This is a genomic window from Leptolyngbya sp. ST-U4 (genome assembly GCF_039962215.1).
Taxonomy (GTDB): domain Bacteria; phylum Cyanobacteriota; class Cyanobacteriia; order Elainellales; family Elainellaceae; genus Leptolyngbya_A.
In genome coordinates this window covers 1-57,671 of record NZ_JAMPKZ010000010.1, presented here as the reverse complement: position 1 = coordinate 57,671, position 57,671 = coordinate 1, and the positions used below count along the sequence as shown (strand labels likewise).

The following is a 57,671-nucleotide window of genomic DNA, read 5'->3' as shown; positions in this document are numbered from 1 at the left end:
ACCCTTGCTTCAAAACAAAATCCCTCGTAGAGAGCATGAAGTTCAGCGAAGCGACCGATATAGTAGCGATGGAACGTTAACAGGGAGCGGACATCAGCGAACCGCCTCAGTTACGGGAGAATCAGTTACGAGAGAAGCGGTAAGCCGATCAGCGTAACGTGCCCCGCTGAAGGTTGCAATCCGAGGAAGAGTGGCTTCTGCGGTCTGGTATCCCGGTTAGCTACCTCAATCTTTCCTATAGCGAACCTGTAAATCAACTGTCAGCTTATTGTTAGTAGCGATTCAGATTCGCCTGTTGTTAGTAGCGATTTAGATGAGCCTGGAAACTTCATGAATAATCAAGTACTCACTCGCGGGCAGATGGAACGAAGCCTCTCGCAGCAAATTCAGTTGCTCTATCGCACTTTTTTGGGACATCAACCCAGTAAGGTCTTCTGCCAGCTCATTGATGAAAAACTTACGATCGTGATCGAAAACTCCGTGACCCAGCCCGAACAGCTTTTGCTAGAAGAAGGACACCGTCCGCTTGCCAAGCAGGTGCGCGAGGATCTGAATCATTTGATTGAGCCACGCATGCGGGAAGTGATTGAATCGGTTTTGAGTACCAGTGTCTTAGACTTTCTGAGCGATGCTACGCTCGAAACCGGGAGAACGGGCGTGATTGCAATTCTTCAAAATCCACCCGAAATTCGACCATCCGCTTCACGCCGTGTTAGCCACACGCGATCGAAAACTATCTCCGCGTAGCCTGACAGCAGTGGAAGTTTATCACTGCCTGCAAATCGTCTAGCGTAAACGGCTTGCTGAGATAATCATCAAACCCCTCTGCCAGCAGCCGCAGCCGATCGTCAGCTCTGCCGAGGGCAGTAATTGCCACGACAGGGATAGGGCGGGTTGAGGCGCTTTCCCGAAGCTGACGCAGCAGCTCAATACCGCTTTGCCGAGGCATGACAATATCTAGCAAAATCAGGTGTGGCTGAATGCTTTGGGCGATCGAAACTAAATCTATCCCATTCGTTCTGCCAACAAATCCACAGTTGAATAGCTCCAGCGAGTACTGCAATAGCAGCAAATTATCTTTATCATCATCGACAACTAGCACGAGCGGCTTAGAATTCGAGTCCGAAGTGGCTGAGCTTCGAGGAATTGCTACATTTTGGATCGTCATCTAAGACTCCGCTAAAGTGCATTTCGATTAGAAGGCAGGCTGTTAGGCAAAGAAGACCATAATGCGGGGAATGGCTTGCTACCGAATGAGCAGCAGTTGCACTTAATAAAGCTTAATCACTTATAAAGCTCAATACTAAAGCCTAATACGATACTGCTAACCCAACAGACCAGTTATTTTTAGAGGGAATACGATCGCGCCCAGCTAATCAAGCGTGCATTTGTGTAAGCCAGAATACAAATTTAGCGGCTTTTGAGGCTCAACAGAATAGATTTAAGGTTTGTGTAAACATTACCTGAGTATGACTAGAGGGGCTTTTTGAGGCAGCTAATTAGCGGCAACTGATTGAAGCTAGCATAAGCCTGCTACAGGGAGAAAGTTACAGCCGGGAAGCATCAACAGATTTGAGGGGCACCCATTCACCCTTTTCTATTCTAACTGGCTCTCTTCATTTAAGCTTTACATCCATCTAAGGGGGGTGTAAATCCCTGCTAAGACCTTATCAGATAACGGCTTTTCTGCTTCAGTCTGTGTTTGAAACGACGCAACTCAAAAAAACTTTACCTAGAGTAACCTGCTTGAAAATCGCTCCCGCCTCAGATTAAGGTAGAAACCAAGTTGAGTTCTCTTGCGTTAGTGGAGATGAAAGGGTGGGCGATTTTGACAGAAAACAGCTTGAGCAACTAAACGCGATCGGCGAATACTTGCAACACATCCGTCAGGATCAGGGTCGATCGCTCGATGACATCTCCGCCAAGACCTACATTCCCCTACGGATTCTACGAGCCCTAGAGGGTGGGCAGAGCACAATTCTGCCGGAAGCCGTTTTTGTGCAAGGGTTTATTCGCCGCTATGGAGACGCGCTGGGGCTAGATGGAATGACGCTGTCGCGCAGTTTTCCAGTCGAGCGTGAAGCGATCGGTTTCGAATCGCCCGAACGAGAACAAGCAGAATCAACCCAAAGTCTGGTCGAAACCCGCGTTCCTGATTCATCTAGACCCGATCGCCGCAAGCGGGAACCCAACTCGTCCAATGCGAGGCAGCTCCCCCTGCGGGATAATCGTCGCAGTCCAGTGCCGCTGATCATTGCAGGGCTGCTGGTTTTAGGAGGGCTGGCTTACGGTTTGTCTCGCCTGCTGTCTAGGCCTCAACGGTCTGAGCCTGCAATCACCACTGCGCCGACTGCACCCGCCGCGACTGTTCCTGCTTCTCCTACTGCTCCTGCAGCTTCTCCTTCTTCCACGCCGAGCGCTTCTCCCAGTCCGGTTTCCCCGGTAGCTAGTGCTCGCGCAGCCATTTCTTCTCCATCCAGTTCTTCCGCGACCAATTCCCCCATTCGCGTGGCAATGAATATCACCGCAGATGCTTGGGTACAGGTGATCGCCGACGGCCGCGTAACCTATGAAGGAACTTTGACGAAGGGCACACAGCGCAACTGGTCAGCGCAAGAAGAGCTAACGATCGTATCGGGTAACGCTGGCGGAGTATCGCTGTCATACAACCAGGGAGCTGCAAAGACAATGGGTTCAGCGGGAACCGTAGAGGAAATCACCTTCACGCCAAACAGTAATGCTGCAAATCGTAATTCTGCTGCTAGGGGCAACGCTGCCTCGAACTAGGAGCGTTAAACTGGGTAAAAGCCTGGGAAGAAAAATTAATTCGCAATTTGCGATCGTTTGGCGTTGCTAGTTTCGCCACTAGGTTCGCGACAAATTTCATCACTAACACTAACAGTTAACCTCTACCAGCTAACTTCAAAACTTTCGCAGTTGATTCCGAGCGCACATGGCTAAACATACGCAGGCACATCTTTCCCGTACGATCGAAAAGAGCAAACCCAACAGCGTTAGAGACATGACTAAACGCCAGATGGAATACTACATGGGGGCAAAGCTCATTGAGATCGGCATCGATCCCCAAGCAGTGATTTATCGCTGGTCAGTTAAGGAGCGGGGAATTAGCGAAGTGTGGACGTATAGTGCGTATTGGGGCGATTCAAGAGAGAAGCTGCTTCAGCAGGAGCAAAACAGCTAACCGATCGCTTTCGTTTCACTAAAACTGTCTGCCTTTTGAAGCGGCGGCTGAATAGCCTGGCACAAGCCCGTAGCGGCAACAATTGCTTGACCTGAGCTCTTTGAAGCGATCGTTAGGGTCGCAATATATTGAGAAAGATCGTGCAGTGCGTAGAGTAGGTTGACCATGGTTCTGCCATCGTTTGGATTAGGTGACGTTTTAACGGTGACCCGTTGCTTTCTATCGAAGCAGTGTACTGAAGAACGGTAATTTGATCGGGAGATTATCGCCGGAACAATAACAATCGCGATGATTGCAGCCAGGATAACTACATCGACTTCTAGCCGAGCCATTCTGAAAGAAACGGCGATCGAACCCTGATCAAACCCTAATCAAACCCATTCATTAAAAATGAACCGAATGTTGAATACTGATTAAAAATACTATTTGTCTTTGCTCAGCGTTGTATCGTTATTCATTGAGAACTGAACGGTGGGTTTAGCAGGTTGAACGGCTTTTTCAGTGGCAGTATTCAAGTTGTGAGGTCTGGCACCCGTTTGATAAGGAATTCGTGAGTTCATGCAATAAGCTCCTAATTAATCGTTCTGATTATTTTGTAATGAAATCTTACCTAATGAATTGCAAATTGAAGGTTCGGTTATTTCTACCTTGGCTTCAATCGGCAAACGATTTGTGAATTAGATAAGCGCTGTAAATTCATTTGACTTATTTATAGTTTGAGATATGGGAACCTAAACGCAAACTTACTTTAGGCGGGTTTGTAAACAGCTCTTGTACACCTGTAAAGGTACGCGAATCGATATACCTATCCTGATTTATTCCTATTAGTACGCTTAAGCAAGCGATCGATTAAAAATAGGGCGAATAGTTCATCAAAAGTCGTACGCCGATCGGCTTAAGCAGCAGCTTGGTCAGCGTCATGACTTTTCAAACGTCCTGTAAATCGCGTTTTGAGCATACGGCTGCTTTGTAGCACGGAGTGCCTGCACCGTTTCAATCACCCTTGCAGCAACGCGATCGACTTCTGCTACGGTGTTAAACCTGCCGATCCCAAACCGGATCGAAGCATAGGCAAGCTCAGGCGATCGACCCAGCGCAGTCAATACATGGGATGGAGCCGATTTTGCAGAAGCGCAAGCAGACCCTGATGAAACCGCCGCAAACGACTGAATGCCTAACAGCAATGCCTGTCCGTCTACGCCTTCGACGCTGATGTTTAGATTTCCCGGCAATCGCTGCGTTGCGTGTCCATTCAGATGAATGCCACCCAGGGGCTGAAGCTGCTGCCAGAGCCGATCGCGCAAATCCTGAATGCGCTGGGACTCAGTTTCTCGATCAACAAGGGCAATCCGCACCGCTTCGGCAAACCCAACAATCTGAGGCGGATACAGCGTTCCCGATCGCAGTCCTCGTTCCTGTCCGCCGCCGTGAAGTTGAGCCGCAAGCTGGACTCTGGGCTGCCGTCTTCGCACAAAAAGCGCCCCAATTCCTTTAGGTCCGTAAACTTTATGCGCCGTAAGCGACATCAAATCAATTTGCATTGCTTCCACATCGAGCGGAATTTTGCCGATCGCCTGAGCTGCATCGGTGTGAAACAAAACCTGCTGCTGCCGACAAATTGCCCCGATTTCTGCCAGGGGTTGCAGAACGCCGATTTCATTATTGGCTGCCATCACTGACACCAGCACCGTATCCGATCGAATTGCCCGGCGAAGCTGTGCCAAATCGATGAATCCATCCGGCTGCACGGGTAGATAAGTCACCTCAAACCCCAGCGACTCTAAATAACGGCAGGGATCAAGCACTGCGCTATGTTCGGTCTGGACAGTGACCAGATGCTTGCCTTTCGCAAAATACGCCTCTGCTACGCCCTTGATTGCCAGATTGTTTGCTTCGGTTGCCCCACTCGTGAAAATGACTTCTTCTGGGGATACGCCGCCTATTCCAGCAGGGGAACTGCTGCACAACGCTGCTGCCAGGGTTGCTCTTGCCTGTTTGACCGCCGCTTCTGCTTCCCAGCCATAGGCGTGCAAACTGCCCGGGTTGCCAAAATGTTCGGTGAAAAAGGGCAGCATGGCTTGCAAAACGCGATCGTCTACGGGAGTGGTGGCGTGGGCATCAAGGTAAATCGGACGAGTCATAAAGCTGGTTTCCTGGCGGAATCACTCCCTATCAGCCTATCTCTACCCTCAAAGTCTGACTTTGGCGAGAGGGACGGTTTGCATTACCCCGGTAATCTGATTTTGTCCTTTGAAAAAGTTTTGGTAGAGGTTTATCGTGAAAAGCTTAATTTCTCGTGCGGCAGCTCGAATTGGCGCATTGCTCGGCAGCATTCAGATCAAGCAAGTTCTCTCGATCGTTCTGGTTGGATTTCTGCTGCTCACCACCGATACCGTACCCCGTGTAGACAAGAAAGCCACGATGGAGCGGGCGAAGGCAGACGCGCATCAACTCGACAATGAGCGGCCCAAGACTACCGGTGAATGGTTTAAGGAAGCTGACCAAGTCGAAGGCAAGAATGATGCAAGACTGGAAAACATTGTGGATGAGTCCAAGGCAGCCGTGAAAGAATTCGGCGAGATGTACAAGGACACCGCAGAAAGAAGCCTGCGTGGATTGAACAACGACTAATTCCAACTGAATTAGAGCTTGCATCGAGTTAGATTGACCGAGCAACAGGCTAAGACGGCAATGGAAAGGAGCTTAGACCTGTGGCTCGATCGGTTGAAATCCCCCTCAATCCCCCTTAAAATCCTCCTTCTTAAAAAGGGGACAGGCAAGGGTTAAACTTTCCTGGGACAAACCCAATGGCTGGAAGGGTTTGAATCCCCCTTTGAAGGGGAGCTAAGGGGGATTCCAAAGCTGCGAAACCGAGATTCGAATCAAGCAACTATCAGTACTTATTGGGCTGTCAGGGCAGGTTGAGCAAAGAGCAAACCAAGATCAAATGCGGTTTAGCATTCCAGGAAGCGACGAAACGACACAACCGCCTCGATCCAGCAGCGTAATCCTCATTCAGCATTTCACTCGAACTGAATAACAGGGCAATTCCCTCACGAATCCTCTACACTCAAAAATCGGGAATCGGTTGATCGAGTTCTGATCGATTGGTTCGACCTGATCGATTAGTTCGATCGGTTTCTGAGTCGTTGTGCAACCAGAGGAATGCGTGATGGTGAATGCCCCAACCCGAATCGAAACAGACAGTATGGGCGCGATCGAAGTTCCAGCGGATCGATATTGGGGCGCGCAGACCCAGCGATCGCTGCAATATTTTGCGATCGGCGATGATGTTATGCCCAGGGAAATGATTCGGGCGATTGGCACTTTAAAGCGGGCAGCGGCAACGGTGAATCAAACGCTGGGCAAACTGCCGTCTGAACAGGCGCAACTGATTGAGCAAGCTGCCGATGAAGTGATTGCAGGCAAGCTCGATGATCATTTTCCGCTGCGAATCTGGCAGACGGGAAGCGGCACGCAAACCAACATGAACGCGAATGAAGTCATCGCGAATCGAGCGATCGAGTTGGCGGGAGGCGTCCTGGGCAGCAAAACGCCAATTCACCCTAACGACCATGTGAATCGATCGCAGTCTTCTAACGATACGTTTCCGACAGCGATGCATATTGCAGCGATCGAAGAGATTGTTCATCAGCTCCTTCCGGCAGTAACGCAGCTCAAAGACGCACTGGCAAAGCAGGCGGCAGACTTTCACGCCATTATCAAAATCGGACGGACTCACTTAATGGATGCCGTGCCGCTGACGCTAGGACAGGAGTTTTCTGGCTATGTCTCTCAGCTCGAAAAGGATTTGGCGCGAATCCAAACCACGCTCCCCGATTTATATGAGCTGGCGATCGGGGGAACCGCGGTGGGAACAGGACTGAACACGCACCCTGAATTCGCCGATCGCATGGCGGCAGAAATCTCGCGCCTGACCGGATTGCCTTTTGTCGCTGCACCCAATAAGTTTGCAGCTTTGGCAGCCCATGATGCGATCGTGATGACCAGCAGTGCGCTGAAAACCCTTGCGGTATCGCTGATGAAAATTGCCAACGACATTCGCTGGCTAGGGTCGGGTCCACGCTGCGGTTTGGGAGAACTACGCCTGCCGGAAAACGAACCCGGATCATCAATTATGCCGGGAAAGGTGAATCCGACGCAGTGCGAAGCGATGACGATGGTGTGTGTGCAGGTGATGGGCAACGATGCGGCAGTCACGATCGCAGGCAGCCAAGGCAATTTTGAACTGAATGTGTTTAAGCCTGTAATGATTTTCAATTTGCTGAATTCGATTCGGCTGCTGACCGGAGCCTGTACGATGTTTCGGCTGCATTTAGTGGAAGGCATTCAGCCCAACCGAGCGCAGATTCAGCACTTTTTGCAAAATTCGCTGATGCTGGTCACTGCCTTAAATCCCCATATTGGGTACGATCGCGCCGCTCAAGTTGCCAAAAAAGCCTATCAGGAAAACACAACCCTGCAAGCAGCCTGTATCGCGCTGGGTTTTCTGTCTGGAGAAGAATTCGATCGCCTGGTACGTCCAGAAGCCATGATTGCCCCTCAGCCGGAGTGACTCATTTGAGAAACCTCATCGCCTGCGCTAGGCAAGGGGAGCAGTGAGGGAGTAGACTGAGGAACTTAAGACGGTAAACAGACGGTAAACCGTGACGCTGACCTTTTATCTTCTCCGGACGAGCTTATGATCCTAACGGATGGAGCCATCCTGCAAAGCGGCAAGTATGTGATTCAGGCAGTGCTGCACAAGGCTGATCTGGGCATGACTTATCAGGCGTACCATGTTTACCTGGAGCAGACGGTCGTATTGCAGACGCTCAACCCAACTGCGAAGCAATCCAACCATCCTCAGGTGTGGCAGCAGATTGTACAGCAGTTTATGTCAGGGGCACGGCATCTTGCGAAGCATCCCTTCAACCATCGACTGCGAGCAATCGATCTCTTTCAGGAGCAGGTAGACGGGCAGAATTTGCCGTTTGTAGTGCTGAGCTTTCTGCCGAATCAGCCGCCGCAAAAGCTGGGAGAGTGGTTTGTTTATCTTCCAGAGCCAACTCCACCCGAAGCGACATTGCCCCAAACGGCAACTCAAAGTTTAGAGCCTCAAAGTTTAGAGCCGCTATCAGAAGCCCCCGCCGCATCCAAGCCAGAGCCAGTTCAAGCTGCGATTCCTCCGGTTTCATCTGCGGATGAGTCGACGAGCGGCACAACTCCGGCTGAGGTAACGTCCCCAGCCCCGATCGCTGAACCTGCACCCCATCCTGTCGCCGCAACAGAACAGCTACCGCAGACGTTCAACGGACAATCGCCTCAAAAACAAAGCTCTCCGTCAGTTCGGATTCTCGTTCAGCCCAAGCCTCGCGCCGCGAAGTGGATCCCTGCAAGATTGCCCAACGCCTTTTTGCTGACCGCATTGATTGCAGGGGCAACGGGGGCAGGCATGGGATTCGCGCTGCGAGTTCAGCCCCCTTCGCAAGGCAAAACTCCGTTTAACCTGGGCACAAGTTTTTTTACCAGAGAACAGTCCTTTCCGGCACAGGGTAACTGGCCCATTTACGAAACACCCTCGGCAACAATGCCAGAGGCAACTGACAATTCGCCAACTTATCCGGCTGAGCCTGCGCTACAATACACGCCGCCACTCGAGCCATTTTCTGAGGGTTATGCCCCTCTGCCTGCTGCTCCTGCCCAGCTTGCACCTGCGATCGCTGCTCCAGAAAACGTGACCCCCAGCAATTCTACCGAAGCCGTCCCTGCTGAATCTAATCGACCCAGCGACGTTTCCCCTGCCAATAAGCCAGCCCCACCGGTCACCAGTCAAATCACTCAACCGTCTCAGCCTGCCCCTGTTGCTCCTGCGCCTGTGGTGGCAGAACCGCTTCCGATCGCTCCTGCACCTGTGGTTGAGCCTGCCCCCGCCGCCCCGCCTCCGCTTTCCTCCCGACCCAAAACGATCGACCAGTAGGGACTGGGCTAGAATCAAGAAGAATCAATAGGCTGCAAGTATTGCGCTCTGGCTAGACCTGCTTTCGCCTTTCCTGCTCCTCCTACACAGTAAAACTCTCATATGGCAGCCTCCGAACTTCATCAGCCCCGTCCTGTTCAGAACGATTCAGAACCGGATCTTGTGCCGGAATTGCCGTCAGAGCATATCCATCCTGGGGAAGCTCACCCGCACGTTCATAGCGAGGAGTCGCTGCGGCGCATTGTGAACCGCCTATCGCGAATCGAGGGACACATTCGTGGCATCAAAATGATGGTTCAGGAAAGCCGCTCCTGTCCAGATGTGCTGGTACAAATTGCCGCAGTTCGAGGTGCGCTCGATCGCGTTTCTCGCATGATCCTCGACGAACACTTGACCGAATGTATTTCCCGTGCAGCACGGGCAGGTAACATCGAGACTGAAATCGAGGAGCTAAAAGCTGCGCTCGATCGTTTTCTGCCCTAATTCTGCCCAAATTCCTCCCCTTAGCCTGCATCCTATCGGCTGTGCCTCTGTACCAAGCCGATTTTTTAATTCAAGTTTTAATCCTGGCTCCAAATCGTAGTCGTTATGAGTATGATATAAGAGAAAGCAGTTGCATTGTCAGGTTGACTTCATGCGAATCCAAGACATTCCCCTCCATGAAATTCGTCGTCCCCTCTTCCGTCAAAACGATCAGGAAAAAGTCAGAGCGCTGATGGAGTCGATCGCCGAAATTGGCTTACAGGAGCCGATCGATGTCTTGGAAGTCGAAGGCCAGTATTACGGATTCTCTGGCTGCCACCGCTACGAAGCCTGCACTAAGCTTGGATACGAAACGATTCGCTGCCGGGTTCGCCGCGCTCCCAAGTCAGTTCTAAAAGCACACCTGGCTTAAAAAATTCTTAGCAATCAATTCAATTCTTCAAAGTGGTCTTGTGGGTGAACGCTGTGTTCGCCCTTTTTTTGCGCTTGATAATATTCCTCTTGTCGGTGCAGGAATCGGCAGACCTTCGCTTCGATCACGCCTTCGATTGGCAGGCTGATGAATGCAAAAGGCTAATAGATGTCCTTTTAATAAAAAATAAGGATAGATAGAAAACAAGGGCAGAAATCTCCTGCCCTCTTTGCTTACAAATTTGCTTAAAAAAGCTGGGTTAAAAATTATACCTTTGGGTCGCTGGCATCCACTTCAGGAACCACATCAGGACGCTGCTTATCTTCCCAACCCGGCGGACGCTTCGAGTTATACCAGGCGATCGAGCCGATCGTAACCGCAGCAATAAAGCCAACAATATAAACAGCTGTAAACGCAAACGGAAAATGAGGTTCTTTTTCTAATGCTTCTGCTGCGGCTTGAAGTAGCACAATCATTTTTCCTTCCTCAATTTTTGAAACACTAGTCCTCACTATAGAGCCAAGACAGGTTAGATTCCTCACCCCTGCTCAGGATTTGATCTCGAAATAGAAAAGTGAGCCTCTGTCCCACGTCCTATTTCTTTAGAGGCTAGCGTCAGGCGCAGGCGCAGGCGGAGCAGGTTCTGTAGGAACAACGACTGGGGGGGGAACTTCGATCGGAGCCGGAGCAGGTTCAGGCTCAGGAGGCGGAACCGTATCAATTGGAGCAGGTGCAGGCGCAGTCGATTCAACAGGGTCAGACTCGACAGGAGCGGCAGGTTCAGGCTCAGGTTCACTGTAGTCAGGCTCACTGTAGTCAGGTTCAGAATAGCTGGGTTCGCTATAGGATTCACCTTGCCAGGAGCTTCCGCCAGAGTTACTCCAGGAGCTTTCGCCACTCGACTCTTCGCTGTAATCACCCTCACCGCTTGCTGCTTCTCTGGCAACCACTCGGCGCGGGTTCACAGGTTTCGCTTTTATCGTGCCGTCTCGTCCATCCAGCTGTGGGACTTCCGGGAAATCTTCTGGCTTGATCTCCTCGGTCAGCGTTGACATGAAGTTATACCAGGTGAGCGCAGCCGTGCTGCTAGCTCCATAGGTGGGGCTACTGTCGTCGTTGCCCATCCACACTCCGGTCACAAGCTGGGGAATGTAGCCGATAAACCAGAGGTCACGCCGTTTTTCTGAGGTTCCGGTCTTTCCGGCGACGGCTCGATCTCCCAGAGTTGCATCTCCGCCTGTGCCGCTGTTGACAACCCCTTCGAGCATCCAGGTCATAATCGATGCGCTGTCTTGATCGATCGCTCGTTCTGGCTTGAACTTCGCTTCGTAAATCAGCTTGCCAAATCGATTAAACACGCGGGTAATGCCGTGCGCTTCAATGTGGTTACCCTTGTTTGCCAGCGTTCCGTAGGCACTCGTGATCTCCAGCAGGTTCACTTCTGAGCTGCCCAACGCCAGCGAATAGGCAGGTAGCAGTTTCGACTGAATGCCCATCTTCGCCGCCATTGCAACCACGGGATCAAACCCAACATCCACCAGAACTTTAACAGCAACAATGTTGAGGGAAGAAATCAGCGCATCTCGCATCGAGACCCAGCCGCGATATCGCTTGTTGTAGTTGCGCGGCTCATAGCCATCGACGACGTACTTCCCGTCCATGTAGGACTTATAGGGTGAAAATCCTGCGGCGATCGCCGTGGAATACACAAAGGTCTTAAAGGTCGAACCTGGCTGCCGCTGTGCCTGAGTAGCGCGGTTAAACTGACTCTTGCTAAAGTCATTGCCGCCCACCATTGCCTTGATTTGACCGTTGCGCGGGTCGACCGAGACAAGGGCTGCCTGCTCAAAACCTTCTGGCGGACCGTAGTTTTCGATCGCCCGATTGACCGTTGCCTGTGCCTCTTTCTGCCACTTCAGATTCAGCGTGCTTTCCACCGTCAGCCCGCCTGCTTCTAGCTCCTCTTTGGAAACCAGATTGGGCAACTGCTGTTGAATGTAGGAAGTGAAATAGGGAGCTGCACTGTTGATATACTTCGGGCTACTGGGCTTGACCGCGATCGGAGCTGCCATTGCCTGATTCTTCTCAGCCAGCGTGATAAACTCGGCATCCACCATGCGCTGAAGCACAATATCCCGTCGCTGCTGGGCAATGTCTGGATTCACCAGAGGGGAATAGACGCTGGGAGCTGGGGGCATACCTGCGATCATTGCCATTTCGCCTAGGGTCAGCTTTTCAATAGGCTTGCTGAAGTAAATCCAGGCGGCATCTGCCACACCATACGCCCCTGACCCCAGATACACCAGATTCAGATAGCGTTCTAAAATCTGGTCTTTCTGGAGTTCGTCTTCCATTTTGTGAGCCAGCATTGCCTCGCGGAGCTTTCGTCCGATACTGCGCTCCTGCCCCAGGAATACAATCCGAGCAAGCTGCTGCGTAATCGTACTGCCGCCCTCAACGACTTCTCCTGCAGTGGCATTTGCAATGGCAGCACGGGCGATCGCCTGATAATCTAAACCGTCATGCTGGTAGAAATCTCGGTCTTCAGAAGCGATAAATGCCTGCTTCAGACGATCTGGTATTTCGCTCAGGGTAACTTTGTCGCGGGTTGCGGGTCCGATTTGCTGCAAGACTGAGCCGTCTGCGGCTTCGATGGTCAGCGTCCCGTTTCTGACATAATTCAATGCCTCGGCAGTATTGGGCATATGTCGCCGAATGCCTACGATCGTCTCTCGTGCAGCTAGCCCTGTGCCTGCCAGCCCTAAGCCCAGCCCTACAACACTCCAAGCCCACCACTGCTGATAGAGCGGACGGCGGCGCGGCGATCGTCGTCCTGAGTGAGGAGCGTTTTCGTTGTTCTCATTGGGCAGGCGATCGGAGGGTTCCGCACCCTTCGCCCGCTCCACTAGGGTTTTCAGCGATGCAAACGAAACGAGCCGCCGCTGGTTCACCGGAGACCCCCCTGATTTAGGCTGTCGATTCGACAGTGCTTTAAGCTTGGTAAAAAAGTCTGTCACGTTGATTCCTCAGTTCCTCACAACCCAGTGCAAGCCGCAAACGATAAGATGCAAACTCTGAACGTTGCAGATCGCCGCATCGATATGCACTTGACTTGCTATTTCGCAGCGAGACATCAGCATAGCCAACCTCTGCCCGACTGCATCAAGGCTCAGCAACACCGATAGGAGTCTGACAGAAAACCTGAAAATCTGTCTGACAGGAGAATTAGGGCGCATCCCACAAGACAAATCGCCTTCATTTCGCTTCATCCAAACTTAATCTGTTTCAGGACAAAGCGCAACCGAGCAAGCTGACCTGCGGATGTTTTTGCTATACTCCGGCGTAACCCAATGCCAGGGCAGTGACCAGCATTCCCAGTACCAGAAACGGCTGCGCGCTTGCTTGATATTTCACGTCATTTTTAAGCGGATCTCGCAGGAAATACATATCCTGAAAAGTGATTTGCGGAATGATCAGCAAAATTAGCAGCACTGCATAAAAGTTTTGCTGAATCGACATTAAATAGGCAGCAACGCCGGACTGAAACACATCAATCATCAGGACGCAAATCCAGGCAGCGGTTGTAATGCCAAACATCACGGGCAGTGACTTCAAGCCCAACTGACGATCGCCCTCTACACTCTTAAAGTCATTTACGATCGCAATGCCCAGACCAGACAGGCTGTAGAACAGCGTCAGCAGCACAATCGTCCAGTTCAGGTCGCCAAACAAAGCATGACCCGTCCACCAGGGCAACGCGATATAGCTTGCGCCCAGCGCATAGTTGCCCAGCCAGCCATTTTGCTTCAGTTTCAGGGGCGGCGCAGAGTAGATATATGCCAGAAACGACCCGCCGATCGCCAGAGCCGTAATTGTGGGGAAGCTGTGACCCGCCCAGCGATCGAGCAAATAGGCAATGCCAATCCCGCCCAGCAGCAGCACCAGAATTTGCGTCACCACCTGGGGAATCGAGATTGCACCAGAAGGAATCGGGCGATAGGGTTCGTTGATAGCATCAATTTCGCGATCGTAAAAATCATTCAAGGACTGCGTATATCCAGTCAGCAATGGACCAGAGAGCAGCATTGCGGCGGCTGAAATCAAAAAGTTTTCCAGCGTCCAGGTGTAATGTCCCGAAGAGGCTGCCCCACAGACCACGCCCCAGATCAGGGGAATCCAGGTAATCGGCTTCATGAGCTGGAGCCGGATTTTCCAAATCGAGGTTTCTCCGGGCTGTGCGCCTTTCATGCCCAGAAGTTGTCGAGCTTTCGCACTGCGATTGGCTGCGCTGTCAGTCTCTAGAGGGGCATTTGAGGATGAAGCTTCGGGAGGAGAGGTCGGTGATTCGGTCATAGCGGTTTTTTCAAATCACTGCGTCTGATTGCGTTAAAAGATTAGGAGACAGCCTCCTAGCCTACCTTACTATTGTGCCGCCTCAAATCACCTTTCCAGATTAAGGACGGGGCGAAGGAGCCGGGACAGCCGGAGCCGGACTGGGGGAAGCAGTCGGACTGGGGACAGTCTCAGCCGGAGGGGTAGGGGTTCCTAAAATGCTGGTGCTTCCGGTGTCAAACACCCCTGCAACACAGGCAATCATGAGCGTTGCCAAAGTTCCAATCAGCAGAGCTTTCCAGCCCAGATCAGCAATATCTTTGCGGCGAGAAGGAGCAAGCGCAGTCGTGCCACCAACAAAAATCCCGACCGAGGGAATGTGAGCAAACCCTGACAGCGCATAGCTGACAATCAGCAGGGCACGATTATCGAGCTCTCCTGTCTGTACCGCCGCCGCAAGTGCCTGATAGGGCGGAATTGCCGTTTCAAACAGTCGCCGTCCAATAATGACAGAAGATTGCCACAGCTCGTTCCACTCCAGCGAAACGCCCGTTAGCACAGTGAGCGGCAGGAAGAGTGCGCCCAAAAGATTTTGCAGCGTGATCACTTGAAATACTCCGCCGATCGGGGCAGGCAAATTGCCCAGCCAGCCAAAGAACTGGTTAATCAGCGACACCAGTCCCAAAATCACAATCAGCACGGCCGCGATCGCCACTGCCATTTTCACGCCGTCTAACGCTCCGACGATCGCCGCATCCATCGGGCTAGTTCGTTCGATCGGCTCCCCTGCTACCGTTTCCGATTGATTCATGCCGTCTGCCTGAAGGGTTGCCATTGCCCGTTCGTCGGGAACGCCATCGGCAGTAAGCGGAATCTCGGTTTCGGGAACCAGAATCTTGGACAGCACAAAACAAGCCGGAATTGCCATGATCGAAGCCGACACCAGGTGCCCCAGAATATTTGGAAACACGGGTCGCAAAAAGCTGACGTAAATTGCCAGCGTTGAAGATGCTGCCGTGCCAAAGCAGCAGGCAAGAATCGCGCACAGTTCGCTGCGGGTCATTTTGGTGATAAAAGGACGCACCACGATCGCCGCCTCAATGCCCACAAAAATATTTGCCGCACCGCTTAGAGCCTCTGCCCCGCTCAGCCGCATTAGCCGATAGAAAATTTTAGCGAACAGATTGGTAATGACCTGAATCACGCCCAAGCGATATAGCAGTGCCATCAGTCCAGAGAAAAAGACGACGGTAGGCAGGGCACGAAAGGCGAAGATATAGCCCAGATTCACATCCGAAGGCTGATTGGGCAGCGGAACAATGTTGCGCCCAAAAATAAACCTGGCACCAAAGTCTGCCGCAATAAATAAACTGTCAAGAATTTGACTAAATCCATTCAAAATATCGCGGGTTCCTGGCAACGCAAATACCAGTGCGCCCAAAACAAGCTGCAACAGGATACCCATCATTACCACACGCCAGGGAAAATACTTAGGGCTGCGATTTTCAGAACAGATCCAGGCAATTCCACAAAGGGCGAAAATTCCGATAAAGGAAAGGATATTAAGGTAGCTCATAGCGCGCTGGCTGGGTTGAGGATAGGGCGTTCGGCATCAGAACTAAATTTAGTCCCAAAATCTCCGCTTTTAACCTACCCCTTAAAACTTCAATAAATTCAGTCTGGGCTGTTTCTGCCGCAAATTGTTTCCATTGTTCACAATTTACTGGAATTCAGTTTCCCCGCTTAACTTCCCACGCTATCCCTCCATCCCCCTATCTCCTCATCTTCCTATCTCCCCAAATCTCTAGCCTAAAGAAAGTAGTAGGATAAGGACATCTCACTATTCAATGGCTTGATGGCATGGACGCTTTCGCTCTGACTCCGCCTGGCTGGACTCGCTCTGCCATTCACGCAACCGAATTTTGCTGTCCCTCCTGCCGATCGCTGGTTCTAGACGCTCAAAAAGTCTGGATCAATCGTCGAGCGCCTGTTTTTACCGAAGACCATCACCGCAAGTGGCAGGAATTTTACCAGTGTCAGTGTGGGGCTGCCTGGTGGGCATGGAGCAGCGATCGTCCGCCTACCCAGCTTAAAAAGCCCGACCCGGTTCAGCCGTGGGATAATCTCAACTGGTTTGAGTAGCATTAACTCCAACTGTCCATATTTCTGTCTTCCTGTATCGACTTCTGTCTCATCAGCTAAACCGAGTGAATCAAACCGATCGCGATACGATTCGTTCCATTATTGAGCGCCAGCTTCAAGCCTTCCAGCAAGATGATGCGGCAGGGGCGTTTGCCTTTGCCAGTCCTGCAATTCAGGCACAGTGCGGGACGCCCGAAGACTTTATGCAGATGGTTCGGCTTGGTCATGCCCCAGTGTATCGTCCACGATCGGTGATCTTTGAAGACATCACGACGATCGAAGGCATGCCTGCCCAAAAAGTTATGCTGATGAGCGATCAGGGCGAGCTGGTTATGGCACTGTATCTTATGCAGCAGCAACCCGATAGCACCTGGCGAATCCACGGTTGTTTACTGGTCCCGATCGAAGGGCAAACGACGAACGATCGAGAAGGAACATAAACCTGCGGCGGTTTAACGAGAGGGCTTGAGGAGTTGCAGCAGTTCTCCATTGTTCCCTAAGGTTGGGGGGCACTTCTGACAAAAAGCCGATCGCTGCTGGCTTCCAAGTCCCCTAGAGTTGGGAGATTTAGGGGGCTGGAAAACCTCGAATCGCTGCGGACTCAACTGGCATCTGCTTAAACTTACTTCATGAAATCTTTAGATAGCCCTCAGAGAACTTTCTGAGGTGAATTCGATCTGCCTGCAACTACAACAAAAGTGAGATCAGGTGAAATCAGAGTAGGTGCAAAGGTCAACCAATTACTTCATCTACCTACTGTCCATTAAAACAGGGTGACTCTGCCAGTCGCACTTCAGCGCACTTGTAGATGTCAAGCAAAAGGTACAAATCATGCTCGAAGCAGAATTTTCGCAGCCTCTTCGGTTAACTTATTCCATCACCAGCCTGTCTTCGGAGTCGCCCTTATCTGCTAACCACTCATTCTTTGCTCAACAAGCCCAGTCTAGTCCGTTGCTTTCATCGCTCTCGGCAGGACGATCGATCGCTGGCAATCGCCTGAACAACAGACTAACGGGCAGTACCACCGCCGATCGCATCCGGGGGGGTGAGGGCGACGATCAGATTCGGGGATTGGGCGGCTCAGACTGGCTATCGGGCGAACAGGGAAACGATCGCTTATTCGGCGGGGTGGGTAATGATCGGCTATTGGGCGGCAATGGCAAAAATCAGCTTACGGGCGAGGCAGGCAATGACCATCTCATCGGTGGTAATGGCAACGATCGACTGATTGGCGGCTTAGGGGCAGACGTGCTAATCGGAAATGGTGGCACAGACCAGCTTACCGGCGGCGCGAACGGTGATCGATTTAGGCTGCAATCGGGCAGTGTTCAGCTTGCGAAGGCGAGTGTAATCACCGACTTCACCCTAGGCGAAGACCGCTTGGAATTTGGGCAGACTTCTTCGCAGCAAATTCGGGTTATTGCAGGCACAGAGCAACTGGCGGGGAGTGCGATCGTCCAAAACATAGCGACAGGAAAATACCTGGCAATTTTGAGAAGTGTACGCGCTGACGGGCTAACGATCGCCATGCTGCAAAATCCGTCGCTCATTCCTTCGTCATCGATCGATCCACCTGTTTCCCCACCTGTCCCATCGGTTCCGCCTGCTCCGCCTGTTTCCCCACCTATTGCTCCGTCAGTCTCCTCCATACAAACGAGTAGTCTCAAGTTTTTACCCACGGATAGCGAAGCTACGATCGCTGCCACGGGAGCCACTTCGATTCAGATTGGCACCCAGACGATCTACATTGGTACTCAACAGGTAACAAGCCTTAATCAAAATCCCATCGTCGCCAGCTTTGACAGCAGCAATCCTGCAAATCAATGGGTGAAAACCAATTATGAGATGACCGGAGCAGACGGGCGTGGCTATGGCTTGTTCTGGAGCGGCACTGACCTTTATGCAGTATTTAGCGTAGATGGAACTCAAGGCACACCCGAGCAGGATTTTCGTCGGGTCAGCGGTAGTGCAGTGCAGCCCTGGCTTCGCAGCTATGGCAAGGGAGGAGGACCAAAAGCGGCTGTGATTGCCCGTCTCAATCTGGCTAGCGGAGAAATGACCGAAGCCGCCTACCTGTCTGCGGTGCTGAGCGACGGCAAAACCAACAGCCTTGAAATCACTGCAATTAGCCAAAATAGTGCAGGCAATCTGGTGATTCGTGCAAACTCCTGGTTTGCTCCGCGTCGCCCAGACGGTACAGCCATGACGCAAATAGTTTCCGGCAGTTCGCCGTTTAACTACACGGTTGAAATGGCTCCTGACCTGCGATCGGTCATCAATACCGCTGCGATCGGTTGGACTTAGGAAGGGCAATTCGGTAGAAAGGACAATTCGGAGAAAGGCTATTCGACAGCCGTTGGGATGGCGTTATAAAGCGGCAGTTTGACCGTAAACGTCGTCCCGATCCCTTCCTGGCTGGAAAAACCGATGTCACCGCCGTGATGCTGAACGCACTGTTTCACGATCGCCAGCCCCAGCCCAGTGCCTCGAATTGTACTCACATTGCTGGCGCGATGAAATAGCTCAAACAGGCGCGACTGATCGGCTTGAGGAATGCCAATGCCGCTATCCTTCACCTGAAAAATCCCCGTTCCTCCGATGCAGGTGAGGCTAAACATCACAGTGCTTCCGGGTGGGGAATATTTGATGGCGTTGGTCAGTAGGTTGGTGAGAATCGATCGCAGCAGGGCGTGATCCAGGCAGACTTCTTTGCAGTTGCCCTGACAGGAAAACTCTAGAAAATGGCTAGCCTGACTGCCCATCCGCATTTCCTCGACCAGTTCCAAACAAAACTTGTGCAGGTTGATCGGGGCGGGGTTGAAGGACAATTTGCCTGCCTCAGTTTTGCCGATCGTCAGCACATCTTCCAGCAGTTGAGCCATCGTGTGAATTGCCGATCGACATCGCTGATAGTATTCCTGCTTTTTGTCCTCGCTGGCGATATGGCTATACCGCTCCAGCAGTTCAAGCGAAGTTCGGAGGACGGTGAGCGGCGTTCGCAGTTCGTGAGACACCATCGAGACAAAGCGAGACTTTAGCTCACTCAGTTCTCGCTCCTGTTGCAAAGCCAGACGAATTTCGTACTCCACTTCTTTGCCTTCCCGAATTTGCTGCTCCCGGAGGCGAATGCTTTTAACCATATCCTCAAACACCTGCGCCAGCACATCCAGTTCATCGGAAAAAACCACCCTGCTCGAAGGAAGACTGAGATTGTAGTTTCCGGCAGCAATTTGCTCCGAGGAGTCGGTTAGTTCACTCAGGCGTTGAGTCAAAATTCCAGATAGCGCGTAGATCAGGATAAACAAAACACCGTAAGTGACGATGAAGGATGCCAAAACACGATTGCGAATTGCCTGCTGCACCTCCAGCACGTAGCTTGCTTCGATATCAACCCCCAGCACCGCCACCATTTTGCCTTCTTGATCCAGTAGCGGCGTGACGGCTGAGAGCCAGCTTCCCCACTTGTCGGTGTAAATTCGGCTTTCCTCAACCAGATTCTTCTCGCGCAAAACCTGATAAGCGGCTCCGCCAGCACGATCGGACTCTAGAAACTTTGACGCTTTTGCCGGATCATAAGCTGCCCACAAATCGACCAGATAAACAATCTCCCGTTCGTTTGGCTTTGCCTGCGCTACCCCAACCCGTCGATTTTCAGCAGGATAGCCAACCACATAGGTGTACAGCCAAACACGCGGCTCCAAGCTGTGAACGACCTGAAACCAATTCAGAATTTTTTCATAGCGTGGATCATCCGAGAAACCTGTCGCGTTGCGATCGCCCTGCTGATATAGCCCCAGCAAATCATCGACGCTAACGCCTGCTTTTGCGCCCTCCAGTGTCGATCGCATATCTGCCCGAAGCCGCGACATGGTTTTTTCTGTAGTAAACGAGTAAAACCAGTAAAATGCGCCAGCAAAGACCAGGCTGAAGGCAATGCTAAACCCAATCAGCAGCTTGGCACGCAAACTGATTTGCAGACGAGACGGCCGAGGCAGTTTTTTATGCACCTTCACGGCTCCGAGCGAGCAGTATCAAAAGAAACGTGCTGTGATGCGGAGCAGTTTGCAATTGGAAGTAATCATCGCCTTTGCCAGGATTCAAGCCTTAGTTCCTTTTTGCCGTAACGATCCGCCTGATTGAAGCAACAATTACCTGCTACTTTGCTCTATACCTATACTTTTTTGTAGACAAATCAGGCAAACTTCAATAGACGACTGATTCCAGTCTACTTTAGGGATTGCCGATTCCGTGTTGATTCAGCTCCGGGACAGCAGCCTCCGCCGCAGCCGATCTAGCGCGTTGCAGGTACTCAACCATCGCACCATTTCCCGGCCTCGATCGCCAAACTCATACCGAAAGCTTTCAACCTGACCTGCTCCCGGTCCCGCTAAGCCGATATACACGAGACCGACAGGCTTCGTAGCTGTACCCCCATCTGGTCCTGCAACTCCAGTAATACTCAAACTCCAGGTAGTTCCCAACCGCTCTCGAACGCCGATCGCCATTTGCTGCGCCACAATATCGCTGACGGCTCCCTGCTGAGTCAGATCGTCGGCGTTGACCCCCAGCAGATTGATCTTCACGTGATTATCGTAGGAAATCACACCGCCCCAGAAGTAGGCAGAGCTGCCGGAAACTGCGGTCAGAAGCTGACCCAATCCACCGCCTGTACAGGATTCTGCCACTGCCAAAGTTTGCTGTTTTGCCTTCAGCAGTGTCCCGACTGCCACCGCTAGCGTGTCTTCGTCTTCCCCGTAATAGTCTATGCCAGCCAGATCACGAAGCTGCTGCGCGACGGGATGAATCAGATTCAGGGCTTCTGCCTCGCTCGTTGCCTTTGCCGAAACCCGCAGCCTGACTTCGCCTTTGCCCGCATAGGGTGCAACCGTCGGGTTTTCCAGCTTCAGAAAGGCGGCTACTTTTTCGGCTAACACCGACTCTCCAATGCCCCAAAAGCGCAGGGTACGGCTATAAATAATTTCCTGTCCCCAGCCCTGGCTCTCAAGAAACGGCACGGCGGTTTGCTGCCACATTGCCTGCATTTCACTGGGCACACCGGGAAAGGTCAGGATCGTCAGTCCTGGACGCGGCTGCCAGATAATACCTGGAGCTGTGCCAACCGGATTAGGCAGCACCTCAGCACCCTGTGGGATCAACGCCTGCTTACGGTTGCTGGGCGACATTTGCCGTCCCCGTCGAGCAAACTTTTGGGCAATGTCTTCCAGAACGTCCGATCGTTCAATCAAAGGAACTTCAAAAAAATCTGCCAGTGTCTCTGTCGTCAGATCATCGGGAGTTGGTCCTAGCCCGCCCGTAAAAATCAGCAGGCGCGATCGTTCGCAAGCAATTGCCACCGCCTTTTGTAGCCGCAGCACGTTGTCGCCTACGGTTGTCTGGTAATAGTGGGGAATTCCCAGCCGGGCAAGTTCCTGGGCAAGAAACTGGGCATTGGTATTAAGAATTTCCCCTAGCAGGAGTTCGGTTCCAACGGAAATGACTTCGGCACTGACAGAAGCGGTGGTCATAGAAGTTACTGTCTCGCGTGCTTTCTCACCTGCCATCCTGTGTAGCTCAGCAGAGCAGTGGCTGCCAGAGCGTAAACCACGCCGCTGGGAATTCCAGAAAACGCCAGTGCCAGCGTGCCGACCCAGAGCGTGAGGCTGTAGATAAACAGTACGGTTGATCGGTGGGAAAGGCCAGCCTTCAGCAAACGGTGATGCAGATGCCGCTTGTCTGCTTTGAAAGGGGATTTACCATGACGCAGGCGATCGAGAATCACCGCAGACATATCCAGAATCGGCACTGCCAAAATTAAATAGGGCAGCAGCACTGCCACCGTTGTCACACTCTTAACCAGTCCCACCACGCCCACGCCAGCCAGAGTAAAGCCAATAAAATAGGCTCCGCCATCCCCCATAAAAATTTGCGCCGGATTGAAGTTATAGCGCAAAAATCCTAGCGTTCCACCTGCCAAGGCTGCGGCAATCAAAGCTGCGGCAGGCTGATTCATAAACAGGCAGACCACCAGCATTACAACCGCCGCAATTCCCGAAACTCCTGCTGCCAGACCGTCTAGACCATCGATCCAGTTAATTGCATTTGCCATGCCCACCAGCCAGATCACCGTCACGGGCAAGCTGAGCCAAAACGGTAGCGAAGTCAGCCCCACAAACGGAATCGTTAGAAAATCAATCTGAACCCCTGCCCACCAGGCACAACCCGCAACAGCCATCTGCATCAGCAGCCGAGTCAAGGGAGAGAGATTAAATAAATCATCGGCTAAGCCAATCAGGAAAAAGGCAAGTCCGCCGATCGTCACGCCCCAAATCCCATATTCCTTATCTGGAGGTAATGTTCCAAAGCCGCCCATGCCCCAAATCGCTAGCAGCGCAATCAGCGATCCTAGAAAGATTGAAACGCCGCCCAGCCGTACCATCGGACGCTGATGCACTTTTCGATCGCCAGGACGATCGACATAGCCGCTCCGTAAGCCAATCTGCCTGACTACAGGGGTAGCCAGCAGGACAACAACGACAGAAATCAGGAAAGCAACCAAATGGTACAACTGAAGAGGCATTAGCAATCAGTAGGAGTTCAAGAAGTTTCTAGGAGACGGACAATTGGGAGAAATGCGAGCGAAACCAGGAGCATAACTGCTCTCAAACACGACTTAAAGCGGTTTATATCACAGATCGCCGTCCTATTTGATTCTTCTAAAGCGTATTTTGCAGAAGCATCCTTAATTCGGTTCGCTTTTGTCCGAAAGTATTTTTAACACAAGAATCAGTGCTAGCAACTTAATTTTCTAAAAATTCGTCGCCAGCACTAAAGCAAGTAATTAAATTGTATTTAACGAAAAATCTTGATTAGCCGAATTGAAACAAACGCGATCGCTGCAATCCCTCAACCAGCATTAGTTACTCATCAGTTACTTATCAGTTCGCTGGAAGGCAGATTTACCATCTCTGCCCAGGATTCATCAAAGGCCGCCCACTCAGTGGAGTTGTAAACATAGCTACGCGACGCCATTTCACTCATATAGCCCACGTAGTGACCCATAAGAAAGTAAACCGATATCAGCGCTGCTGCCGCCGAAGAAACCAAAAACCCCGCTAGCATCAGTGAGAACTCGCGATGCTGGATGGCTTCCTGCATCAGATGCAGTGCCCAGGCGACCAGTCCGATCACGATGACGAGGAGAAAAACCATGTTTCCTTAAGACGCTGTTAAAATTTGTAATATTTATATATGTTAACAGCTTCTCAAAAAAGTGTCCCTAAGTCTATTTGCTCATTTAGTGTGTGAATTTGCCGAGCGACTCCACAGAGGCGCCAAAATGCTGCGGGTATCTCTGCAGTGCGATCGTGAAAAGTGTTATTAAATCAGGGCTTGGCGCGTTTGCGGTTCTAGGGTGGCTGAGTGAATGCTTAAGGAAGAGCAATCAGTTCATTTAATAATGAGTATCTAACTAGTCTCATCCTCGTAATCTATCTAAATGAAGAAAGCTAAAAGGGGAAAGCGACGTGAGATGAAATAGGACAACAGCAGGGTCATGAACGATCGGGTGCAGCAGGATGGCTGTGAGGATGACTTGGGGTTTTGTATGGAAAAAAGCAGCTTAAAGCTTAATTCAGGATTGTAGTTGTCGTCTAAACCGCTCCCAAACCCTGCAATTAGGGAACCTAGTCCCCTTAGGATTCTCAAAGTCCCTGTTCATGGCTAATTTAGGAGCAAGATAGCACCTCGAACACTCTTCAAACCTCCTCTAATCGGTCAGTCCATTTCCCTACTGACGCACTAGAATGCTCTTCTCAGTAAGATAAGACTTAATTTCAGCAACGGTAAGGTGCCCATAGTGCAGCAGTGAAGCCAGTAAGGCTGCCTCTGCTTGACCTTCGGTTAACGCTTCATAAATGTGCTGACAGTTGCCCGCGCCACCCGAAGCAATCACCGGAATCTGCACATTAGCGGCGATCGTGCGAGTTAGCTCCAGGTCATAGCCCGCTTGGGTTCCATCTGCGTCCATGCTGGTTAGCAGCAGTTCTCCGGCTCCGCGCTGCTCGACCTCTTTTGCCCAAGTCACGGCATCCTTGCCCGTATTTTCCCGCCCGCCTCGGACATAGACATCCCACCCTGGATTTGCCGGATCTTCCCGTCTGCGGGCATCGATCGCGATCACAATGCATTGATTGCCAAACCGATCGCTGGCTCGATCAATTAAATCAGGGTCACGAACGGCGGCTGAGTTAAGGCTCACTTTATCTGCCCCGGCTCGTAACAATTTTTTAATAGTTTCTAAGGATTGAATGCCGCCGCCGACTGTTAGCGGGATAAATACCTGCTCTGCAGTGCGATAAACCACGTCGTAAATAATGTCACGGTCTTCATGGGTTGCCGTGATATCCAGAAAAACTAGTTCGTCTGCCCCTGCCTGGTTGTAAATCTGCGCCAGCTCCACGGGGTCACCCGCATCCCGCAAATTAACAAAGTTAACCCCCTTAACGACTCTTCCTGCTTTGACATCAAGACAAGGCAAAATCCGTTTTGCCAGCATAGTTCTCCTACCCCCCTTCCAATTTTGATCGCTGCTGTAAGCAATTCAGCTTGAGTGTGAATCAACAGGATGAGTTAACGCAAACAACTGGCAGTTTAACCAGACCTCTGCTCAATATCACCATCTGTCCTCACTCAACCTTCAGCCCGCTGAAATCACACAGTCGCAAAACTCGCGAATCCGGTTATCAGAATAGCTTGATAGCCTGTCTAGGCACAAATGCAGCTTTCGGCTAACTTTTGATAATCGCAGTCAAGACACTGATACACTAATTCATGTTTGTTTAAGCGTATTGTTCGTATTCTTGAGAGTGGCGATGGAAATCGGTCAAAAAGTGCGCGTGCGTCGGTTGCGCGATCGTTCTCCGAAAGCGGTGGTCGATTGCTTGGGTAAGACAGGTGTAATCAACGGATTCAAGATGACAGATGGCAGCGGGATTGGTGTCATTGTGAAGTTTGACAACGGGTTCACGACCTGGTTTTTTGAAGACGAGCTAGAGTCAACCAACTAGCCGCTGACTCAGAACGTCTTTAACCAATGCAAGGAATGCCCTCGATGAGCCAGGACAAACTGAATCCTCCATCAGTACGAGGGCAGTCCAAAAGATTCACTGTTACGATAACCTGAATCAATCTGCAACGAGCAAGACAGTATCCAAAACAGCAGGCTTCAGGCGATGCAAAGCAGTCTTCCCTCTGGGTAATCGGTTTACATTGGCGCATTACATCAGCAAGGAAACCTTTGCTACAGGGCGACTGCTACTAGGCGACAACCGCCAAGCAAATCCTGCTTCAGGATCAGGTAAACTGGCTGCAATGATGATATCTAGGTTTACTTATCATCCGAAGTCATTTGTTCTGGATTCACAGTCTACGGTTGCTAATTTTTGGCAATAAGTTTGCTGTGGGTTGATTTGCTCATACGAGCAGTCCTCTATCGTTAGGCATTTCTGGCAATGGCGTTGATTCTGACATTTTTGGGCAAAGGCGGGACAGGGCGTAGCACGATCGCAGTTGCAGCCGCAAAGCAGCTCGCCGCTCAGGGAAAGCGTGTTTTGTTTGCAGCACAAGACCCAACTCCGGCGATCGATCTTCTGCTCGAAACCGCATTAACGGCTGATCCGCAACCCATTGCTGCCAATTTGCAGGCAGTCAAGCTGTATTCGACTGTGCTGCTCGAACGAAGCTGGGAAGAACTGAAAAAGCTCGAAGCTCAGTATTTGCGATCACCTTTCTTCAAAGCGGTTTACGGGCAGGAGTTAGGTGTGCTTCCCGGTATGGACAGTGCCCTAGCGTTGAATGCGATTCGCGAATATGAAAACAGTGGCAGCTACGATGTCATCGTGTACGACGGCAGTGGCGATTCTGCAACCCTGCGAATGTTGGGAATGCCGGAGATCTTGAGCTGGTATGTTCGTCGATTTCGTCAGGTGTTTGCTGATTCTGATCTGGGCAAGACGATTTCACCCTTTGTGCAGCCGCTTGCCAGCGCAGTTCTCAATGTCAACTGGTCGAGCGGCGATATTTTTTCCCAGCCTGCCGCTGCTCAGGTGAATAACTTACTGGAAGAGGGCAGATCTGCCGTTGCCAACCCCAATCGGGTGATTGCCTATCTAGTCACGGGCACCGATCCTGGTGCAGTGGCAACCGCGCAGTATCTTTGGGGAAGTGCTCAGCAGGTAGGGCTGACGATCGGCGGAGTGCTGCTTAACCAGGCACAGACAACGGAAAATCTGGAAAGCACCTTTGCCCCGCTGAGTGTGCGATCGATTCCTATCAGGCAGGGAGATTGGCAGCCCATTATGTCAGCTTTACCTGATTTTACTCAGGCGACTCAGGCTCCGCGTCCGATTCGGATTGATACCGCAGAGCGCAAAGTTTATCTGTTTCTGCCCGGCTTTGATAAAAAACAGGTGAAGCTAACTCAGTATGGTCCTGAAGTCACGATCGAAGCGGGCGATCAGCGTCGCAATATTTTTCTGCCGCAGCAGTTAAGCGGTAGGCCTGTATCCGGGGCAAAGTTTCAGGAAGGCTATTTAATCATCTCGTTCTAGCGCTAAAAAAACCTGATTAATCTCTGTAATCAATGCTGCTCTAACCATAGGGCAGTTTTTCAATGTACGTAGGTTTCCACAGATATCAAAAGCTTTCATCCAGTTTTCATAGAGCTGATCGGTTAATTTACTCTGTCTTTACAGCGTCGTTTCTAGCTTCTTGTTAATCTCGTATCAGGTTAAATTACAGCAATTCTACGGATTCAAAGGCTCTATCTCAGGCTTTATTTCTAAGTCTTAGTTTGATTGTCATTGGTTCCATTCATCTAAAAATTGCTGGGTACTCTGTTCTAGTTCGTTTTTCTCAAAGCAAGCATGTTCTCACGATAGGTCGCGCTATTCAAGCTGCATCCATTTCAACACTCCGTTACCCGTTCAGATATCTTAGATAGTTTAAGAGCGATGCTCAGCGAACTTAAAGCGAGCAAACCTAACGTGAGCAAGATTAAAGTTTGAGTTCAACAAGTTGGTTCAAAAGTTGATTCAACAAATTTAACTTCAGGCATGCTTCTAGAGTTAAATTGAGTCTTCTTGGAAGCAGCGAACTTGGCTATAAAAGTAAATCCCTTCTAACGCAAGAGGTAGGTGCATGAAAGCAGTCATTCTAGCTGGTGGTTTAGGAACTCGTCTGAGTGAAGAAACAGCAATCAAACCTAAACCAATGGTGGAGATTGGGGGACAACCCATTCTCTGGCACATTATGAAGGTGTATTCCGCTCACGGCATCAATGATTTCATTATTTGCTGTGGTTACAAAGGTTTTGTGATCAAAGAGTTCTTCGCAAATTACTTTTTGCGGATGTCGGATGTCACCTTCGATATGCGTTACAACCAGATGAACATTCATGCTGGAAATGCAGAACCCTGGCGCGTCACGCTGGTTGACACCGGAGAAAATACGATGACGGGCGGACGCCTAAAGCGCGTTCGGGAACACGTCGGTAACGACACATTTTGCTTCACCTACGGAGATGGCGTCGGCAATGTCAATATTACCGAACTCGTCGCATTCCACAAGGCTCAAAAAACCCTGGCGACCCTGACGGCGGTGCAGCCCCCCGGACGATTTGGCGCACTCTCTTTGGGACAAGGACAAACCAAGATCGAGCAGTTTCATGAAAAGCCAACCGGAGACGGAGCCTGGATTAACGGCGGCTATTTTGTGCTGGAGCCAGAGACGATCGACTACATCACTGACGATTCTGTGATGTGGGAACACGAGCCGCTCAGCAAAATTGCCCAGGATAGTGAACTGTCTGCTTTCCGGCATGAGGGCTTTTGGCAACCCATGGATACTCTCCGCGATAAAAACTATCTGGAAGGTCTGTGGCAGAGCGGCAAAGCTCCCTGGAAAGTCTGGTAGTCAATGGGATCAGGATTGGGACGAAAAAAGAACAGTTCGTTATATCTGTTGCTGATTTGTTTAGAGAGAAGCTATGTACGACTTTGCGATTATCGGGGGCGGAATCGTTGGGCTATCCGTGGGGATGGCACTGGGAAAACGATATCCAGACTGCAAAATCTTGCTCCTCGAAAAAGAAAGCCAGTGGGCATTTCACCAAACAGGTAATAACAGCGGAGTAATTCATTCTGGGGTTTATTACAAACCAGGCAGCTTTAAAGCGAAATTTTGTCGCGATGGCTGTGAATCAATGGTGAATTTTTGCCAGGAGCATAATATCCCCCACGAGGTTTGTGGCAAGGTCATTGTTGCAACCGAAGAGAAGGAATTGCCCCTGCTGGAAAACCTGTATCAGCGAGGCTTGCAAAACGGAATTCCGGTGGCTCGCATTGCTGCTGAACAGGTCAAGGAATACGAACCCTATGTTAATTGCTTAGCAGGCATTCGGGTTCACTCAACGGGCATTGCTGACTATAAGAAAGTTGCCCAAAAATATGCCGAATTGATTGAGCAGCAGGGCGGCGATCTTCGCCTCAATACCCGTGTTCTCAAAATCAAAAGTACAGCACAGGGACAGGTTGTTGAGACGAATCAGGGCGATTTCTCGGCGCGGTTTGTGGTGAACTGTGCTGGGTTGCAGAGCGATCGCGTTGCCAAACTGGGCGGCGTTGATCCACAAGCGAAAATCGTTCCCTTTCGCGGTGAATATTACGAACTGACCCCCGAAAAGCGATATCTGGTCAAGGGCTTGATTTATCCGGTTCCCAATCCTGATTTTCCGTTCTTAGGGGTTCACTTCACGCGCATGATTGACGGAACCGTCCACGCTGGACCCAACGCCGTTTTAAGCCTGAAGCGCGAAGGTTACAAAAAGACCGATTTTGACCTGCGCGATTTTGCGGAAGTCATGGTCTTCCCCGGTTTCTGGAAGCTGGCAGCTAAGCACTATGACGAAGGCTTTAAAGAAATCGTGCGATCGTTCAGCAAAGCGGCATTTGTTCACAGTTTGCAGCGTCTCATCCCCGATGTGCAGATGGACGATGTCATCCCCACCCATGCAGGCGTCCGGGCACAGGCATTAATGGATGACGGCAAACTGGTCGATGATTTTCTGATTATTCCGGGCGATCGATCGATCCATGTTTGCAATGCGCCTTCTCCGGCAGCAACCTCCTCGCTCGAGATTGGTAAAGCGGTCGCCGCGCAAATTCCTGCCCCCGAGCGGACAACGGTTGCCCTGTAGTTCATCCTTCAGGTTGTTCGCCTCATTTTGTACTCTTTTGCACTACAAGCACTAACATCATGAAAGTTTTCGTTACTGGCACAGAAGGCTACCTCGGTTCTCTCTTTGCTCCCTTGTTGATGGAGCGGGGACACGAAGTGATTGCAGTTGACACGGGTTACTACAAGGTCGGCTGGCTTTACAACGGCACTTCCCTCACGGCAAAAACGCTGAACAAGGACATTCGCCACATCACGGTCGAAGACCTGCAAGGTGTTGATGCGATCGTTCACATGGCTGAACTATCAAACGACCCCACCGGACAACTCGCACCCCACATTACCTACGAGATTAACCACAAAGGGTCAGTACGTCTGGCAGAGTTAGCCAAGCAAGCCGGAGTGCGGCGGTTTGTGTATATGTCTTCTTGCAGCGTGTATGGCGTTGCTAGCGCAGGAGACGTAACGGAAGAAACGCCTGTGAATCCTCAGACCGCCTATGCTGAGTGTAAAGCGATGGTCGAGCGCGATGTCACCAATATGGCAGACGACGACTTCTCACCCACCTTCATGCGAAATGCGACCGCCTTTGGGGCTTCCCCCCGGATGCGCTTCGATATTGTGTTGAACAACCTGTCGGGTCTTGCCTGGACGACCAAAGAAATTAAAATGACCAGCGACGGCACACCCTGGCGTCCTCTGGTTCACGCGCTAGATATTGCTAAGGCTCTGATCTGCACGCTGGAAGCCCCCCGCGACATTGTTCACAATCAAATCTTCAACGTGGGCGATACCGCCAATAACTACCAGGTAAGAGAGATTGCCGAAATTGTTGCAGATGTCTTTAAGGGCTGCGCCGTCAGCTTTGGCAACAACGGTTCAGACAACCGCAGCTATCGGGTATCCTTCGAGAAAATCAACACCCAGCTTCCTGGCTTTAAGTGTGAGTGGAATGCCCAGCGCGGCGCACAGCAGCTTTTTGACGTGTTCAGCCAAATCGACATGACTCAAGAAATCTTCGAGTCGAGAGGGTTTACTCGTCTGAAGCAGTTGGAATACCTGATTCGCACTCAGCAAATTGACAAAGATTTCTTCTGGAGCAAGTAATGATTTTTACCGAAACAAAGCTAAAAGGCGCATTCATCATTGACCTGGAACTGCGCGAAGACAATCGCGGTGCTTTTGCCCGGACTTTCTGTGCACAAGAGTTTGAAGCTCACGGGCTAAAGCCGACCGTTGCTCAGTGCAACCTGTCTTACAACTACAAGGCGGGAACCCTGCGCGGTATGCATTATCAGGTTGCTCCTGCCTGTGAAACGAAGCTGGTTCGCTGCACGAAGGGCGCAATCTATGACGTGATTATTGATATGCGCCCCGATTCGCCGACCTATATGCAGCACATCGGCGTGGAACTCACGGAAGAAAACCATCGTGCGCTATATGTTCCAGAGATGTTTGCTCACGGCTATCAGGCACTCACCGATGGGGCTGAAGTGACTTATCAAGTGGGCGAGTTCTACACTCCCGGCTATGAGCGGGGACTTCGGTACAACGATCCTACCTTTGGGATTCAGTGGCCCATGCCTGTAACGGTCATTTCGGAGAAAGATGCAAACTGGGCACTGTTTGAACCAGTTCCCGTTTAGGGTTAATTTCTTTGAGCCAGATGGGTGTAAGTTAGGGTCTTTTGTTCCTGCTACACCCGTCTAAGCAAGAGGATGAGGGGCGATCGCATCTGGACGAACTGACAATTTTCTGATTTCTCTAGGATGTTTCATGAAGATTAGTGTTATTCTCCCGTGTTATAACGGTGCTGCAACGATCGCAGTTCAGTTAGAAGCACTGGTAAACCAGCAATGGGGTGGCGAGTGGGAGCTAGTTGTGGTGAACAATGGCTCCACGGATGATTCCATGAAAATTGTTGAGCAGTATCGCGATCGTCTTCCTGATCTAAAAATTGTTCAGGCTCACGATTTTTCAAAACCCCGGCTTGGCGTAGCGCATTCCTACAATACAGGCGTAAAAGCAGCTTCAGGAGACGCATTTTGCTTCTGTGAAGCAGATGATGAAGTCTCTCCCAGTTGGTTAGCGGCAATGGCGGAAGCACTCTGTCTTTATGACAGTGTTGCGGGACCATTAGAATACACGAGGTTAAATGAACCCTGGCTCGTTGCAGCCTGTAATTACGGCAAGTGGTATCAGTCAGAAGGGTTAATGGACAGCGACATTCCGCATCCTCCCCATCTCCCGTTCTCCTTCGGCTGTAATCTGGGAATGAAGCGTTCGGTGTACGAAGCAGTTGGAGATTTTAATTTGGAAGTCTCTACTGCATGGGATGCTGACTATTGCTGGAGAATTCAGCTTGCAAGATTTCCCTTACACTTCGCTCCAGATGCTGTTGTTCACTATCGCCTGCGTCATAGTTATGCAGCCATGTACCGACAGGCGCAGAACTGGGGATGGGATCATGTACCGCTGCTATTGCGCTACAGCGACCGTTCGTTTGGGTGGTACACCCTACTCAAAGAATTGGTTTCGATGTCTTCCTACTTAGTAAGTGGCATCAAACTGTATTTAATGAGTACGTTTAATATCCGGCGTGGCAGGGGTGGCTTTGCGCTTTGGTGCTGGGGGATGGGATTCAAGATTGGCTACATCAAGAGCCTTCTCGCGAATGACTTATTGCCTGCCCTGTTTTCCAAAGAGCGATCAAGTGTCCTCAAACCCGCATTCCCCCGCATGGTTCGACCAAGAGCCTAACCAGAAATTGATGATTGGCTACCTCAACAGGGGCCTGGAATAAAGGTCAAGCAAAACGTTTTGTTTTAGATTTATAGGGAGTTTTTGAATGTTTATTGTTGATACTGCTTTGCAAGCACGCGCTGAAGCTGGAAATCCTGTTCGTGTTGCGATGGTTGGCGCAGGCTTCATGGGGCGTGGGATTGCGAATCAAATTGTGAATTCTGTTCCGGGAATGGAACTGGTTGCGATTTCCAACCGCAGCCTGGATGGTGCAAAGCGGGCTTACACCGAAGTAGGTATTGAAGATGCACGGGTGGTCAATACCGTTGCCGATCTAGAAGCTACGATTGCCCAGGGCAAATATGCCGTTACCGACGATGCCTTGTTGCTCTGCCGTGCCGAAGGCATCGATGCGATTGTGGAAGTCACGGGCGCGATCGAGTTTGGTGCTCATGTGGTGCTGGAAGCATTTGCTCACAAAAAGCACGTTATTCTGATGAACGCTGAGCTGGACGGCACGATCGGACCCATTCTGAAGGTATATGCCGATAAAGCGGGCGTGATTCTTTCTGCCTGCGACGGCGATCAGCCCGGTGTGCAGATGAACCTTTATCGGTTTGTCAAGAGCATCGGACTCACCCCACTGCTCTGCGGCAATATCAAAGGTCTGCAAGACCCCTACCGCAACCCCACCACGCAGGAAGGCTTTGCCAAGCAGTGGGGACAAAAAGCGCACATGGTGACGAGCTTTGCCGATGGAACGAAGATTTCCTTTGAGCAGGCGATCGTGGCGAATGCAACTGGCATGACTGTCGCCAAGCGCGGGATGTATGGCTATGACTTCAATCGTCACAAGGACGAACTGGTTGAGCGATTCAACCTCAAGTACACCGGACATATCGACGACTGCACCAAAATGTATGACGTCGACCAATTAAAAGAGCTGGGCGGCATTGTGGATTATGTGGTTGGGGTTCGTCCGGGTCCGGGTGTGTTTGTGTTCGCAACCCACGATGACCTCAAGCAGCAGCACTACCTGAACCTTTACAAGCTGGGCGAAGGTCCGCTGTACAGCTTCTACACGCCCTATCACCTCTGCCACTTTGAAGTTCCGCTGTCGGTTGCCCGCGTGGTCCTGTTTAAGGATGCAGTCATGGCTCCGATCGCCGGTCCGAAGGTCGATGTAATCACCACTGCCAAGATTGACCTGAAGGCAGGCGAAACGCTTGATGGTTTGGGCTATTACATGACCTACGGCGAATGCGAAACCGCTGAAATCACGCAGAAGCAGCGGCTCCTGCCGATCGGCTTAGCAGAAGGATGCCGTTTGAAGCGAGATATCCCCAAAGACCAAGCGTTGACCTACGACGATGTGGAACTGCCAGAAGGTCGTCTGTGCGACAAGCTGCGAGCAGAGCAAGATGCCTACTTTGCTCCAGTGAAAGAAGCCGTTGCAGTTTAATGCTGGATTGACAAGGCGTTGCATGGCATATGGAAATTAGTTTGAACGTCTAATGCTCTAAGTGTCGCGGAAGCTAAGTCAGTTCTCGAAGCAGAGTTACAGATTGGTAGGGGCAGTTCACGAGCTGCCCTTACAGATTTTTATTACGGTAAGTGATTGCGACAGAACCAGTTTTCAACTGGAGACACTGCATAAAGTTATCTATTGAAGTTTAGTTCCAAGCTATCTTAAATATTGTGAGTAAGATAGTGCTTTAATTGATATTAAAATCCGGTAAATCAGGGTTGTTTATAGAAGATAGAGTTAGAACTAACTAAACAAACTTATGTTGATAAGGCTTCAACTACTCCTCAGGAGACTAGAGAAGTGATAAGTAGAAGCTACGACAGAAGACATAAGAAAACATAAACCGTTGAACAGATTCAGTTTCATGCAATCTCATATTCCTGATGCTCAGCCGATCGTTGTCGTTTGCTCAGCCGATGAAATTTACGCAATGCCCCTGACAGTGACGATCTACTCAGTACTGTCTAATTTGGCAAGCAAAGCAACGAAAATCCTACTCTTCATTATGGATGGCGGCATTAAAAAAGCAACGAAACGAAAAATTGAATCCTCTCTTCGATCGAATCAATTAGAAATACAGTGGATTCAGATTGATCGGAATCAGTATAAAAACCTGCCGGAACTACGGTATCTCACTGTTGCTGCTTATTACCGTCTCTTGGTCACAGAGGTTTTACCAAAAGAATTCGAAAAAGTAATTTATCTAGACAGCGACATGGTTGTTCTGGGGCCGCTAGAAGAGCTGTGGCAGGTTGAGCTGGGAGACAAACCTGTCTTGGCAATCCGGAATGGATACCCCCATTTATTCTCGCTCGTTCCAGGTTTGAGTAACTATAAGGAACTGGGATTAAATCCTGATTCTTTATACTTCAACAGTGGATTGTTAGTAATTAATCTTCAGAAATGGCGGGAAGATCGCATTGGGGCGAAGGCGCTTGAATTTATTGAACAGAATCGAGCGACGATTCACGATCCTGATCAGGATGCTCTCAATGCAGTTTTAGAAGGGCAATGGGGCGAGCTTGATCCGCGCTGGAATCAAATGCCGCAAATCTATGAGTTTTCTGACTGGAAAGAAAGCCCTTTTGATGATCCAGAAACTTATCAGTCCGTTCTCGATGATCCTTTGATTGTTCACTATGCCATCTCTAAGCCGTGGCATTTGGCCTGCAATCATCCTGCAATCCCTTTATTTGAACATTACCTTGATCAGACTGCCTGGGCAGGTGTCCGAGACACACGACTCAACCTCTTTATAAGGAAGGTAAAGCGAGAAATACGCTCCTGGCGTAACTCACGCAATGAAAACTATGCCTCCTCTTCGCTGCCAAAGACAGCCAGTGAGAGTACGGTGAAAGTCTAATCTCTGCCGTTGACTTATCCTAAGGGTTTCTGCGTCGGCACTCCGATCGCCCTCGGAAACTCGATCGGAGTTGGCTTCTCTTTCTGAATGTGAATACAGTGGCGAACGCTTCCAGTAAAAGGAGTCGTGAAGGCATCAATAAACACCTGCTTACCGCCCAACGGTGCTAAAGCGCGATCGAGGCCAGTTTGTTCTTCGTCTGTCCACTGTCCGCGATAAAGTATCGCCGTGCCTCCCTGCTTCAGGAGCGGCAGCGCATACTCGGCACAAACCGACGCAGCAGAAACCGCCCGAATCAGAGCCAAATCGTATCGATCGCGATAGTTACTCTGTTGTCCGATCGCTTCTACCCGAGCGACCAGGGTTTTGGCGTTCGGCAATTCCAGATGGGCGAGCAGCGTGTCAATAAAAGCAATTTTTTTGCGGGTCGAGTCGAGTAGCGTCATTTGCCAGTGCGGACAAACGATCGCCGCAGGCACACCGGGAAATCCGGCTCCAGTTCCAATGTCGATTACCGTGACGGGGGAACTGCTTCGCATCGCCCTCAAAGCATTTGCATCAGAATCAGTTGAACAAATCCAGGGTTGAATGCCGCGCAGTGAGTCCCAGAGGTGCTTTTCCCAGAATTCTTGCGGCTCGGTAATCCGGGTCAGATTAAGCTGACGATTGCCTGTGAGAATCGCTCGGTAAAGCTGCTGAAATTGCTGCTGCTGTTCTGGGGTGGGCTGCCAGCCGATTGTCTTTTGCCATACTTCAGCGAGTTCTGGCAACGCTGTTTCGTGAGGGGCTTCAATGCTGGATTCCTGCTGGCTCATCCCTGCACAACCGTTTCCTTATCTAGCAGCGATTCTGGATCAGACGCAGCCAGTTCTCCGTGTTGCAGTGTCCAACAGCAATCGGCGATGCCCGCAATTTCACCCGGTTCATGGGAAACAACGAGCAAACTCCATTCGCGCTTTAGCTCTGCTAGCAAAGAAATAAGCTGACGGCGCATTGACCAGTCCAGCCCCGCAGTGGGTTCATCCAGCAGCAGCACCCCAGGCTGACGAATAAGCTGCACCGCAAGGGCAAGACGTCTTTGCTGTCCACCGCTTAGCGATCGAGGTGAAGCCTGAAGCGAAATGTGATCCAGCCTGACGGCTTCTAAAGCGCGATCGATTCGCTCTTTGCCGAGTTCCGGATGACCGAGGCGCAGTTCTTCCAGAATGGTATGTCCGCAAAAGTGCCGTTCGGGAAACTGGAACACCAGTCCGGCAAGCTGCTGAAGCTGATCCGGCGTTAGCTCTTGCTCGCGCCAAAATAGGCTGCCAGAGGTTTTCTTTGCCAGACCCGCCAAAATTTCCAGCAGCGTACTTTTGCCCGATCCGCTCGGACCGACAATTAGCCCAAGCTGCTGCGGAGCCAGTTCAAGCTGAACAGATTTCAGAATCGGGGCAGGGGTGGCTGCCGGATGATAGGTTAAATCTTTAAGATAGAGCATTCACGATCGCGACACGAATGAGGGCTGGGGCAGATTCAACCCGGCAGCATGTTTCCATAGTAGTCGAGGAAGGCAGCGGAAGGGAAAAGCACCACGGAACCTAGCGCGATCGATCGCGTCAAGGCAATTACCTGCCTTTACTCCCCGACTTCACGCTTGGGCGTTACCATAATTCTGAGAAGCGGCACTCGATTTTGTACCTTAGATCACAACTAAATCACATTTTCCAGGTAGACGGATCTGCGGTTAGGCAGTGGCTTGCCTCACTGATTGCCAATTCCTGCTTGAGAAAACGCTTCAATTCGGGGTGATTTGACCTTTTCCGTCCTTTCTTTTCTTAGTCCTCTTTAGTCCTCACTAACGTTTAGACCTACGGTGATTCGCTATGTCATTCTCCTTCCGAGCCAAACCTTCCCGATGGCGGCAGGTCACAGCAGCAGTCGCAGGTACACTGACGCTCACGCTTACAAGCTGGATTAGTCCCGCTCAGGCAGATCCTTTCCGTACTGCAAACCCGCATGAGGTGGGCGATCGAACAGAAGCCGCTTTCCGGTCACTGTTTGAGCAAGGCAACTACCAGCAGGCAGCGCAGCTTTTGCAAAACGCAGAACCGAATGAGCCGCTTGCCTATGCGATGAAAGCTTCCCTTGCTTATATTGATCAGGACTGGGAAGTGATGGGCGACAACGCTCGACTGACCCGCGAAACTGCAGAACGGCTCGTTCAGGCTGATCCCCTACGGGGCAATCTCTATATTGCAACAGGTTTATTTCTGGAAGGGGCGCACAGCCTCTCGACTCAGGGCACGGTACGGGCAACGCCACAGGTTTTGACAAGACTTCAGCAGGTCTTTCGGCATCTAGGCGAAGCAGAGGAGATTAATCCCAACGACCCAGAACTCAATTTGCTCAAAGGCTATATGGATCTAATGCTGGCAGTGAATCTGCCGTTTGCCAATCCAGAGCAGGCAATCGAGCGACTGCAAACCCGTGCTGCACCTCAGTATCTCGCTCAGCGGGGGATTGCGATCGCCTATCGAGATCTGGATAAGCCTGCTGAGGCTCTCGCCGCCGTAGATGCTGCCCTTCAGCAAACGCCCAACAATCCCGAACTGCTCTACCTCAAAGCGCAAATTTTGAGAAAGCAGGGTAACGGACAGGAAAGCATTCGTCTTTTCCGGCAGGCGTTAGCAAAACAGGCACAGTTGCCGCCTAACCTGGTGCGCCAGATTGCCTGGGAACAGTGCCGCACGATTAATCAGGTTCGTAACCGAAATCGTGACTGTTCGCGGGTGACGACGGGCGAGTAGAGCAAAGGAATTGCAAAATCTGAAAAGCAGGTTGGATACAGCGCCAACCCAGCATCTTTATCTCACCTGCTTTTTCATGCCTTTTCGCGTTCTTCAACACTTTCAGGAAGTCGGAGCAGGACTCTCCAGCAGACTCACCAGTATTCGTTCCGGTATCTACCCCTATTCCTGCTCCACCCCATTAATAAAGAGCAGGGATTGAAGGAGGAGCAGTGACTGTTCCAGTACCCGTTCCCGTCGTATCTACCTCTGCGTCGATGGTTGTCCCCGTACCTGTGTTGATGCCCGTGCCTGTTGTTGTATCGATCGCAGCGCCCGGAAGCGGAATTTCTTGACCACTGGGAATAAAGCTGGGCAAAAAGTCGCGGGGACGATCGCTGGAGGCAATGCAGTTCACCATCGCTTCATCGGTAGACAAGGCAGAAATCCCGCTCCGCAGCCCCACGACACAGCTAGAGAAGCGAACGGGCAGCAAACTCCGGCGACAGTTGTCCAACACATTGGTTAAAACGGTGCCTTCACTACTGCCGTCGCTGATACTGATGACGCAGGTTGCCAGGTCATTTGGGCGACGCACTCGCCGACAATTTGACAGTGCATCATTTGCTGTGATCGTCGTATCTCCACTAATTCGGCTCACACATTCACCCAGCGAGCGGGGAAACAAAGCGGCTGCGCAGGCGGCTGCCACGTCAGTTGATGCAAGCTGCAAGCCAGACAGGGCATTGACACAGACTTCGTAGTCTCTAGGTCTGTCTCCGAGGGGCGTGGTGCGATACTCCTGGGTAACTGAACCCGCAGGCAGCGAAAAAGCGACCAGTCCGGCAACGGTGAGCGGGAGAGCGCTGAGCCGCAAAAAGGGCGATCGAATTGTGTAATAACGCATCGTAAATCTTGTGAGCGATAGATGAGCAGTAAAAGTAAGCAGTTGATCTAAGCAGTCGTATGAGTGAAGCAGTCGTATGAGTGAGAAGAATAGATCTCTGGCAAAGTTATTTTACTGAATTCGCCTGCCTTCCGCGCACTCCCAAAGGTTTCTCCCTGGCGGCAGAGGTCTAAACCCTGAATCTCTCCTATCTTGCTCACCTTATCATTAAGCAAAGTAAGGTTAAGTTGTAAAATACAAGGGGAGTGCGAAAGTGCTGCGATCGATTGGCTGTACAATCAGCAACACAAGCATTTTTCTTTGCCTCACCGTCATTAGATAAGCTTACTTTCTGTATCTGCGGGATGAGAGTGCCGCTATAAAAAACGCAGAAAAGATACAGAACTTAACGCAAATCTGCTGATTCATCCCCTGACCAACTCGCTAACCGTTTAACTCGATCGAAATAATCATGGCTCAAATCTCTGGAACCCCCGATGTCCCCGATATGGGGCGACGACAATTCATGAACCTGCTGACTTTCGGTGCAGTGACCGGAACAGCTCTGGGCGCACTTTATCCGGTGGTCAAATACTTTATCCCGGTGTCGAGCGGTGGTGCAGGTGGAGGAGTCACCGCAAAAGACGCGCTGGGTAACGATGTCACCGCTAAAAATTTTCTGGCAACCCATAAGCCCGGAGAGCGTGCTCTGGCACAAGGCTTGAAAGGCGACCCGACTTACATTGTGGTTGAAGATGCAGAGACGATCGCCAGCTATGGACTCAACGCCGTCTGTACACACCTGGGCTGCGTAGTTCCCTGGAATGCCAGCGAAAACAAATTCATCTGCCCCTGCCACGGTTCGCAGTACAACAACGAAGGGAAAGTCGTCCGCGGTCCGGCTCCGCTGTCTCTGGCACTTGTTCATGCAGACGTGAACGAAGACGACAAAGTGGTCTTTACTCAGTGGACGGAAACCGACTTCCGCACGGGCGAAAAACCCTGGTGGTCATAGGGCACGGAATCTGGCCTTAATTCGATCAAATCTGATATTCAACCCCTGTTACTCATGAAATTAGCTTTCTGGTCAACGCGATTTTCTCAGGGCAAGCAAGCCATTCTGAAAGGTTCTCTGGCACTGCTAGCGACCCTGACTCTGTTCTTTGGCAGCGATCTGCTCATTCCTCGTGCGGCGGCTGCCTATCCTTTCTGGGCGCAGCAAAACTACGAAACGCCCCGTGAAGCGACTGGACGTATCGTGTGTGCCAACTGCCACCTGGCAGCGAAGCCTGTGGACGTGGAAGTGCCCCAGGCAGTTCTGCCTGACACCGTATTTAAAGCGGTGGTCAAAATTCCTTATGATCTCAGCGCGCAGCAGGTGCAGGGCAACGGCGAACTAGGCGGACTGAACGTGGGTGCAGTGCTGATGCTGCCCGAAGGATTCAAGATTGCGCCGGAAGACCGAATTCCCGAAGAAATGAAGGAAGAAGTCGGTCCGGGCTATCTGTTCCAGCCCTATAGCGAAATCCAGGACAATGTCGTGCTGGTGGGTCCGCTGCCGGGCGATCAGTATCAGGAAATTGTTTTCCCGGTGCTTTCTCCTGATCCGGCGCAGGATAAGTCGGTTCATTTTGGTAAATACTCGGTTCACTTAGGCGGCAATCGTGGACGCGGACAGGTTTACCCTACAGGCGAAAAGAGCAATAACAATGTCTTCAATGCTTCGGTTGCAGGCACGATCGCCCAAATCACCAAAACCGACGACAACGGCTACTCGATCGCCATCCAGTCCGAAGACGGTAACACGGTGACGGAAACGATTCCGGCAGGTCCGCAGCTCATGGTCTCTGAGGGCGATCAGGTGGTTGCAGGATCGGCTCTGACTAATAACCCCAACGTGGGCGGCTTTGGTCAACAAGATGCAGAAATCGTGCTGCAAAGCCCCAATCGCGTCAAGGGATTGATAGCATTCCTGGCAGCCGTCACGCTGTCACAAATTATGTTGGTGCTGAAGAAGAAGCAAATTGAGCGCGTGCAGGCGGCTGAAATGAACTTCTAATCGCGGCAGAGCGCTCTGGCTGTATAGGGAACCTATTCTACAGAACCGGATAACAGCCAACTTCATTATGTGAGTCATCACGTTAATTAGGGTACTTCCTGTCGGGAGTCCCTTTTTTGTTGCTGTAGTGAGATACAACAGCGCACCAACGAGGAAAACTGAATTGAGGAAAGCAATGGCTCAGGGTGCGCCGAGAGGCGTTGCAAAGCAGTTCCCCTATAGGGCAATCGTGCAAGTTTCTAATTCCTGACAGGGCACATTAAGGACAAGACAGAAGTAAACCTTCAGTTTGTCCTTTACTAGCCGAGGGCATAAGCGCAACGAACCTTGCGGTATCTGCAAAGCAACACGCAGCAGTTTCAGACGGCGGATGCAGGAAAAACACACCTTCATGGCAAATCAAGAGCATCTGATGCGGCTCAGGCAAGGAGTTGCAGTTTGGAACCACTGGCGACGGCAACATTCGGCAACGTTTCCTGACCTCAGCCGGGTCAGTTTGCATCAGATGGATTTGCGCGAGGTCAGTTTGCACCAGGCAAATTTACGCGATGTGGTGCTGAACGCTGCCGATTTCTCAATGGCAAACCTGCGACAAGCCGACTTGAGGCGATCGGATCTTCAGGAAGCCATTTTCTACACTGCGAACCTGGAAGAAGCTGACCTGCGCGAAGCCAACTTAGTCGGAGCTGACCTGCGCGAAGCTAACCTGCATGGAGCCGATTTGAGATCGATTAACGGTTCGGCAGCTTCGCTTTCGATGGCAAATTTGCGGCGATCGAATCTGCGGGAGGCACTGTTGTTGAAGACAAATCTGAGCTACGCCAACCTTTCCCATGCAGACTGCTGTTTAGGCAATTTTCGAGGAGCAAATTTGACTGAAGCAGATCTTACTGCTGCCAGACTTTATACTGCTGATTTAAGTCAGGCAATTCTCACCAAAGCCCGTCTACGACAAGCTGATTTACGAGAAGCCATCTGCGATCGAGCCACCCTGCAAAATGCTGACCTGCGCGAAGCCAACCTCAGCATGGCAGTTTTGTCGGGTGCTGACCTCTCCAGCGCGACCCTATATCGAGCGCGGCTAACTCGATCAAACTTGAGCCATGCGAATCTCACTTTGGCAAATTTGAGCGATGCCCGTTTCTGGCGCTCGGACCTAAACCAATCGAATTTGTCGGGCGCAAATTTATATCAAGCGTTGCTAGTGCAGGTAAATTTTCAAAACGCAATTCTACACGAAGCAACCCTGTGCGAAGCCAATTTGACCCAGGCTGATCTGAGCCATGCTGATTTGAAACGAGCCAATTTGTCAGGGGCAAATCTCACCGGAGCCAATCTCAGCCATGCCAATCTTGCTCAGGCAGACCTGCGACAAACTCACCTTTGGGGAGCCAATTTGTCAGGGGCAGATTTAACGGGGACTGCTCTACCTGAAGGAATGATTTAACTGAGAGATTTAGCTGAGAGACACTTGTTTGCTGTGAAATGACTCGTGTTGGGCGTGCGATAGCAACACCAACAAAAGTTAATGCCGATAAAAATGCCAATAAAAAAGAGGGGGTTGAGATGCCCCCTTTGTTGTAGTGATTCAGGCTTAAACCCTTAAAGCGAGGCAGCAACCGCCTGCGTAAAGAGTGAGGACAGAACTTGCAGCAGCAGCAGTGCCAGAATCGGTGAGAAGTCCATGCCGCCGAGCGGGGGAATAATCGATCGAAACAGATTGAGATAAGGGTCGGTGAGTTGACTCAGAATTGCCCAAGGCTGATTGTACCAGTCAATATTGGGGAACCAGCTCAGCAAAATCCGAATGAACAGCAAAGCAGTGTAAATGCCGATAAAGGTCTGTAAGGCTTGCAAAAGGAGGTACATACAAACTGCCCTTGGGTGTCAAAATCCTCTACGGACTTAGAATAGCTTTAAACCCAGTTTAGCGAATATCTGTGCTTCGGTCTTTGAATCAGAAGCAGGAAATTCACGGTTTGCTTCAGAGGGATCAATAGACCTGCTTTAGGCTTGCTTTAGACCTGCTTTAGGCTTGCTTTAGACCTGCTTTAAAAATTGGTTTCATTCCTGGTTGCGAGTGCGATCGCGATCATCATGTCTCCTGCATGAATGCTCCTGCACAAATGCTTGCCCTCACCCTAAATCCCTCTCCCGCCTGTTTACTGTTTGGAGGCAAGGGACTTTGGATCTCATTAACGATCTGACGATTTATTGTCTTGCTTCCCTTTGCCCACCTGTTTAGGGTGGCTGGGAGAAAGGGCTGGGGAATGAGTGGCTCTTCTTTCAAACAGTCTGTCCGCCAGAAGCGATCGACATTTAAAATCGAGCTGGAGAAAGCTGAAGCAGCAGAGGATCGGGCTGTCCGGCAGCGTGGTAGGCAAAGCGACGGGCAAGGGGCGGCAGAATGGCAAACGGATTGCCAAAGCCTGAAAAAACATGAATTCCGGCTCGATCAGGAACTGCACCTACTAGAGGAAGCCGATCGCAGCTAAATGCCACCGGGCAACTGCGCCATTGTCCGGGCTGATCCTTCAATGCAGGCATCAGACGACCAATCGCCGATCGCATTGCTTGTTCCCCACCTAACGCTTCGGTTGGGGTCAGGGGATTGCTGAGAACGCGGCTGATTTGTCCAAAGCGGATGCGCCCGTCGCGAAACTGCACGATTCCAGCATCAAGAATGGCAGGGGTAATTTCCTGATCGGGTTCATTCCAAAGCGAGTCTACTGCTCCGGCAGCTGCCTCTAGCTCAAATCGCTTTAGCTCCGCAGGCATGACAAGCGACTGCAAGCGTACTTCTCCAGGCGGCAGTTCGATGAGTTCGGCGATCGTGGCATAAAGGCGAACTGCCAGACCTGCTTTGCGAAACAGCGATCGGCTCAACCCTCCAGCACAAACCACCACGTTCTCACCAACATAGTGGCTTGTCTCAGTCTGAACTCCCTGGTAACGGGAGAGATCAGCTTCAGATTGCCAGAATCCTGTCACCTGCTCATAGCAAATCTCGCCGCCCAAGCGCAGAAACGCCTGCTGATAGGCCCGAACGATTGTTTCTGGAGAAACGTGCCCATGCTTCACAACTAGCGCGGCGGCAATGGCATCAGGATTAAGCAGAGGCTCCAGCTCACAGGCAATCACAGAATCAACCAGGGTTGGGACGACATCCATTTTGCTGTAGGCTGAGGCGACAGCTTGCGGATCGCGATCGGGGTCGATCGTCAGCAGCAAATCTACTTCGCGGTATTCGGTATCGCCGTCTAGCTCGGCAGATAGGGTGCGGTGCAGTTCAAGTCCTTCCTGGCAAAGCTGGCGCATCAAGGGCGTTGTGCCCGACCAGTAAGCAATACCGCCATAGCTGCACTGGGTCGCATTATGGGTTGTAGGAGAACTGGCTGTGGCAGACTGTTCTAGCATCAAAACGCGATATCCTGCCCGCGCCAGCTCATATCCCAGCGCAGAACCCGCCAGCCCACTGCCCACTACCAGCCAGTCGTAAGTTTTCATAGCGATTCGTCCTGGAGTCTGTTTCGCAATTTGTTCGGCGATCGAATATTAAAACTCTATAAAAACTTCGAGGAAACTCCAAGTCTTTAAAACCCCTTAAGAATGGGTGTGCATTTAACCAAAAACTCTTAAACCAAAAATTCTTCAGGCAAAAATTCTTCAAAAACAAAGGGGACATTACTGCCCCCAGAGTCAATCGGTTTGATTTTGCAAGATTTATTCGATCGCCGGAGCAGTCGCAGGCTGAAGGGCAATTGGCTTCGATCGCGTTTGCTGTTCTGCCATTGTCGCTAACGAATTTTGCAGCGTTGCTGTAACCGCCAGCGTTTTCGCATCGTAGACCTGGGTGATCAGCTTCGGATATAAGCCAATCCCGATGATCGGAATCAGCAGACTGGCAATGATAAACACTTCTCGCGGTTCTGCATCAATCAGAGCTTCGTGAGATACCAGCTCTTTGTTTTCGGGACCAAAGAAGATTTCGCGCAGCATCGACAGTAGATAAATCGGAGTCAGGATCACGCCGACCGCAGCCAGGGTAATCACAATCACCTTAAAGGTCATGCTGTAGGCATCGCTGGTTGCAAATCCCACAAACACCATGATTTCTGCAACAAAGCCGCTCATGCCGGGCAACGCCAACGACGCGAGCGAACAAGCCGTGAACATGGCGAAAATCCTGGGCATCTTTTGACCAACCCCGCCCATCTCGTCCAGGATCAGGGTGTGAGTACGATCGTAGGTTGCTCCCACCAGGAAGAATAGACTTGCCCCGATTAGACCGTGGGACACCATTTGCAGCATCGCGCCGCTTAAGCCCAGGTCAGTAAAAGAAGAAATCCCGATCAGCACAAAGCCCATGTGAGAGATCGAGGAGTAGGCAATCTTGCGCTTCAGGTTGCGCTGAGCAAACGAAGTCAGTGCTGCATAGATGATATTAACGATGCCCAGGATAATCAGAATCGGCGCAAAGTAAACGTGAGCATCGGGCAGCATTTCCACATTCATCCGAACCAGCGCGTATCCACCCATTTTCAGCAGAATGCCTGCCAGCAGCATGTGGACTGGGGCAGTCGCTTCACCATGCGCGTCCGGCAGCCAGGTATGCAGCGGGAAGATCGGCAGCTTCACTGCGTAGGCAATCAGGAACCCGCTATAAACCAAGAGCTGGAAGTTGAGCGGGTAATCCTTTTGCATGAGCGATCGCATATCAAACGTGACTGTATCGCCGTAAAACGCCATTGCCAGCGCACAGACGAGAATGAACAGCGAACCGCCTGCGGTATACAGGATGAACTTGGTCGCTGCGTAAAGGCGTTTCTTGCCGCCCCAGATCGATAGCAGCAAGTAAACCGGAATCAGCTCAAGCTCCCACATTAGGAAAAACACCAGCATATCCTGCACAGCAAACACGCCAATCTGTCCGCCGTACATCGCCAGCATCAGGAAGTAGAAAAATTTGGGCTTCAGCGTGACGGGCCACGATGCCAGGATCGCCAGCGTGGTAATAAATCCGGTTAGCAAAATCAGCGGCATCGAAATTCCGTCTGCGCCCACGGACCAGCGCAAATCAAGCGCAGGAACCCAGGAGTAGCTTTCCACAAGCTGCATTCCCGGATTCGAGGGGTCGTACTGGGTATAAAAGGCATACACCAGGATCACAAAGTCGATCAAGCCGACGATCAGGGCATACCAGCGCACTGTTTTACCGTCTTTATCCGGGATGAACAGGATAAACAGGGAAGCAACAATGGGTAGAAGAATTGAGGTGGTTAGCCAGGGGAAGTTCTCGATAGTCATGGCGTTTTGTGATGAGTGCTTGAGGAATGAGGTGTTCTCTTCCCGTCACAAGCTCATTGTTGTGGGTTTACAGAAAATTGTCAGTCTGGAAAACGGAAGATTTTACATTTCTTGAGAGTGTGAACTTTGGAGAAGGGTTAGAGAAGCCGAAACCGCCCTCCAGCCCCAATTTTGGGGGAAACTGAGCCTTTAAAAGCTAAAAGCCTTCTTTATATAACCAGAATGTTTGGTGGCTCAAAGCGCCTTAGAATCGGGGGATTTAAGAGGCAAGGATAGGAGCTAAAACGCGGCTCAAACCCTTGCTGAACCCGATCGAAAAAGGGAAACAGCATAGACAATCCTGCAACCGTTCTACCCTGCTTCCCCCAGAAACTGCTGATTTTTAAGGTTGAATTAATTGAAAGCCAAATAATTTCAAGGATTCGGGCAGGTTAGGAAAAATAGATTCACTCAACCTGCCCAATGAAATCTAAGCGATCAGGTGACACCGGAGACCAGCACCAATCCCAGCACTGCACCAAACACAATCAGCGCGTAGAACTGCACTCGACCATTTTCCAGGTATTTCAGGGCTTCCCCAGTAACCAAGGTGACAAAGCCAGTCAAGTTAACCAGACCATCTACGATTCGTACATCCACTTCCAGCACTTGCCGTGCCAGACGACGACTGCCCTGCACAAACAGCACATCATACAGGTCGTCGAAGTACCACTTGTTCAGGGACAGGTTGTAGAGCGGCTTGATCTTCTCAGCGATCGTCCCTGGATCAATCTTGCGGCTCAGATACATGAGCGATGCTAGCGTAATCCCGATCAGCGCGATGCCCACCGAGCTACCCGCCATAATCAGGAATTCGGTTAGATCGAACTCAGATGCCATTTCTGCGGTAGCGGTAAGCTGCTCTGCCATCACCCCATGACCGGGATGGATGAACTCCTCAAAGTAGTTCGCAAAGGGAGTGCCTACCAGACCGATCAGCACAGAGGGAATCGCCAGTGCCATCAGCGGCAAGGTCATTGTAATTGGCGATTCGTGGGGTTCACTATGGTGATGTTCGTCGCCCGTGTGCGCCTCATGGTCTTCCCCTTCAGCAGACAGTTCGAGTTCCTGAGAGTTCATTGCGCCAGGACCGATCGACAGACCAAGACGCTGGAGCTGCTCTAGCTTAAGCTGCTGCTTGATCGCAGAATTCGTACCCCGGAATTCGCCTTCAAAAGTGCTGAAGTACATCCGGAACATGTAAAATGCCGTGATTCCAGCCGTTGCCCAGCCAATGCTCCACAGAATTGGGCTGACTTCAAAGGTGGAACCCAGAATTTCATCCTTTGACCAGAACCCAGCAAACGGGGGAATTCCAGAGATCGCCAGCGTACCGAGCAAGAAGGTAATTGCTGTAATGGGCATATACTTCCGCAGACCGCCCATCAGCCGCATATCTTGCGCATAGACTGGATCGTGACCGACTACGCCTTCCATCCCATGAATGACGGAACCCGAACCAAGGAACAGCATCGCCTTAAAGTAAGCGTGGGTCATCAGGTGGAATAGCCCTGCTCCATACGCGCCCACGCCCATTGCCATCACCATGTAGCCCAACTGGGACATCGTGGAATAGGCAAGACCCTTCTTGATGTCGTTTTGGGTAATGGCGATCGAGGCTCCCAGGAAGGCAGTAAAGGCTCCTGTCCAGGCAATAACGTTCATTGCGCTGGGGATGTTTTCAAACACCGGATACATCCGGGCAATCAGAAATACACCTGCTGCCACCATCGTTGCAGCATGAATCAGCGCGGAAATGGGCGTTGGACCTTCCATTGCGTCCGGTAGCCAGACGTGGAGGGGAAACTGAGCTGACTTCGCCACAGGTCCCAGGAACACCAGCACCGCAAACAAGCCTGCCAGTGCCATGCTGATTGCGCCCGACTCGACGAGCTGGGTCAGGCGATCGCCCATCAAATCAAACTCAAACGTATTCGTTGCCCAGTACAAACCGAGAATGCCGAGCAGCAGCCCAAAGTCGCCGACCCGGTTAGTTACAAAAGCTTTTTGACAGGCATCTGCGGCTGCTTTGCGGTCATACCAGAAGCCAATCAGCAGGTAGGAACACATCCCCACCAGTTCCCAGAAAATATAGACTTGCAGCAGGTTCGGACTAACGACCAAACCCAGCATTGAAGAACTAAATAGACTCAGATACGCATAAAAGCGGACATAACCGGGGTCATGAGCCATGTAACCATCGGTGTAGATCATCACGAAGAAGGCAACCGTCGTGACGATTACCAGCATCATCGCTGTAATGTGATCAATGGTGTAGCCCATACTCAGGTGGAAGTCACCTGCCGCCGCCCATTCAAAAATCTGGGTATAGGGGGCGTGTCCTTGAATTTGGCTCCACAGCAGCGCGAACGAGAAAAACATTGCAGCTCCCGTCAGCGACACAATAAACGTGGAGCTTAGACTGCGAAGCTTGCTGACTGTTTCGCCATAAGAAATCAAACCCAAACCCAGCACCATCGCCCCTGCTACGGGCAGAAAGGGGATTAGCCAGGCATATTCATACATCGGTTCCATGACTCACGCCCACTCCAAAAAGCAATTCAATTGAGTTGGCAAAACCGTTTACATTGTGACACAGACAAGTCACCCTGATTCTTGAACAAAGGAAAACAGATAGGAATTTGTGCCTATTACCTACTCTCAAGCAGGCAGGAGGATTAATCTGTTGTCAAAGGAACAGTCGCCTACAAGCTTAATTGTTCTTCAAGATTACGTCGAACGTCACTTGGTAGAAATCACCCGATCGCGTCAATCCTTCGATCGACCGAGGTGAAGTCGTATATAAAGGTACCCAAAGACGGAGCGTGAACAGAAGTCAGAACAGAGGTCATCAGACGATCGGTAGACGAGGCTAAGCAAAACCTGGTTCAGGATTACACGATTAACGGTTCAAAGCAGTGCCATTTCAGGTCGAAATCCTGTGCGTTTGCCCCCAGGCTAAGGTAGTCTCATATTAATTCCGGTAATTCGGTCGGGATTATTGGGTTTAAGATTGTTTGAGAGGCTGTTTGACCAGTAATCTATAGACAGTGATGTTTGTGAGCTGTCTCCCTAGTCCCCAATTTTGGATAAAACTGAGCTTTTTCCTGGATTCAAAGCTGCCGAAGTTAGGGAATCGAGGGGGTAAGGGGAAACAGAGGATATTGGGCAGGTAACCTAGGTCGTTGGTTCTTAGGTCATTGGTCATTCGTTATAGCATTTGATTTTGTCTCGCCGATTTTGTTTTTGAGCTGTTGATTCTTGAGTTGTTGGGGTTGAGTTTTTCATGGTTGGGTCTGGCTACCAATTTTTTAGAGGTCGATCGCTTAAAAGGTTAATCGCAGGGTTTTTGTTGGGGATCAGCTTATCGATTTCGATCGTGGCTTGCAGTTCGGTAGGAAGTTCCCGTTCCCAGGTTGAGCTAACGCTGGTTTCCTTTGCAGTGACGCGATCGGCATACGAAAGCATCCTGCCCCTATTTGCGGCAAAGTGGAAGGTAGAGCATCAGCAGGACGTGGTCTTTAATCAGAGCTATGGTGGGTCGGGCGCGCAGGCACGGGCTATGGTGGATGGCTTAGATGCCGATATTGTCAATCTCGCCCTCGCACTGGATATGAAGCGAATTGAGAAAGCCGGACTGCTTCAGGCGGGTTGGGATCAGCGGATTCCGCATGGGGCGATCGTCACGCACTCTGTTGTGGATCTGGTGACTCGCGAGGGCAATCCTAAAAACATTCAGGGTTGGGCGGATCTGGCGCGAGAAGATGTGCGCGTGGTGACGGCAAACCCCAAGACTTCCGGCGGGGCACGCTGGAACTTTATGGCACTCTGGGGCGCAGTGACGCAGCGAGAGGGCAATGATATGCAGGCGTTAGACTACACGAAGCGCGTTTACAGCAATGCGCCAGTACTCCCTAGAGACGCACGGGAAGCCAGCGACGCTTTCTTTCAGCAGGGACAGGGCGATGTGCTGCTGAATTATGAAAATGAAGTGATTTTGGCACGGAAAAACGGCATGGATCTGCCTTCGGTGCTGCCGACCGATATCAATGTCTCGATCGATAATCCGATCGCTGTTGTGGATACCAATGTAGATAAGCACGGAACTCGTGCCGTCGCGGAAGCATTTGTGCAGTTTTTGTTTACACCAGAAGCACAGCGAGAATTTGCCAAAGCCGGATTTCGTCCAGTCGATCAGCAGATTGCTCAGGAGTTTGCAGCGCAGTATCCCAAAGTTAATAACCTATTCACGGTGAAAGAGCTAGGGGGCTGGGGTCAGGTGCAAGCCAAGTTCTTTGATGACGGAGCAGTGTTTGACCAGATTCAAGCCAGCCTTCGAGGGTAGCTTAATGTTCTTTGCAATGTAGATCCTCAAACATTGCTCCAACAATCTCCCAGCCCCGACACCTAAACCCTCATTTATTATCGATATCCAATCTCGGAGTTTTAGCGGATGACTTCTACGTCTCAATCGCCGGTGAGCCGCCCGGAACGTTCTGGTAAATTCTCACTGCCATCGCTGCCCTGGCGCGTCACTATCCTGTATCTCGCGGTGATGCTGCTGTTGCCGATCGTTGCCTTGTTTATGAAGGCAAGCAGCCTCAGCCTGTCCAAAATCTGGCAGATTGCCACTGATCCAGTCGCGCTGTCTGCTTATGATGTGACCTTTACGACTTCCCTGGCGGCGGCAGGCGTTAACGGAATTGCAGGAGTGATTATTGCCTGGGTGCTGGTGCGCTACGAGTTTCCTGGCAAGCGATTTTTAGATGCGGCGATCGATCTGCCCTTTGCCCTACCTACATCAGTGGCAGGTTTAACGCTGGCAACGGTGTATAGCGATAACGGCTGGCTTGGCTCACTGCTGGCTCCGTTTGGAATCAAGATTGCTTTTACACGGCTCGGCGTGTTTGTTGCCATGCTGTTTATTTCGCTGCCGTTTGTGGTGCGAACCGTACAGCCCGTTTTACAAGAAACCGAAATCGACGTGGAAGAAGCTGCCTGGTCGCTGGGGGCTTCCCCGAATCAGACCTTCTGGCGCGTGGTGCTGCCGCCGCTCCTGCCTGCGATTTTAACGGGCGTTGCGTTGGGGTTTGCCAGAGCGGTTGGAGAATATGGATCGGTCGTGATTGTGTCCTCCAACATTCCGTTTAAAGATCTGATCGCACCCGTTTTGATCTTTCAACGGCTGGAGCAGTACGACTACACGGGGGCAACGGTGATTGGTCTGGTCATGCTACTAGTTTCGCTGACGATGCTGCTGGCAATTAATCTTTTACAGGCTTGGGGACGACGCTATGGCTCATAACACTGGGATGACGGTCGATCGATCGAATCAAAAACTTAAAGCTGCAAACCAAGTAGGCTCGGGTGCCTGGGTGAAATGGGGGCTGATTGGCTTCGTGGTGGTTTATCTGGGCTTGATTCTCTTTATCCCTGCCCTGAACGTTTTTGTGCAGGCCTGTAGTGGCGGCATCGCTGGATTTCTGCATACCTTTAATGAGCGCGAGTTTCAGAATGCCGTGAAGCTCACGCTGATCATTGCAGCGATTGTCGTCCCGGTAAACACCATCTTTGGACTCTGTGCCGCCTGGGTGATTGCCCGCAATCGCTTTCCAGGTCGAACGCTGCTCCTGAGTATTCTAGACTTGCCCTTCTCGATCTCCCCAGTGGTCGCGGGTTTGATGATCGTGCTGCTTTACGGACGGCAGGGCTGGTTTGGTCCAATGCTGCAAGCAATCGATCTCAAGGTGATTTTTGCACTCCCCGGCATGATTTTGGCAACCTCGTTTGTATCGCTACCGTTTGTGGCGCGGGAAGTGATCCCGGTTCTAGAAGAAGTTGGACCAGAGCAGGAAGAAGCGGCGAAAACCCTGGGCGCGAAAGACTGGCAAATTTTTTGGCGCGTCACCCTGCCTAATGTGCGCTGGGGTTTGATTTACGGAATTATCCTAACCAATGCGCGGGCGATGGGCGAGTTTGGAGCCGTCTCCGTTGTATCAGGCAATATTCTGGGCAAGACACAAACAATGCCGCTCTTTGTTGAAGAGGCATATAAGCAATACAACACCCAGTCTGCCTACACTGCTGCAACGCTGCTGGCTTGTCTGGCGATCGTCACGCTGATTGTGAAGGAAATTGTGGAGCGCAGAACGGGAATCAAAAAAGGAGCAGGCTGATTTTTGTAAGCACCAGCTTTTATGACTTCCAGCGTCAGTACACTGTAGCTTTATCCTGGAGCTTCAGCAGATCCTCCACCTTTGCAAATTGACGATCGCACGCTTCCTGCAATTGATCGAGATCCTCGACTTTCTGCAGGAAGTTTTGCGATTCAGTTCTGCCCCTGCTCAGTCATTGGCATCCGCAGCGTGAGTGCCATTTTCATGTTGACGATCGGGGTTCGCAGTAGATGGGAAATGATGCTGAAAAAATTATCGTTGAGCCAGTTGGGCTGACCGAATACTCCTCGTATGCCGCCGCAGTTCCAGGATGAAGCGATCGACTGCAAACTTAGAAATTCCTTGCTCAATCAGTCTTTGCATTAAGCGGCTGAGCATTGCATCGGTGATCTGCTCGACATTAATTCCTGATTGAGGATGTGTGAGTCGGTTCCAATATTGCTGGGCTTCCCCTTCCGGGTTGCTCTCAATTCGCTGATTGTAATAATTAGCTATCGCTTGATTGCAGGCAGCTCTCCAGCAGTTCCAATACTCGATGACAGCTGTGAACGAGAACGGCGAGCGTTGAACGACGTGGGACATAAACTCTATACCTGAAGTTAGAGGGCATGAACTTCGATTTAGTATAGAGGTCAATACGATCGGGATTACTGAATTGTTACGGAACGATTTAACTCTGATTCACACTAATTTATACTCAAAAATTCGTAATTACAGAAATTATATTCAAAGATTTATGTTCAGAAGAGAATTTCAATTTCCCGCATTGCTACCCTAGAACTTCTCTAGAACGGGTTCACTAGGGTTAGTAATATCCAGGTGTTGAGGTAAAGCTTTTTATTCCAGACACTCTAATTCCAGTGTCCATTAAACCTTTATTTGTCCAGTTTAAACATTTACTGTCCTAAATCCCTAAAGGCTAAATCATGCGTGGGGCAAGCATTTTGCCTTAAAAGCTGGCAGAAGCTAGTCCTACTGAATTTAAACAAATAATTGCCAACATCTGTCCATTAAACCTCTATTTGTCCAAATTTAAACATTTACTGTCTAACCCTCCATATCACTAAAACCCATGTAGAAAGAGGGTTTCAAGCCTAATGTAAGCTCTTTGTTCTTTTTATAAGATTAAACCAGTAATTGCCATCTAAGCGGGTGATGGGACTCGAACCCACGACGTTCACCTTGGGAAGGTGACATTCTACCACTGAATTACACCCGCGCGACCGATTAAAATCGTGTTATTTAGCATAGCGTATTTTAGACCAATCGATCGATTATTCCGTGACTGAACTGGCTTAATCAAGTTACTCTTTGGGCATTGGTTGTGTTACAAAAAACGGTCTCTGGCAAGGCAAACAAGCCCAGCTTTGCCTTCTCCCCCTCCGATGTCTACTCATGCTCTATCTCTAGTCGTCTATTCTGTTCGTCAATTAAAGTCAAAGGCGTATGGTAATACTGGTATCGCGCTGTCGCCCTTCTTTATCCCAAACCAAATCCCAAACCAACGTTAAACTACTAATGTTTAAATGCCTATGGGTTAGATAGCAACTGCTGGTCAATAAGACTTTTTTGAATGGCGATGACTGCTGGTTAGCTACGATCGCGTACGTCCAATTTCTGCAAAATGGCATGAACGTGGACTCGTACTGTTCCGGGTGCAATGAGTTTGTTTGCCCTCAATGTTTAATGTTGCCAAAACATTTTTCTGATTCAAGCTAAAAATTGTGATTCCTCGTTCAGACAGGCGTTGCTTCTGTTCCGTCACGTTCATTGCAGCATGTTACGACGGGTTGCGGATTTGTCGCTCACGTTTGAATCCCTCCTGCTCCTCCTACTTCCGCTTCAGGTACGGTTGCTGTAAAGTTTGGCGATCGCTCCGATGGATAGCCCCATTCGCATTACCATCTTCAGAAACACCAGTTTTCAAGCGCATTTTGTAGTTTATTGTAGTAATTTTTTTGCACCGGAACTTCGATGCTTGTTACTCGCTTTAACCGTGGATAAACTGCTAAACCAACCCTTACCCCAGAAGAAGAAGACCATCCTCACAGCAACACTCAACATAAAAGCTAGAGTCGCTGGATACCCCCAATACCAGTTCAACTCTGGCATATTCCAGGGAGATTCCTCGGTGTTGAAGTTCATTCCATAGATCCCAATGATAAAGGTTAGAGGAATAAAGATGCTGGAAATCACGGTCAACGTTTTCATGATTTCGTTCAACGGTTGCTGACAGGAGATAGGTAAACATTCATCATGCTGGACGCTAAACTCCCGATAGGTTTCGAGCATATCCAGGATTTGAATGCTGTGGTCATAACTGGAGTTTAGACTAAGCGAAGGGTGGAACAGCTAAAAAAGAGCAGCCAAAATAAAAGACCTCCTGCACGAATGGGAGGAAATGTGCCAGTTAGGAACAAAGGCTTGCAAAAGGGGTAGGCGCATGGCAGAACTGAGCACAAGGAGGAATTGCCATGCCTTACCAAGAATTGCAAAGCCTGTCTGCTGGAGAGTTTAAGCGATTGTGTGGCGTGAGTCGGGAAACCTTTGGCGAGATGGTCGAGGTGTTACGCCCCCACCTGGAACGCCAGGGACAACGAGGCGGACAAAACAAACTGAGCGTTGAAGACCAATTGCTGGTGACATTGGAATATTGGCGGAAATATCGCAGCCAGTTTCACATCGGTACGAGTTGGGGACTGCATGAAACCACAGTCGGACGCATTATCCGGAAAGTGGAAGACATCCTGGTCAAGTGCGGTCAGTTTCGCCTGCCCAGCCAACAGCAGTTGTACAAGCCCGGATGGGAATGGAAAGTGTTGATGGGGGATGTGGGCGAAGTTGAAATTGAACGCCCGAAAAAAAACAGAAACGTTACTACAGTGGCAAGCAAAAGTGCCATACGCTGAAGGCGCAACTGCTAGTGGAGTTTGATAACGGGCAAGTGATTGCTACCGCAACCGCCGAGGGCAAGATGCATGACTTCAAGCTGCTGAAACGAAGCCGACTGCCCTTTGTGCCATCGCAGTTATGTTTAGCTGACCGAGGTATCAGGGGTTTGCTAAGCGTCATGCTGGGGCTTGTACTCCCACGAAGAAACCGCGCAACCAACCGTTAGCTGAGGACGAGAAGCAGCACAACCCTTGCATTAGCAAGACTGCGGGTGAGGGTGGAGCATATCATTCGTCGCTTCAAGATCTTTCGCATCTTCTCAGGACGCTACCGCAACCGAAGACGGCGGTTTGGCTTGCGCTTGAACTTGATTGCGGGACTACTCAACCACGAACTGGCACATTCTTGCTGATTCATGCAGGAGGTCTATTGTAGACCCCCCAAATTGAACGATATTACCCCCTATCTAACCCTTCGACTGCTATGAGGGGTTCCCAGTCCATCGACAAAGGTATGTAGTTTACTACTAAACCCACCACGACTGCGCCCTAGCGCTTGCATTTGCTGCCCTCCCCTTTTGCCCCGGCTGCACAGGCGTGAGCACGTAAAATCGTGCTATCAAGCAGCAGGTTTTCTAAGTCCAGTTCTATAAGCAAGCGCTGGTAAAGCTGTTGCCAAATGCCGCGACGACTCCAACGGTCGAAGCGCTTGAACACACTGTTCCAGTTGCCATAGCTTGACGGCAGCATTCGCCATTGTGCCCCACTTCGATCAATTCACAAAACAGCTTCCATGAAGCGGCGACATTGCGCTTCGTTTCCGATATAAATGCCCGGTTGATACCGCAACAGCTCAAGCAGTTTGTGCTAAAGTTCGTTGCTCAGTAGAGTCGGAGTTGACATCGCCTTTTAGCTTATTCAGCCCAACTTCACACAATGTTCAACACGACCTAGGACCAATGGTTTTGGATCTAGGATTACTTGAGCTTTAGATCTAAAACCATCTGTCGTGCGACAACCTGCATGACTTTTTCCTTAGTACTTTTACACCCAAGTGTAAACTATTTTTAGTTCACCAGTACTATTTTTACACCAGTTTTACACCAGTTTTTCGCCCAAATTCCCCTCTTTTACCTCAAAAAATTTCAGGGAGATCACCATAACAACCTCCCTAAAACGCTTTATCCTTGATGGCTCAGGCGGGATTTGAACCTGCGACCTTGGGCTTATGAGTCCCCTGCTCTAACCACTGAGCTACTGAGCCTAGCAATAGTTTCAAATGAAGAAAACTTTCATAGTCATTTATCGTCACTCAAAACCAATGTTTTTCATTATAACCATTTTGCTTCTCACTTGGCAAGGGCAGAACTTAGGAGGTCAACAATTCTCACTTTGGCGATTCAGCTAGTAATGCAATGTTCTAGGCCCGTGAAAACAGCTTAAGGGGTGACAGTAAAGCTAAAATACCCACTAGAAGTCATTTTTAGCGATCGAGCATCCACTAAAAATGAGCATTCTCTTTTATGTTCTCAAGTGCTTTCCTATTACTGAAAGCGCGGGAAATGAAAGCCTCTGAATTTGGACTTACTTTTTTACGACTACCTGAATAGCAATTTTGGCTTGAAGCCAAGTGCTTGAAGCAGTTACCCAATGAGCTTTTTAAACTGATTTTCACCCCTAAGAATAAAATGTCCTATTCAACATAGGCATAAATGAAAAACATTAAAGGCATTGCATAATGAGAATATGAAATGAGGGTACAACTCATGCAATAGACCTCTTGCATAGATCAAATGGCAAGTGCAATCTCAAAGTTGAGAATGCCTGCGAGAAGACGAGCTCTGCGGGTAAAGTGCTACCGACAATCGCGATAGGACCTATCAAGACGCGGAACCGCTTAAGTCGATGTGCCCGTCCCTCAATAAATCATACGTCTATTCAGCAACACGGCATTAAACAAGGAATAAGATACTAAAATTCCTTCCCTACTGAAGCAGCAGAAAAGGAACATTATCGAAAATTACCCTGGCATCGAGCTATTGTTGCAGGAAGCAACCCTCCAACTATCGTCGCCGTTTCAGCGTTTCACACCTGAGTTCGGGATGGGTCAGGGTGGGTCCACCGTACCATA

51 protein-coding genes, 2 tRNA genes and 2 pseudogenes are annotated in these 57,671 nt (G+C 50.6%); 29 read left to right on the top strand and 26 right to left on the bottom strand.

What is annotated here, in order from left to right:
* The first annotated feature begins 330 nt into the window (after window positions 1-330).
* Window positions 331-747: a DUF2294 domain-containing protein gene (locus NDA02_RS15760; protein ID WP_190792330.1), complete on the top strand. Its 417-nt coding sequence runs from the start codon at window positions 331-333 to the stop codon at window positions 745-747.
* Here NDA02_RS15760 and NDA02_RS15755 read toward each other — a convergent pair.
* The gene (locus NDA02_RS15755; protein ID WP_190792329.1) at window positions 734-1,168 is read right to left on the bottom strand and encodes a response regulator; all 435 of its coding nucleotides are present in this window, start codon (window positions 1,166-1,168) and stop codon (window positions 734-736) included. The genes NDA02_RS15760 and NDA02_RS15755 overlap by 14 nt on opposite strands.
* A 650-nt stretch (window positions 1,169-1,818) precedes the next feature.
* On the opposite strand from NDA02_RS15755, the gene NDA02_RS15750 reads away from it, so the two are divergent.
* Both NDA02_RS15750 and NDA02_RS15745 read left to right on the top strand, forming a co-directional pair.
* A complete protein-coding gene (locus tag NDA02_RS15750; RefSeq protein WP_190792328.1) occupies window positions 1,819-2,787 on the top strand; it encodes a helix-turn-helix domain-containing protein in 969 nt (322 codons plus the stop codon).
* 166 nt (window positions 2,788-2,953) lie between these two features.
* Complete coding sequence (locus NDA02_RS15745; protein ID WP_190792327.1) at window positions 2,954-3,202, top strand: hypothetical protein; 249 nt, start codon at window positions 2,954-2,956, stop codon at window positions 3,200-3,202.
* Here the strand turns inward: NDA02_RS15745 and NDA02_RS15740 are convergent.
* The 3 genes from NDA02_RS15740 to NDA02_RS15730 all read right to left on the bottom strand — a co-directional run bounded on the left by NDA02_RS15740 (window position 3,199) and on the right by NDA02_RS15730 (window position 5,343).
* Window positions 3,199-3,534: a hypothetical protein gene (locus NDA02_RS15740; RefSeq protein ID WP_348255264.1), complete on the bottom strand. Its 336-nt coding sequence runs from the start codon at window positions 3,532-3,534 to the stop codon at window positions 3,199-3,201. The genes NDA02_RS15745 and NDA02_RS15740 overlap by 4 nt on opposite strands.
* A 90-nt stretch (window positions 3,535-3,624) precedes the next feature.
* Window positions 3,625-3,762 carry a hypothetical protein gene (locus NDA02_RS15735; RefSeq protein ID WP_190792325.1) on the bottom strand — a complete coding sequence of 46 codons (138 nt, stop codon included), beginning with the start codon at window positions 3,760-3,762 and terminating at the stop codon, window positions 3,625-3,627.
* 357 nt (window positions 3,763-4,119) lie between these two features.
* Window positions 4,120-5,343 (bottom strand): aminotransferase class V-fold PLP-dependent enzyme, encoded by a 1,224-nt coding sequence (locus NDA02_RS15730; protein WP_190792324.1) that lies wholly within the window; start codon window positions 5,341-5,343, stop codon window positions 4,120-4,122.
* A 136-nt stretch (window positions 5,344-5,479) separates the two neighbouring features.
* On the opposite strand from NDA02_RS15730, the gene NDA02_RS15725 reads away from it, so the two are divergent.
* From NDA02_RS15725 to NDA02_RS15705, 5 genes are all read left to right on the top strand, one after another.
* On the top strand, window positions 5,480-5,833 hold the full coding sequence (locus tag NDA02_RS15725; protein ID WP_190792323.1) for a hypothetical protein: 354 nt from the start codon (window positions 5,480-5,482) through the stop codon (window positions 5,831-5,833).
* 541 nt (window positions 5,834-6,374) lie between these two features.
* Window positions 6,375-7,778 (top strand): class II fumarate hydratase, encoded by a 1,404-nt coding sequence (gene fumC / locus NDA02_RS15720; RefSeq protein ID WP_348255263.1) that lies wholly within the window; start codon window positions 6,375-6,377, stop codon window positions 7,776-7,778.
* 126 nt (window positions 7,779-7,904) lie between these two features.
* Complete coding sequence (locus NDA02_RS15715) at window positions 7,905-9,182, top strand: hypothetical protein (RefSeq protein ID WP_348255262.1); 1,278 nt, start codon at window positions 7,905-7,907, stop codon at window positions 9,180-9,182.
* A gap of 102 nt (window positions 9,183-9,284) precedes the next feature.
* Window positions 9,285-9,665, top strand: coding sequence for a metal-sensitive transcriptional regulator (locus tag NDA02_RS15710; protein ID WP_190792320.1), 381 nt, complete (start codon window positions 9,285-9,287; stop codon window positions 9,663-9,665).
* Between the two features lie 151 nt (window positions 9,666-9,816).
* Window positions 9,817-10,077, top strand: coding sequence for a sulfiredoxin (locus tag NDA02_RS15705; RefSeq protein WP_190792319.1), 261 nt, complete (start codon window positions 9,817-9,819; stop codon window positions 10,075-10,077).
* 266 nt (window positions 10,078-10,343) lie between these two features.
* On the opposite strand, the gene NDA02_RS15700 is transcribed toward NDA02_RS15705, so the two are convergent.
* The 4 genes from NDA02_RS15700 to NDA02_RS15685 all read right to left on the bottom strand — a co-directional run bounded on the left by NDA02_RS15700 (window position 10,344) and on the right by NDA02_RS15685 (window position 15,985).
* Complete coding sequence (locus NDA02_RS15700) at window positions 10,344-10,553, bottom strand: hypothetical protein (RefSeq protein ID WP_190792782.1); 210 nt, start codon at window positions 10,551-10,553, stop codon at window positions 10,344-10,346.
* Between the two features lie 126 nt (window positions 10,554-10,679).
* Window positions 10,680-13,094 carry a PBP1A family penicillin-binding protein gene (locus NDA02_RS15695; RefSeq protein WP_347277892.1) on the bottom strand — a complete coding sequence of 805 codons (2,415 nt, stop codon included), beginning with the start codon at window positions 13,092-13,094 and terminating at the stop codon, window positions 10,680-10,682.
* A gap of 313 nt (window positions 13,095-13,407) precedes the next feature.
* Entirely contained in the window at window positions 13,408-14,430 is a 1,023-nt protein-coding gene (gene chlG, locus NDA02_RS15690) for a chlorophyll synthase ChlG (RefSeq protein WP_190792781.1), read from the bottom strand.
* Between the two features lie 100 nt (window positions 14,431-14,530).
* Window positions 14,531-15,985 carry a nucleoside transporter C-terminal domain-containing protein gene (locus NDA02_RS15685; RefSeq protein ID WP_348255260.1) on the bottom strand — a complete coding sequence of 485 codons (1,455 nt, stop codon included), beginning with the start codon at window positions 15,983-15,985 and terminating at the stop codon, window positions 14,531-14,533.
* 284 nt (window positions 15,986-16,269) lie between these two features.
* Here NDA02_RS15685 and NDA02_RS15680 point away from each other — a divergent pair, with 284 nt between their 5' ends.
* From NDA02_RS15680 to NDA02_RS15670, 3 genes are all read left to right on the top strand, one after another.
* Window positions 16,270-16,551, top strand: a complete 282-nt coding sequence (locus tag NDA02_RS15680; RefSeq protein WP_190790081.1) for a hypothetical protein — start codon at window positions 16,270-16,272, stop codon at window positions 16,549-16,551.
* A gap of 65 nt (window positions 16,552-16,616) precedes the next feature.
* Entirely contained in the window at window positions 16,617-16,991 is a 375-nt protein-coding gene (locus NDA02_RS15675) for a DUF4864 domain-containing protein (protein ID WP_190790082.1), read from the top strand.
* A 391-nt stretch (window positions 16,992-17,382) separates the two neighbouring features.
* A complete protein-coding gene (locus tag NDA02_RS15670; RefSeq protein ID WP_190790083.1) occupies window positions 17,383-18,855 on the top strand; it encodes a calcium-binding protein in 1,473 nt (490 codons plus the stop codon).
* A 38-nt stretch (window positions 18,856-18,893) separates the two neighbouring features.
* Here the strand turns inward: NDA02_RS15670 and NDA02_RS15665 are convergent, their stop codons facing one another.
* The 5 genes from NDA02_RS15665 to hisF form a co-directional block, all read right to left on the bottom strand.
* Entirely contained in the window at window positions 18,894-20,558 is a 1,665-nt protein-coding gene (locus NDA02_RS15665; protein ID WP_190790084.1) for an ATP-binding protein, read from the bottom strand.
* A gap of 249 nt (window positions 20,559-20,807) precedes the next feature.
* Window positions 20,808-22,076: a competence/damage-inducible protein A gene (locus NDA02_RS15660; protein ID WP_348255258.1), complete on the bottom strand. Its 1,269-nt coding sequence runs from the start codon at window positions 22,074-22,076 to the stop codon at window positions 20,808-20,810.
* A gap of 5 nt (window positions 22,077-22,081) precedes the next feature.
* On the bottom strand, window positions 22,082-23,128 hold the full coding sequence (locus tag NDA02_RS15655; RefSeq protein WP_348255257.1) for an MraY family glycosyltransferase: 1,047 nt from the start codon (window positions 23,126-23,128) through the stop codon (window positions 22,082-22,084).
* Window positions 23,129-23,475: 347 nt separating this feature from the next.
* The gene (locus NDA02_RS15650; protein WP_348255256.1) at window positions 23,476-23,760 is read right to left on the bottom strand and encodes a hypothetical protein; all 285 of its coding nucleotides are present in this window, start codon (window positions 23,758-23,760) and stop codon (window positions 23,476-23,478) included.
* A 577-nt stretch (window positions 23,761-24,337) separates the two neighbouring features.
* Complete coding sequence (gene hisF, locus NDA02_RS15645; protein WP_190793729.1) at window positions 24,338-25,105, bottom strand: imidazole glycerol phosphate synthase subunit HisF; 768 nt, start codon at window positions 25,103-25,105, stop codon at window positions 24,338-24,340.
* A 316-nt stretch (window positions 25,106-25,421) separates the two neighbouring features.
* Between hisF and NDA02_RS15640 the strand changes: the two genes are divergently transcribed.
* From NDA02_RS15640 to NDA02_RS15600, 9 genes are all read left to right on the top strand, one after another.
* Window positions 25,422-25,616, top strand: a complete 195-nt coding sequence (locus tag NDA02_RS15640; RefSeq protein WP_190789921.1) for a DUF2862 domain-containing protein — start codon at window positions 25,422-25,424, stop codon at window positions 25,614-25,616.
* Between the two features lie 444 nt (window positions 25,617-26,060).
* The gene (locus NDA02_RS15635) at window positions 26,061-27,158 is read left to right on the top strand and encodes an ArsA family ATPase (protein ID WP_190789920.1); all 1,098 of its coding nucleotides are present in this window, start codon (window positions 26,061-26,063) and stop codon (window positions 27,156-27,158) included.
* Window positions 27,159-27,747: 589 nt separating this feature from the next.
* Window positions 27,748-28,521 (top strand): glucose-1-phosphate cytidylyltransferase, encoded by a 774-nt coding sequence (gene rfbF, locus NDA02_RS15630; protein WP_190789919.1) that lies wholly within the window; start codon window positions 27,748-27,750, stop codon window positions 28,519-28,521.
* 73 nt (window positions 28,522-28,594) lie between these two features.
* Entirely contained in the window at window positions 28,595-29,803 is a 1,209-nt protein-coding gene (gene lhgO, locus NDA02_RS15625; protein WP_348255254.1) for an L-2-hydroxyglutarate oxidase, read from the top strand.
* Between the two features lie 59 nt (window positions 29,804-29,862).
* Window positions 29,863-30,888 (top strand): SDR family oxidoreductase, encoded by a 1,026-nt coding sequence (locus NDA02_RS15620; RefSeq protein WP_348255252.1) that lies wholly within the window; start codon window positions 29,863-29,865, stop codon window positions 30,886-30,888.
* Window positions 30,888-31,427 (top strand): dTDP-4-dehydrorhamnose 3,5-epimerase, encoded by a 540-nt coding sequence (gene rfbC / locus NDA02_RS15615; RefSeq protein ID WP_190793570.1) that lies wholly within the window; start codon window positions 30,888-30,890, stop codon window positions 31,425-31,427. Before NDA02_RS15620 ends, rfbC begins: the two co-directional genes overlap by 1 nt.
* 130 nt (window positions 31,428-31,557) lie before the next feature.
* A complete protein-coding gene (locus NDA02_RS15610) occupies window positions 31,558-32,541 on the top strand; it encodes a glycosyltransferase (RefSeq protein ID WP_190793569.1) in 984 nt (327 codons plus the stop codon).
* A gap of 88 nt (window positions 32,542-32,629) precedes the next feature.
* Window positions 32,630-33,985: a Gfo/Idh/MocA family oxidoreductase gene (locus tag NDA02_RS15605; RefSeq protein WP_190793568.1), complete on the top strand. Its 1,356-nt coding sequence runs from the start codon at window positions 32,630-32,632 to the stop codon at window positions 33,983-33,985.
* Window positions 33,986-34,415: 430 nt separating this feature from the next.
* Window positions 34,416-35,414, top strand: a complete 999-nt coding sequence (locus tag NDA02_RS15600; RefSeq protein ID WP_277879250.1) for a glycosyltransferase family 8 protein — start codon at window positions 34,416-34,418, stop codon at window positions 35,412-35,414.
* A gap of 14 nt (window positions 35,415-35,428) precedes the next feature.
* Here the strand turns inward: NDA02_RS15600 and rsmG are convergent, their stop codons facing one another.
* Both rsmG and NDA02_RS15590 read right to left on the bottom strand, forming a co-directional pair.
* Entirely contained in the window at window positions 35,429-36,229 is an 801-nt protein-coding gene (gene rsmG / locus NDA02_RS15595; RefSeq protein WP_190793566.1) for a 16S rRNA (guanine(527)-N(7))-methyltransferase RsmG, read from the bottom strand.
* Window positions 36,226-36,894 carry an ABC transporter ATP-binding protein gene (locus NDA02_RS15590; RefSeq protein WP_190793565.1) on the bottom strand — a complete coding sequence of 223 codons (669 nt, stop codon included), beginning with the start codon at window positions 36,892-36,894 and terminating at the stop codon, window positions 36,226-36,228. The genes rsmG and NDA02_RS15590 overlap by 4 nt, the downstream gene beginning before the upstream one ends.
* Window positions 36,895-37,279: 385 nt before the next feature.
* On the opposite strand from NDA02_RS15590, the gene NDA02_RS15585 reads away from it, so the two are divergent.
* Window positions 37,280-38,203 carry a Sll0314/Alr1548 family TPR repeat-containing protein gene (locus tag NDA02_RS15585; protein WP_190793564.1) on the top strand — a complete coding sequence of 308 codons (924 nt, stop codon included), beginning with the start codon at window positions 37,280-37,282 and terminating at the stop codon, window positions 38,201-38,203.
* A gap of 181 nt (window positions 38,204-38,384) precedes the next feature.
* On the opposite strand, the gene NDA02_RS15580 is transcribed toward NDA02_RS15585, so the two are convergent.
* On the bottom strand, window positions 38,385-39,089 hold the full coding sequence (locus NDA02_RS15580; protein ID WP_348255250.1) for a hypothetical protein: 705 nt from the start codon (window positions 39,087-39,089) through the stop codon (window positions 38,385-38,387).
* Window positions 39,090-39,540: 451 nt separating this feature from the next.
* Here NDA02_RS15580 and petC point away from each other — a divergent pair, with 451 nt between their 5' ends.
* The 3 genes from petC to NDA02_RS15565 all read left to right on the top strand — a co-directional run bounded on the left by petC (window position 39,541) and on the right by NDA02_RS15565 (window position 42,574).
* Window positions 39,541-40,083 carry a cytochrome b6-f complex iron-sulfur subunit gene (gene petC / locus NDA02_RS15575; protein WP_348255248.1) on the top strand — a complete coding sequence of 181 codons (543 nt, stop codon included), beginning with the start codon at window positions 39,541-39,543 and terminating at the stop codon, window positions 40,081-40,083.
* A 54-nt stretch (window positions 40,084-40,137) separates the two neighbouring features.
* Entirely contained in the window at window positions 40,138-41,127 is a 990-nt protein-coding gene (petA, locus tag NDA02_RS15570) for a cytochrome f (RefSeq protein ID WP_348255247.1), read from the top strand.
* A 391-nt stretch (window positions 41,128-41,518) separates the two neighbouring features.
* A complete protein-coding gene (locus tag NDA02_RS15565; protein WP_348249710.1) occupies window positions 41,519-42,574 on the top strand; it encodes a pentapeptide repeat-containing protein in 1,056 nt (351 codons plus the stop codon).
* Between the two features lie 155 nt (window positions 42,575-42,729).
* Here NDA02_RS15565 and NDA02_RS15560 read toward each other — a convergent pair whose 3' ends face one another.
* The 4 genes from NDA02_RS15560 to NDA02_RS15545 all read right to left on the bottom strand — a co-directional run bounded on the left by NDA02_RS15560 (window position 42,730) and on the right by NDA02_RS15545 (window position 49,008).
* On the bottom strand, window positions 42,730-42,996 hold the full coding sequence (locus tag NDA02_RS15560; protein WP_190793559.1) for a YggT family protein: 267 nt from the start codon (window positions 42,994-42,996) through the stop codon (window positions 42,730-42,732).
* Between the two features lie 450 nt (window positions 42,997-43,446).
* Window positions 43,447-44,634 carry an FAD-binding oxidoreductase gene (locus NDA02_RS15555; RefSeq protein WP_348255245.1) on the bottom strand — a complete coding sequence of 396 codons (1,188 nt, stop codon included), beginning with the start codon at window positions 44,632-44,634 and terminating at the stop codon, window positions 43,447-43,449.
* A gap of 216 nt (window positions 44,635-44,850) precedes the next feature.
* Window positions 44,851-46,428, bottom strand: a complete 1,578-nt coding sequence (locus NDA02_RS15550; protein ID WP_348255302.1) for an NAD(P)H-quinone oxidoreductase subunit 4 — start codon at window positions 46,426-46,428, stop codon at window positions 44,851-44,853.
* Window positions 46,429-46,911: 483 nt separating this feature from the next.
* Window positions 46,912-49,008 carry an NAD(P)H-quinone oxidoreductase subunit 5 gene (locus NDA02_RS15545; RefSeq protein WP_348249859.1) on the bottom strand — a complete coding sequence of 699 codons (2,097 nt, stop codon included), beginning with the start codon at window positions 49,006-49,008 and terminating at the stop codon, window positions 46,912-46,914.
* Window positions 49,009-49,759: 751 nt separating this feature from the next.
* Here NDA02_RS15545 and NDA02_RS15540 point away from each other — a divergent pair.
* The 3 genes from NDA02_RS15540 (at window position 49,760) to cysW (ending at window position 52,649) form a co-directional block, all read left to right on the top strand.
* Window positions 49,760-50,818, top strand: a complete 1,059-nt coding sequence (locus NDA02_RS15540; protein ID WP_190791530.1) for a sulfate ABC transporter substrate-binding protein — start codon at window positions 49,760-49,762, stop codon at window positions 50,816-50,818.
* A 108-nt stretch (window positions 50,819-50,926) separates the two neighbouring features.
* Window positions 50,927-51,778 carry a sulfate ABC transporter permease subunit CysT gene (gene cysT, locus NDA02_RS15535; protein WP_190791531.1) on the top strand — a complete coding sequence of 284 codons (852 nt, stop codon included), beginning with the start codon at window positions 50,927-50,929 and terminating at the stop codon, window positions 51,776-51,778.
* 7 nt (window positions 51,779-51,785) lie between these two features.
* Window positions 51,786-52,649 carry a sulfate ABC transporter permease subunit CysW gene (gene cysW, locus NDA02_RS15530; protein ID WP_190791539.1) on the top strand — a complete coding sequence of 288 codons (864 nt, stop codon included), beginning with the start codon at window positions 51,786-51,788 and terminating at the stop codon, window positions 52,647-52,649.
* Window positions 52,650-52,901: 252 nt separating this feature from the next.
* Here the strand turns inward: cysW and NDA02_RS15525 are convergent, their stop codons facing one another.
* The 4 genes and pseudogenes from NDA02_RS15525 to NDA02_RS15510 form a co-directional block, all read right to left on the bottom strand.
* On the bottom strand, window positions 52,902-53,231 hold the full coding sequence (locus NDA02_RS15525; RefSeq protein WP_190791532.1) for a hypothetical protein: 330 nt from the start codon (window positions 53,229-53,231) through the stop codon (window positions 52,902-52,904).
* 565 nt (window positions 53,232-53,796) lie between these two features.
* Window positions 53,797-53,868: transfer RNA gene (locus NDA02_RS15520), tRNA-Gly, on the bottom strand.
* A gap of 371 nt (window positions 53,869-54,239) precedes the next feature.
* Window positions 54,240-54,311, bottom strand: a pseudogene (locus NDA02_RS15515) (DNA-binding response regulator); the annotation flags it as partial.
* 279 nt (window positions 54,312-54,590) lie between these two features.
* Window positions 54,591-55,001: a CorA family divalent cation transporter gene (locus NDA02_RS15510; protein WP_277879281.1), complete on the bottom strand. Its 411-nt coding sequence runs from the start codon at window positions 54,999-55,001 to the stop codon at window positions 54,591-54,593.
* A gap of 122 nt (window positions 55,002-55,123) precedes the next feature.
* On the opposite strand from NDA02_RS15510, the gene NDA02_RS15505 reads away from it, so the two are divergent.
* Together NDA02_RS15505 and NDA02_RS15500 are read left to right on the top strand one after the other, a co-directional pair.
* Window positions 55,124-55,558: a transposase family protein gene (locus tag NDA02_RS15505; protein ID WP_190794774.1), complete on the top strand. Its 435-nt coding sequence runs from the start codon at window positions 55,124-55,126 to the stop codon at window positions 55,556-55,558.
* Window positions 55,555-55,767 (top strand): hypothetical protein, encoded by a 213-nt coding sequence (locus NDA02_RS15500; protein ID WP_190794775.1) that lies wholly within the window; start codon window positions 55,555-55,557, stop codon window positions 55,765-55,767. Before NDA02_RS15505 ends, NDA02_RS15500 begins: the two co-directional genes overlap by 4 nt.
* A gap of 260 nt (window positions 55,768-56,027) precedes the next feature.
* Here the strand turns inward: NDA02_RS15500 and NDA02_RS15495 are convergent.
* Together NDA02_RS15495 and NDA02_RS15490 are read right to left on the bottom strand one after the other, a co-directional pair.
* Window positions 56,028-56,344: pseudogene (locus NDA02_RS15495) on the bottom strand (IS5 family transposase); the annotation flags it as partial.
* Window positions 56,345-56,731: 387 nt separating this feature from the next.
* Window positions 56,732-56,804, bottom strand: a tRNA-Met gene (locus tag NDA02_RS15490).
* Window positions 56,805-57,671 lie beyond the last annotated feature (867 nt).

Coding starts and splice junctions, on each gene's coding strand:
- NDA02_RS15760 (WP_190792330.1), top strand. CDS start 331: ATGAATAATCAAGTACTCACTCGCGGGCAGATGGAACGAAGCCTCTCG.
- NDA02_RS15755 (WP_190792329.1), bottom strand. CDS start 1,168: ATGACGATCCAAAATGTAGCAATTCCTCGAAGCTCAGCCACTTCGGAC.
- NDA02_RS15745 (WP_190792327.1), top strand. CDS start 2,954: ATGGCTAAACATACGCAGGCACATCTTTCCCGTACGATCGAAAAGAGC.
- NDA02_RS15740 (WP_348255264.1), bottom strand. CDS start 3,534: ATGGCTCGGCTAGAAGTCGATGTAGTTATCCTGGCTGCAATCATCGCG.
- NDA02_RS15735 (WP_190792325.1), bottom strand. CDS start 3,762: ATGAACTCACGAATTCCTTATCAAACGGGTGCCAGACCTCACAACTTG.
- NDA02_RS15730 (WP_190792324.1), bottom strand. CDS start 5,343: ATGACTCGTCCGATTTACCTTGATGCCCACGCCACCACTCCCGTAGAC.
- fumC (WP_348255263.1), top strand. CDS start 6,375: ATGGTGAATGCCCCAACCCGAATCGAAACAGACAGTATGGGCGCGATC.
- NDA02_RS15715 (WP_348255262.1), top strand. CDS start 7,905: ATGATCCTAACGGATGGAGCCATCCTGCAAAGCGGCAAGTATGTGATT.
- NDA02_RS15710 (WP_190792320.1), top strand. CDS start 9,285: ATGGCAGCCTCCGAACTTCATCAGCCCCGTCCTGTTCAGAACGATTCA.
- NDA02_RS15705 (WP_190792319.1), top strand. CDS start 9,817: ATGCGAATCCAAGACATTCCCCTCCATGAAATTCGTCGTCCCCTCTTC.
- NDA02_RS15700 (WP_190792782.1), bottom strand. CDS start 10,553: ATGATTGTGCTACTTCAAGCCGCAGCAGAAGCATTAGAAAAAGAACCT.
- chlG (WP_190792781.1), bottom strand. CDS start 14,430: ATGACCGAATCACCGACCTCTCCTCCCGAAGCTTCATCCTCAAATGCC.
- NDA02_RS15685 (WP_348255260.1), bottom strand. CDS start 15,985: ATGAGCTACCTTAATATCCTTTCCTTTATCGGAATTTTCGCCCTTTGT.
- NDA02_RS15680 (WP_190790081.1), top strand. CDS start 16,270: ATGGACGCTTTCGCTCTGACTCCGCCTGGCTGGACTCGCTCTGCCATT.
- NDA02_RS15670 (WP_190790083.1), top strand. CDS start 17,383: ATGCTCGAAGCAGAATTTTCGCAGCCTCTTCGGTTAACTTATTCCATC.
- NDA02_RS15660 (WP_348255258.1), bottom strand. CDS start 22,076: ATGACCACCGCTTCTGTCAGTGCCGAAGTCATTTCCGTTGGAACCGAA.
- NDA02_RS15655 (WP_348255257.1), bottom strand. CDS start 23,128: ATGCCTCTTCAGTTGTACCATTTGGTTGCTTTCCTGATTTCTGTCGTT.
- NDA02_RS15650 (WP_348255256.1), bottom strand. CDS start 23,760: ATGGTTTTTCTCCTCGTCATCGTGATCGGACTGGTCGCCTGGGCACTG.
- hisF (WP_190793729.1), bottom strand. CDS start 25,105: ATGCTGGCAAAACGGATTTTGCCTTGTCTTGATGTCAAAGCAGGAAGA.
- NDA02_RS15640 (WP_190789921.1), top strand. CDS start 25,422: ATGGAAATCGGTCAAAAAGTGCGCGTGCGTCGGTTGCGCGATCGTTCT.
- NDA02_RS15635 (WP_190789920.1), top strand. CDS start 26,061: ATGGCGTTGATTCTGACATTTTTGGGCAAAGGCGGGACAGGGCGTAGC.
- rfbF (WP_190789919.1), top strand. CDS start 27,748: ATGAAAGCAGTCATTCTAGCTGGTGGTTTAGGAACTCGTCTGAGTGAA.
- lhgO (WP_348255254.1), top strand. CDS start 28,595: ATGTACGACTTTGCGATTATCGGGGGCGGAATCGTTGGGCTATCCGTG.
- NDA02_RS15620 (WP_348255252.1), top strand. CDS start 29,863: ATGAAAGTTTTCGTTACTGGCACAGAAGGCTACCTCGGTTCTCTCTTT.
- rfbC (WP_190793570.1), top strand. CDS start 30,888: ATGATTTTTACCGAAACAAAGCTAAAAGGCGCATTCATCATTGACCTG.
- NDA02_RS15610 (WP_190793569.1), top strand. CDS start 31,558: ATGAAGATTAGTGTTATTCTCCCGTGTTATAACGGTGCTGCAACGATC.
- NDA02_RS15605 (WP_190793568.1), top strand. CDS start 32,630: ATGTTTATTGTTGATACTGCTTTGCAAGCACGCGCTGAAGCTGGAAAT.
- NDA02_RS15600 (WP_277879250.1), top strand. CDS start 34,416: ATGCAATCTCATATTCCTGATGCTCAGCCGATCGTTGTCGTTTGCTCA.
- rsmG (WP_190793566.1), bottom strand. CDS start 36,229: ATGAGCCAGCAGGAATCCAGCATTGAAGCCCCTCACGAAACAGCGTTG.
- NDA02_RS15590 (WP_190793565.1), bottom strand. CDS start 36,894: ATGCTCTATCTTAAAGATTTAACCTATCATCCGGCAGCCACCCCTGCC.
- NDA02_RS15585 (WP_190793564.1), top strand. CDS start 37,280: ATGTCATTCTCCTTCCGAGCCAAACCTTCCCGATGGCGGCAGGTCACA.
- NDA02_RS15580 (WP_348255250.1), bottom strand. CDS start 39,089: ATGCGTTATTACACAATTCGATCGCCCTTTTTGCGGCTCAGCGCTCTC.
- petC (WP_348255248.1), top strand. CDS start 39,541: ATGGCTCAAATCTCTGGAACCCCCGATGTCCCCGATATGGGGCGACGA.
- petA (WP_348255247.1), top strand. CDS start 40,138: ATGAAATTAGCTTTCTGGTCAACGCGATTTTCTCAGGGCAAGCAAGCC.
- NDA02_RS15565 (WP_348249710.1), top strand. CDS start 41,519: ATGGCAAATCAAGAGCATCTGATGCGGCTCAGGCAAGGAGTTGCAGTT.
- NDA02_RS15560 (WP_190793559.1), bottom strand. CDS start 42,996: ATGTACCTCCTTTTGCAAGCCTTACAGACCTTTATCGGCATTTACACT.
- NDA02_RS15555 (WP_348255245.1), bottom strand. CDS start 44,634: ATGAAAACTTACGACTGGCTGGTAGTGGGCAGTGGGCTGGCGGGTTCT.
- NDA02_RS15545 (WP_348249859.1), bottom strand. CDS start 49,008: ATGGAACCGATGTATGAATATGCCTGGCTAATCCCCTTTCTGCCCGTA.
- NDA02_RS15540 (WP_190791530.1), top strand. CDS start 49,760: ATGGTTGGGTCTGGCTACCAATTTTTTAGAGGTCGATCGCTTAAAAGG.
- cysT (WP_190791531.1), top strand. CDS start 50,927: ATGACTTCTACGTCTCAATCGCCGGTGAGCCGCCCGGAACGTTCTGGT.
- cysW (WP_190791539.1), top strand. CDS start 51,786: ATGACGGTCGATCGATCGAATCAAAAACTTAAAGCTGCAAACCAAGTA.
- NDA02_RS15525 (WP_190791532.1), bottom strand. CDS start 53,231: ATGTCCCACGTCGTTCAACGCTCGCCGTTCTCGTTCACAGCTGTCATC.
- NDA02_RS15505 (WP_190794774.1), top strand. CDS start 55,124: ATGCCTTACCAAGAATTGCAAAGCCTGTCTGCTGGAGAGTTTAAGCGA.